This is a genomic window from Streptomyces sp. NPDC096324, assembly GCF_044763015.1.
In the GTDB taxonomy this organism is placed as follows: Bacteria; Actinomycetota; Actinomycetes; order Streptomycetales; family Streptomycetaceae; genus Streptomyces.
Map to the genome: position 1 here is coordinate 56,567 of NZ_JBIWFK010000018.1, position 57,671 is coordinate 114,237.

Genomic DNA, 57,671 nt, shown 5'->3' on the forward strand with positions numbered 1-57,671 from the left:
AGTCCGCCCACGAGGTCGGCGAGGCGCCGGTCCGGCCGCTGCTGCACGTCCCGCCCGCCGTCCTCGCCGCCTCGTTGCTGCTCACCGGCGCCACCTGGGCGTCCCTGGTCGCCGCGCTCGCCGTGCCGACGCTGCTGTGGTTCGCCACGCACAGCGCCTGGACGGTCCTCGCGACCGGACTGCCCCTGCTCGGCGCGGCGGGCGCGAGAAGCGTCGGACGGTTCGTCGGCGAGTACGACTGGACGGTGGGCGAATCGCCCGACGGCCTGCGCATCGACCACGGGCTCCTGGACCGTACGCACGAGACGGTGCCGCCCGGACGCGTGCAGACCGTGCGGATCGTCGAACCCCTGCTGTGGCGCGGCCGGTGGGTGCGTGTCGAGCTGGACGTGGCCGGGTCGTCGAACTCGGTCCTCGTGCCCGTCGCTCCGCGCGAGGTCGCCGAGGCCGTGATCGCCGCCGTGCTGCCCGGGGTGACCGTTCCCGCGTCCCTGGACCGGGCGCCGCGGCGGGCCGGCTGGTGCGTGCCGTTCTGGTGGCGCGGGTACGGACTCGCCGTCACCGGCACCGTGTTCGCCGCGCGCCGCGGGCTGTTGCGGCGCAGCCTCCACCTCGTCCCGCACGCCAAGGTGCAGAGCGTCCGGCTGACGCAGGGGCCCTGGGAGCGCTTCAAGGGGCTCGCCGACGTCCACATCGACGCCGGCGCCGGCAGGACGGTGACGGCGCGGCTGCGGGACGCCGAGGAGGCTGCGGCCCTCCTCCAGGCGCAGGCGGACCGGTCCCGCACGGGGCGCCGGGAGGCCCGGCCGGACCGCTGGATGGCCTGAGGCCCCGAGCCGAGGGGTGGAGACGGGTGAGGGCAGTGGCACGAAGCCACTGCCCTCACCCGGTTGCGCCTGCTCGGCCTCGGTCACTCACGCCTGTCCGGCGGCCCCGCGGCCCCACGGATCAGGAGGCCGCGCTCCGCAGCCCCGTTATGTCGATGTGCTCGGTCTCGTCGTGCTCGGTCAGGTCGATGACCTGGCGGTCGGCACCCTCCGAAGCCTCGCCCTCGGGTCCGGCCCCGGACTCGCCGGCCTCGGCCTCGTGCGCGGCGAGCGCCTCCTGACCGACCACGTCGGCGAGGTCCTCGTTCTGCACGGCCTCCACGGCGGCGGCGTCGGACTCCTCCTTCTGCGTACCGAAGAAGTCGAACCCGCCCTCGACGGAGGGGCGGCGCACCGGCGCGGACTGCGGGACGACGGCCACCGCGGTCGGCACGGTGAAGTGCCCCGAGCGCTGGGCGGACTTGGCGGGCGGCAGGGCCGCGCGCGCCGGAGGCGCCGCCACGGCCCGGCGGGCCCGCTCGGGCGCGGTGGGCGACGGTTCGGCGTCGGCGGCCGCGCGCTGGTGCTCGCGGGCCGCCTCGGGCTTCCCCTGCGCCCCACCCGCCTCCGCGACGGAGTCCGCGGACGGACCCGTCCCGGTGGCCGGAGCGCTCTTGGGGGCGGCCTCGCCGTTCGCCGCCGTGTCCCGCTCGGCCACCCGGTCCCTGGTGGCGACCAGGTCCTTCGTGGCGGCCGCGCCCTTCTGCAGCGCCGCGCGCTGCCTCGCCGCCGCGTCCCGCTTGACGGCCGCGTCCAGCGCGGACCCGCCCGGAGCGGGCACGTCGTTCAGGGACCTGGCGGTCGCGGAGCGGGTCTCGGGGGCCTCGGCCGAGGCGGTGCCGGGGGCGGCGGTTCCACGGTCCGCGTCCGGCAGCGCGAGCGCCACGGACGTCGATGCCGTCCCGGCCCCGGCGCGCTCCGCGTCCGGGGCGTCGCCCGCTATCCGGTTCGACACCGCTCCGGCCCGCAGGAAGAGCGACGACCCGGCCGGGGAGAAGGCCTCGGGGGACTCGTCGGTCCCGGCACCGGCCTCCGCCTTCGCGTCCTCGTCCTCGTCGTCCTCCGCCTCGAAGACCGAGTCGTCGTCGGGCGCCATGAAGGCCTCGATGGCGTCCGACCCGCTCACGGACGCGGACACCCCGCCCCCGGAACCCTCGGACGGTGCCGTCTCCTCGGACGCCTCGGACGGCGCCGGGCCCTCGGACGCGTCCGGCTCCCCGGACGTCTCGACCGCCTCGGCCGTCCCCGTCGTGTCCTGCTCGTCCACCGTTCCGGAGGAGTCCTGGGAGTCCGGCGTGCCGGAGGAGTCCTGGGTCTCGGTCCCGTCCGGGGCCGTCCGCGCGGCCGGCAGGGCGCGGGCCGGCACCGAAGCCTCTATGGCGAGCTGCCGGCGCCCCTCCAGGGCGGTGGCCCGCTCCGTCTCGGCCGTGGCGTACCGCCGCAGCAGCGCCGCGTGCTCGTTGCGCAGGCCGGCCAGCTCGGTGCGCTTGGCGCGCAGCTTCTGCTCCAGCTTGGCGCGCAGTTCGCGCGACTCGTCGAGGTCCGTCTCCAGTTCGGCGACGCGTTCCTCGTGACGCCACTCGTCGCTCGCCCGCGCGCGCGTGAGGTCGGCGACACGTTTGCCCGCCGCGCTGTCCCAGCGGCGCAGGACGACCGCGCTGACGACCGCCGTCGCCGCGGCACCCGCGGCCAGGACACGGAGCGCGAACGCGTCCGTGAACAGCCAGGGTCCTATGGCGCAGACGAGCGACACACCGGCGATCGCCGAAGAAGGCAGCACCCTGTGCAAGGGCGGGGAATGGCGGTGGCGTCCACGTGGCATGGCCAGAAACTTACCGCGCGTAGGCGAATCTTGGTGCCCCGCCCGGTAAAAACCCAGTGTCCCCGGAAGCTTTGTCCTGTACCAGGCACCTACAGGGCACACCGCTTGTCCCGCAAAGCCCGTCCCGCCCCCCGATCGCACCGGCTCCACGATCAATTCCGCGGGCTCCGAACAGTTCCCGCGTCGTCATCGCCGAGGTGCGGCATTCCTCCGGGGAACGGCATTTCCCGGTGCCGGACAAACCCCATTCGTCCGCGGCGCACGAGGACGTGTCCCGGCCCGGCCCCGCAGGGCTCAGCGGTCGCTCAGGCGTCCGCTGAGCCACTGGAGGGCAGCCGGAATCTCCCGCCGCCAGGTGTTGAAGTTGTGGCCGCCGCTGTCGAGGATGATCGACGAGATCCGGGTGGACTTCCTGGATTTCACGAGGTCTATGAAGTCGAGCGTGGCCTTGTAGTTGGATTCGCCCGCCTTGCTGCTCGTGACGAGGAGCGAGGTGTCAGGTGCGGGCCTGTTCTTCAGGTACCAGCGCAGATCGGCGCTGTCGCGCAGGGTCTTGTCGCCCTGGAAGAGGTCGCCCGTCGTCCGGTCGATCGGCGCCTTGTAGTACGGCGACAGGCCGACGCCCGCCGCGTACACCCCGGGGTGGTGGACGGCGAGTTTCAGCGCGCAGTACCCGCCCGTCGAGTCGCCGATGATGCCCCAGCTCCGGGGATTTCCGCCCACGCGGTAATGCGCCGACACCGCCTCGGGCAGGTCCTCGGCGAAGAAGGACTCGGTCTGCGGACCGCCGGGGATGTCCACGCACTCGGTGTCCCGCGGCGGAGCGACGGTCGGCCGCAGCATCACCAGGATCATCGGCTGGCTCCTGCCCTCCTTGACCAAACGATTCGCCGTCTGCGGGAAGTGCAGCGCCCTGATGAGCGCCTTGGCCGTGCCGGGATAGCCCGTCAGCACGGTGACCGCCGGGAACGTACGGGTGCGGTACCTCGGCTGGAAGTACTCGGGCGGCAGATAGACGTAGGCCGGTGTGGCGATCCGGGTCGTACGGCCGACGATGTCGATCTTCTGGATCTGACCGCCGGTCTGCGGCCGCCCGCCGCCCGAGACGGAGACCTGCTCGGTGTCCACGACCTGGAGGGGGCCGCCGCCCGGCCCGTTCGCGCCGTCGTGGTCGACGACCACACCCTCGCCCCTCTCCCGGCCGAGGAGATCCGCCCAGCTCGCGTAGAACCCGAACGCCTGGTTGGCGCACAGCCCGATGGAGGCGAACAGCATCACCTGGGTGGCCAGCAACAGCCCGACACGCCCGCTGACGGACCGCCAGGTACGCCTGGAGAAGCGGGGCCACCACCACACCGTGCCGACGAAAAGCAGTACGGCGAGCAGAACCGCCAATGCCAGCATCTTGTTGCTCGTGAGACCCATGGGGTGCACCGCCTGCGCTTTCCGTCCGGGTCCGTCCCACCCATTGGCGAGGCCTTGCCCTGGACTTTCCTTGCCTTTTGAACCGGCTTTCCGGAAGGGAGTGAACCTGTCTCCCCAAGACACCGTCCTAGAGGGCGCAATGTCGCCGGATGCCGGAATGGCACCGGATTCAAGGTCTCTCGCGGAACCACGGGATGCGATGTCTGTCAGGGTAGATGGGGAATTGTCGGGTGGGGTTCCGGGCCGGACAGGCCGGACTCGGCGCGTACTGCGCGGTCCGAGCCCGGAGGTGGTCCCCGCCCTGATCGCCAGGGCCTGCACACTCGTAGGACTCCTGGACGTCGCCGCGGGCGTCTTCCCGCGCTTCCGTCACAGCCGTATGCACGCCCTGGCCGAGGTGCTGCCCGGCGCGTTCGGGCCCTTCGCCGCGGCGCTGTCGCTCAGCGCCGGCGTGCTCCTGCTGCTGCTCGCCCACGGGCTGCGGCGCCGCAAGCGCCGGGCATGGCGCGCCGCGGTGCTGCTGCTGCCCGCGGGCGCCGCCGCCCAGTTCGCGTACCGCCACTCGGTGATCGGCGTCGTCATCTCGGCCGCGCTGCTCCTGCCGCTGCTGCGCCACCGCGACGAGTTCGCCGCGCTGCCCGATCCACGCAGCCGCTGGCGCGCGCTCGCCAACTTCGTTCTCATGGGCGCCGGTTCCCTCGTCCTCGGACTCGTCATCGTCAGCGTCCACGAGGACCGCATGATCGGCGACCCGAGCCTGGCCGACCGCATCAGTCACGTCCTGTACGGCCTGGTCGGCTTCGAGGGCCCCGTCGACTACGCGGGACCCACCTCCTGGACCGTCGCGTTCTCCCTCGGCGCGCTCGGCTGGCTCACCGCCGTCACCACCGTCTACCTCGCCTTCCGCCCCGAACACCCCGCCGCCCGCCTCACGGAGGACGACGAGGCCCGGCTGCGCGTCCTCCTGGACAAGCACGGCGGCCGCGACTCCCTCGGCCACTTCGCGCTCCGCCGCGACAAGGCGGTCGTCTTCTCGCCCAGCGGCAAGGCGGCGGTCACCTACCGGGTCGTCTCCGGGGTGATGCTCGCCAGCGGAGACCCCATCGGCGACGTGGAGGCCTGGCCCGGCGCGATCGAGCGCTTCATGGACGAGGCCAGGGCGCACTCCTGGACGCCCGCCGTCATGGGCTGCTCCGAGACGGGCGGCGAGGTGTGGACGCGTGAGACCGGCCTCGACGCCCTCGAACTCGGGGACGAGGCGGTGGTGGACGTCGCGGATTTCTCCCTGTCCGGGCGCGCGATGCGAAACGTGCGCCAGATGGTCAAGCGCATCGAACGCGCCGGCTACGAGACCCGGGTACGGCGCATCCGTGACCTCGGCGAAGGCGAGCTGGAGCGGATACGGCGCGCGGCGGAGGACTGGCGCGGCACCGACACCGAACGCGGCTTCTCCATGGCGCTCGGCCGTATCGGTGACCCGTCCGACGGCGACTGTCTGATCGCCACGGCGCACAAGGCCGACGATCCGCCCGGCCCGTACGGCGACCTGAAGGCGGTCCTGCACTTCGTGCCGTGGGGCGCGGACGGCGTATCGCTCGACCTCATGCGCCGCGACCGCGCCGCCGACCCCGGCATGAACGAACTCCTCATCGTGGCGGCGCTCCAGGCCGCGCCCCGGCTCGGCATCGACCGGATCTCGCTCAACTTCGCGATGTTCCGCTCGGCGCTCGCGCGCGGTGAGAAGATCGGCGCGGGACCGGTGCTGCGCGCCTGGCGCGGACTGCTCGTGTTCCTGTCGCGCTGGTTCCAGATCGAGTCGCTGTACAAGTTCAACGCCAAGTTCCGCCCGCGCTGGGAGCCGCGCTTCGTGGTCTACGCCGCCTCCCGCGACCTCCCCCGCATCGGCTTCGCCGCCATGCAGGCCGAGGGCTTCGTGAACCTCGCCCTGCCCCGGATCCTGCGCCGCCGCGCACCGGCCCCGCGGCCCTGCGCCCACGCGGTACCGGAACGGGGTGTCAGGGCGGTGTAGCCGGCGGCGGGGGGACAGAGCACGTGCGGGGCGATGACGCCTCCGCCGGGAGGCCTAGGCTGGACGTATGAGTATTGAGCGCGGGCGCGGCCGAGTCGCGGGACTGCCGACGTGGGACCGCTGCGCGGTCATGGGGGTCGTGAACGTCACCCCCGATTCCTTCTCCGACGGCGGCCGCTGGTTCGACACGACGGCCGCGGTCAAACACGGTCTCGGCCTGGTCGCCGAGGGCGCCGACCTCGTGGACGTGGGCGGCGAGTCCACCCGCCCCGGCGCCACACGCGTGGACGAGGCCGAGGAGCTCAAGCGGGTCATCCCCGTCGTCCGCGGCCTCGCCTCCGAGGGCGTCACCGTCTCCGTGGACACGATGCGCGCCTCCGTCGCCGAGCAGTCGCTCGCCGCGGGCGCCGCCCTCGTCAACGACGTCAGCGGCGGCCTCGCCGACCCCGCGATGATCCCGGCGGTGGCGGCTGCGGGCGCCCCCTTCGTGGTCATGCACTGGCGCGGCTTCCTGGCCGGCGGGAACGTCCAGGGGGCGTACGAGAACGTCGTCACCGAAGTCCTCGACGAGCTCCACGCGCGCGTGGAGGCCGTCCTGGCGGGCGGCATCGCCCCCGACCGTGTCGTCGTCGACCCCGGGCTCGGCTTCTCGAAGGACCCCGAGCACGACCTGGCCCTCCTGGCCCACCTCGACCGCCTCCGCGCGCTCGGCCACCCCCTGCTGGTCGCCGCCTCCCGCAAGCGTTTCCTCGGCCGGGTCCTGGCCGGCCCCGAGGGCGCCCCGCCGCCCGCGCGCGAGCGCGACGCCGCCACCGCCGCCGTCTCGGCGATAGCCGCCCAGCAGGGCGCGTGGGCGGTCCGTGTGCACGAGGTACGGGCCACGGCCGACGCCGTACGGGTCGCCCGCGCCGTCGAGGGCGCGCGGACCGGCGGGGTCACGGACACCGCGGGCGGTCCGGCCGCAGAGGGAGCCCGGTGAGCACACCGCGTACCGACGTCGAGCAGGTCGAACTCGCCAACACGGCGTACTACGAGGCGATGGAACGGGGTGACTTCGAGGAACTGACCTCGCTGTGGCTGGCCCCGCTGGACACGTCCGACGACGACTTCGAGGGCGAGGGCGCCGTCGTGTCCTGCGTCCACCCCGGCTGGCCCGTCCTGAACGGCCGCGGCGAGGTGCTCCGCTCGTACGCGCTGATCATGGCGAACACGGAGTACATCCAGTTCTTCCTCACCGATGTCCGCGTGTCCGTGTCCGGCGACACGGCCCTGGTGACCTGTACCGAGAACATCCTGAGCGGCGGTCCCGCACCCGACGACGGCGAGGAGCTCGGCCCGCTCGTGGGCCAGCTCGTCGTCGCCACGAACGTGTTCCGCCGTACGGCCGACGGCTGGAAGCTCTGGTCCCACCACGCCTCCCCCGTGCTGGCCGAGTCCGGTGAGGAAGAGGACGAGGACACCGCCGGTTGAGTGGGACAAGGCCCTCGGGGGCGGGAAGGTGATTGGAATCCCCGGTCCGGGGTAGGGGCGGCTACCAACCCGTGAGCCGCCGCGTTCCCCAGGGGAAACACCCGGTGAAGCCTCGTGGCCTTCACCGGGACGCCCGTCCCCGTGGGCGGGCGTTGTCAGTGCCCGCAGGTAGATTCGTTCGAGGCCGGTGTGCCGACCGCGTTCGGCGTACGACGGCCCTCACCGACAATTGCAGGAGTGATTCGCGTGGATCGTGTCGCGCTGCGCGGCCTCAAGGCCCGCGGGCACCACGGCGTCTTCGAGAAGGAACGCGAGGAGGGCCAGACCTTCATCGTGGACCTGACGCTCGGCCTGGACACCCGCCCGGCCGCGGCCGACGACGACCTGGCGAAGACCGTGCACTACGGCATCGTGGCGGAGGAGGTCGTCGCCGTCGTCGAGGGCGATCCGGTCGACCTCATCGAGACACTCGCCGCGCGCATCGCCCAGACCTGTCTCAAGCACGAAGGCGTCCAGGAGGTCGAGGTCTGCGTCCACAAACCGGACGCGCCCATCACGGTGCCCTTCGACGACGTGACCGTCACGATCATCCGGAGCCGAGTATGACCGCGTCCTTCACCGAGGGTCAGAGCGACCCGACCGTCCAGCCGGTGCCCGCCTCCGTGGTCGAACGGGTCGACGCCGCAGACACGACACTGAGCAACCCCAAACGCGCGGTGATCTCCCTCGGCTCGAACCTGGGCAACCGCCTGGAGAACCTCCAGGGCGCCGTCGACGCCCTGGAGGACACCCCGGGCGTCCGCGTCAAAGCGGTCTCCCCCGTCTACGAGACGGAGCCGTGGGGCGTCGAACCGGGCAGCCAGCCCTCGTACTACAACGCGGTCGTGGTGCTCAGGACCACCCTCCCGCCGTCCTCGCTCCTGGAGCGGGCGCACGCCGTCGAGGAGGCCTTCCACCGCGTACGGGACGAGCGCTGGGGCCCGCGCACCATCGACGTGGACATCGTGGCGTACGCCGATGTCGTCTCCGACGACCCGGTCCTGACCCTCCCTCACCCGCGCGCGCACGAGCGGGCCTTCGTCCTCGCCCCCTGGCACGACGTGGATCCCGAGGCGCAGCTCCCCGGCCACGGCGCCGTCGCCGGGCTCCTCGACGCCCTCACCCGGGACGGTGTCGCGGCCCGCGCCGACCTGGAACTCCGGCTGCCCGAGTAGTCGTTAAGGTCAAGACGACCACTGGCCGGCCCGACACGGGCCCCGGCCGCAGGCGGCTATCGAAGGGGCAACGTGAAAGAGCTGCGGATCAGGACACTGGCTGCCGTGTTCGTGGTCGCCGGAGTGCTGTCCTGGGCGGGCGCCCGCCTGTGGAACGCGGTGGGCACACTGCCCCGGGTCCCGCTGGCCGCCCCCATCGTCCTCGCCCTGATCGCGATCGTCCTCCTCGCGACGGCCCTGTCGCTGCGCTCCCGCCTCAAGGCCCAGCGCGAGCGCCGCCCCGGCGCCAAGGGCGTCGATCCGCTGATGGCCGCCCGCGCGGTCGTCTTCGGCCAGGCGAGCGCCCTGGTGGCCGCCCTGGTGGCGGGCATGTACGGCGGCACCGGCGTGTTCCTCCTGGAATCCCTGGAGGTCCCCGCCCGCCGCGACCAGGCCATCTACGCCGGCTTCTCCGTCCTCGCCGGAATCGGCGTGATAGCGGCCGCCTTCTTCCTGGAGCGCGTCTGCAAGCTCCCGGAGGACGACGACGAACACCACGGCGGCGCGGCCCCGGTGGCATAGGAGCTCATCACCACGGCTGCCGTGCAAGATGCCCGTTGACCAGGAAGCCGTCGTAGGGCTCGAGCCGGAACGCGTAGAGGGTGTAGGGCTTGCTGCCCGCCTCCCGCTGTCTCACCTCATGAATCTGGACCCATGAGGTCTCCTTGAGCTGCACCGGGTGTTGCTCGGCCGTGAATGTGCCTCGCTTCTCCCAGCTGTCGACCACAACCAAGTGGGACGCCAGGCCATCGAGGCGCGGAGTGAATCTCGCGCCGATGATCTCGGACAGTTCCCTGAGGAACGAGGCGTTCGAACTGACAAGCAGGCGTCCGGACCACGTCTTGCTGCGATATCCGTCGCCGTCCGTGTAGCCGTCCAGAAAACCGTCGAAGGTCGCTCGGTCCCGCAACACCACGCGGGGGAAGCGTTGGCGCATGTGGTGGGCGTCTCCGCCCACGTACTGGCGCATCAGGTCAGCCAGATAGGACGAGACGACCCGGACACGGAAGCCCGGCACATCGCGACGCAGGTATCCGGACGGACGGGTGACAGGTTCGAGCCGTGCTCCGAGACCGGTGGCACCGGTCAGGCAGTGTGCATAGCGCCCGGCGAAGGCCTTGTCGTTGACCACGAGCGAGACATAGTTGGCGCCGACCGTTCCGTCCGAACACGTCGCACCCATCAGATAGCCGAACTCGTAGCCCGGCTTGATGGTCAGCCGTTCCCGGCACAGCTTCCTGGCATGTGTCCAGGCGACGACCGTGCCTTCGGCGTCCCTTGCGTGAACCCAGCCGTCCGGTGTACCGAGCAACTGATCTGGCGCGACCGTGAAGATCGAGTGATCAGTGACCACATCGACGACCTTGCGAACCTGGACGGTCGCCACTTCCGTGACGGTCGTCCGAACCGTGCGCTCCGCGTCCAGCGACCACAAGCGGGCTCCGGCTCGGACGTCACGCACGCGTACGCGACCGTCCAAGCCGTTCACCGTCTGCCTGCTGGGTAACCCGTATCCCATCCCGATCCCCCTTGATCAGCGAACGTCTTACTGATCAAGGGACGGTACAGGGCAGCACTGACAATAGGGTCAGCGCGCCAATATCAGGCTCATCGCCTCATGACGGGTCGTAGCGTCCCGAAGCTGGCCGCGCACCGCCGACGTCGTGGTCTTGGCCCCGGGCTTGCGAATGCCCCGGACGGACATGCACATGTGCTCGGCCTCGATGACCACGATCGCGCCGCGCGCCTCGAGGATCCGCATCAGCGAGTCGGCGATCTGAGTGGTGAGGCGCTCCTGCACCTGCGGCCGACGAGCGAACACGTCGACCAGGCGGGCAAGCTTCGACAGCCCGGTGATCTTGCCGCTTTCCGCCGGAATGTAGCCGACGTGGGCGACGCCGTGGAACGGCAGCAGGTGATGCTCGCACAGGCTGACGATTTCGATGTCCTTCACCAGGACCATCTCGTCGTGGCCCAGGTCGAACGTGGTGGTCAAGACATCCTCAGGAGCCTGCCTGAGCCCAGCGAGAAGCTCCTTGTACGCCCTCGCGACCCGCGCCGGGGTCTCCCGCAGGCCCTCTCGGTCCGGGTCCTCGCCGACCGCGATCAGGAGCTCTCGTACGGCGTTCTCGGCGCGCTTCTCGTCGAACTCGCCGATCTCGCCCTCGCTGTCCAGCGTCACGGGGTCGGTCATCTGGTCCTCGTTCCTGTGGGGCCTGCGCGTGCCTCGACGCGTCCAAAAGGTGCGGGCACACGAAAATGCCGCGTCCCCCAGGCTAGAACCTGGGGGACGCGGCATCCATTCCGGGCCTGGTGAGGCCGCCCGGAGCCGAGCGGGTCAGCTTTCGGTGCGGTCCTCCGGGGCCGTCTCCGTGGCCGGGACGGACTCCGTCGCGGTGGCGATGGCCGCCGTCGAGCCGTTCGCCCCGTTCGTCAGTGACAGCTCCTTGGGGGAGAGCACCGGCGGGCGGGTGGACGGCGTACGACGGGAGGAGCCGGTCCACGCGGGGCGGGCCGGGCGCTTGACGATGGGAGCGAAGACCTCGGCGATCTGCTCCTTGCTCAGCGTCTCCTTCTCCAGCAGCTGGAGGACGAGCTGATCGAGCACGTCGCGGTTCTCGACCAGGATCTCCCAGGCCTCGTTGTGCGCGTTCTCGATGAGCTTCTTGACCTCTTCGTCGACGAGCGCGGCAACCTCTTCCGAGTAGTCGCGCGGGTGCGACATCTCCCGGCCCAGGAAGGGCTCGGTGTTGTCGCCGCCGAACTTGATCGCGCCGAGACGCTCGGTCATGCCGTACTGCGTGACCATCGCGCGAGCGGTGGCCGTGGCCTTCTCGATGTCGTTCGCGGCACCGGTGGTCGGGTCGTGGAAGACGAGCTCCTCCGCGGCGCGGCCGCCCAGCATGTACGCGAGCTGGTCCAGCATCTCGTTGCGGGTGGTGGAGTACTTGTCCTCGTCCGGCAGGACCATCGTGTAGCCGAGGGCACGGCCGCGCGACAGGATCGTGATCTTGTGGACCGGGTCGGAGTTCGGGGAAGCCGCCGCGACCAGGGCGTGTCCGCCCTCGTGGTACGCGGTGATCTTCTTCTCCTTGTCCGACATGATCCGGGTCCGCTTCTGCGGGCCCGCGACCACGCGGTCGATCGCCTCGTCCAGCATGCTGTTGTCGATCAGCTTCTGGTTGCTGCGCGCGGTGAGCAGCGCGGCTTCGTTCAGCACGTTCGCCAGGTCGGCACCGGTGAAGCCGGGGGTCCGGCGGGCCACGGCCGACAGGTCGACGTCCGGAGCGACCGGCTTGCCCTTCTGGTGAACCTTGAGGATCTCCAGACGGCCCTGCATGTCCGGGCGGTCGACCGCGATCTGGCGGTCGAAGCGGCCGGGGCGCAGGAGGGCCGGGTCGAGGATGTCGGGCCGGTTCGTGGCGGCGATCAGGATGACGCCGCCCTTCACGTCGAAGCCGTCCATCTCGACGAGGAGCTGGTTCAGCGTCTGCTCGCGCTCGTCGTGACCGCCACCGAGGCCGGCGCCGCGATGGCGGCCGACCGCGTCGATCTCGTCGACGAAGACGATCGCCGGAGCGTTCGCCTTGGCCTGCTCGAACAGGTCACGGACTCGGGAGGCACCGACACCGACGAACATCTCGACGAAGTCGGAACCCGAGATCGAGTAGAAGGGAACGCCCGCTTCGCCCGCGACGGCGCGTGCGAGGAGCGTCTTGCCCGTACCGGGAGGCCCGTAGAGCAGGACGCCCTTGGGGATCTTCGCGCCGACGGCCTGGAACTTCGCCGGCTCCTGGAGGAACTCCTTGATCTCCTGGAGCTCCTCGACGGCCTCGTCCGAACCCGCGACGTCCGAGAACGTCGTCTTCGGGGTGTCCTTGGTGATGAGCTTCGCCTTGGACTTCCCGAAGTTCATGACCCGGGAGCCGCCGCCCTGCATCTGGTTCATCAAGAACAGGAAGACGACGACGATGAGGACGAAGGGGAGCAGGGAGAGCAGGATCCCGACGAAGGCGTTCTGCTTGGTCGGCGAGACCGTGTAGCCGTCGGGGATCTGCTTGTTCTGGTACTTGTCCTGCAGGGTGTTGGCCAGGGCCACGCCCTGGTCGCCGATGTAGCTCGCCTGGATCTTCGAGCTGCCGTCAACCTTCTCGCCGTCCTTCAGCGAGACCTTGATGACCTGCTCGTCGCCAGTGGTGATCTTGGCTGACTCGACCTTGTTGTCATTGATCGCCTGGACGACCTGGCCAGTGTCCACCGTCTTGTAGCCGCCGGACGAACCGACGACCTGCATCAACACGACCACGGCAAGGACGGCCAGCACGATCCACATGACCGGCCCACGGAAGTATCGCTTCACGTCCATCCATACGGAGCGAAGTCGCCCCGTCCCTCCTGCCATAGTGAGTTTGATAAAGACTGTTCTTCGGACGGTACCCCAGCATTGTCACCCGAAGCCGCAGGGGACTGCTGGCAATCCCGCCCACGCATGCTCCAACGGCGGGAAACCCGCTGGGGTTCCCGATCGTCCTACAAGGACTGAGCCGCCCTCAGGAAGAGGACGCTCAGCCGCCGTAGACGTGAGGCGCGAGCGTACCGACGAACGGGAGGTTGCGGTACTTCTCGGCATAGTCCAGGCCGTAGCCGATGACGAACTCGTTCGGGATGTCGAAGCCGACCCACTCGACGTCGATCGCGACCTTGGCCGCGTCCGGCTTGCGCAGCAGCGTGCACACCTTGAGCGAGGCGGGCTCGCGCGAGCCGAGGTTGGAGATCAGCCAGGACAGGGTCAGCCCGGAGTCGATGATGTCCTCGACGATCAGGACGTGCTTGCCCTTGATGTCGGTGTCCAGGTCCTTGAGGATCCGCACCACGCCGGAGGACTGGGTGCCGGCGCCGTACGACGACACGGCCATCCAGTCCATGGTGACGGGGGTGGACAGCGCACGCGCGAGGTCCGCCATGACCATCACGGCACCCTTGAGCACTCCGACGATCAGCAGGTCCTTGCCCGCGTACTCCGCGTCGATCTTCGCGGCCAGCTCAGCCAGCTTCGCGTCGATCTCTTCCTTGGTGATGAGCACCGACTTGAGGTCGGTGCCCATGTCTTTCGCGTCCACCCGCATCACTTTCGGTCGTCCGTCCCACTTTTTTGGGCTCGTCACCTACAGGGCGCCATGTAACCGGCGACGGTCCCCTTCGGCACGCCCGCGCGGCCGTTCGGACCGCCCGCGCCCCGAGTCGAGGGGTCCCGGGGAGCCGCGTGAGCGGCCCCGGTGCGGGGTCCGGTTTCAGCCTTGCCGAATCACCAGTCTGCCACCCTGGCGCTGGGCGACGACTTTGCCCGGGAGATTGATGGCCCCCTGGCCGCGCCATCCGGTGATCAGCCGGTCGATCTCCTCGATGTGCCGGGCGAACAGCGAACCGGCCGGAGCGCCCGCCTCGATGGCCGCGCGGCGCAGGATCCGGCGGCGTACGGCGGGCGGCAGGGCGTAGAGCTTGGCGCACTCCAGGAGGCCGGCCGCGTCCCGTACGGACGCCTCCGCCTGACTGGCCCACGCGTCGAGCGCGTCGGCGTCGTCCCGGGAGAGCTGGGCCGTACGGGCGAGAGCCTCGACGACTCCTTTGCCGAGGGCCTTCTCGAGGGCGGGCAGACCCTCGTGGCGGAGCCGGGAGCGGGTGTAGGCCGGATCGGCGTTGTGCGGGTCGTCCCAGACGGGCAGCGACTGGACCATGCACGCCTTGCGGGCGGTCTGCCGGTCCAGGTGCAGGAAGGGACGGCGGTAGCGGCCGTCGGCCCCCGAGACCGCGGCCATTCCGGAGAGCGAGCGGATGCCGGAGCCGCGGGCGAGGCCGAGCAGGACCGTCTCGGCCTGGTCGTCACGGGTGTGGCCGAGGAGGATCGCGCTGGCGCCGTGGCGCTCGGCGGCGGAGTCCAGGGCGGCGTACCGGGCGTCACGGGCGGCGGCCTCGGGGCCTCCGTCGCGGCCGACGGTGACGGCGATCGACTCGGCCGGGGAGAGCCCGAGCTCGGTGAGGCGCACCACGACTTCGTCGGCGCGCAGCTCGGAGCCGGGCTGCAGACCGTGGTCGACGGTGATGCCACCGGCGCGGATGCCGAGTTTGGGGGCTTCGAAGGCGAGGGCGGAGGCGAGCGCCATGGAGTCGGCGCCGCCGGAGCAGGCGACGAGCACGAGCGGCGCCGGGGGGCGGCCCTCGCCCGGCCGGGGCCGGGAGCTCGCGTGGGCCTGGTCGTGCGCGGCGCGCGCGGGCGCGGCGACGCTGCGCCGCGTCCCGGGGGCGGGGACGCGTTCCGCGTCGGGCGCGCAGGGGCGCGCGGCACCGCGTGCGGGCGTGCGCCGGGTGTCGTGGGCGGGCGGTTGCTCGGTCAGGATGTCGTGGAGTACGCGGCGGACCGCCAGGCGTATCGCCGCGACCGCAGGATGGGGACCCATGTCCGGTTCCCTTCATGAAGTTTTCGGGGGGTTGGCCCCGGGGATCTGTCACTCAGAGTGTGTAGATGGTGACAGAACCGGGGCGTTCCCCGAGCATTGCACGCCTACCCATGCTCCACGGTCCCTCGGACGGGTGATAGCAGGAGCGTTTGCCTGCCATCGGCCGGATTCGTTTCACGACCGTCCCGTAGGGTTCACGACTCCGCCTTGCGGTGCACCCGCGCGACCCAGTCCGCCGGTTTGGCGATCTCCGCCTTGGTCGGGAGCGTGTTCGGAGAGGTCCACACACGGTTGAAGCCGTCCATGCCGACCTCCTCGACGACGGCCCGTACGAACCGCTCGCCGTCCCTGTACTGCCTGAGCTTGGCGTCCAGGCCCAGCAGTTTGCGCAGGGCCATGTCGAGACGGGAGGCGCCCTTGGCGCGGCGCTGCTGGAACTTCTCGCGGATCTCGGCGACGGAGGGGACCACGGCGGGTCCGACTCCGTCCATCACGAAGTCGGCGTGTCCCTCCAGGAGGGACATCACGGCGGTGAGCCGGCCGAGGATCTCGCGCTGGGCGGGTGTCTGCACGATTTCCACGAGGGAACGTCCGCCGTCGTCCTCCTCGGTGTCGGGGCGGGATCCGGAGAGCGACTGGGCGGCTTCCCTGATGCGCTCCAGGACGGTCATGGGGTCGACCTCGGTCTCCGCCAAGAACGACTGGATTTCGCCCTCCAGGTGGTCGCGCAGCCAGGGCACGGCCGAGAACTGGGTGCGGTGCGTCTCCTCGTGGAGGCACACCCACAGGCGGAAGTCGTGGGGCTGGACGTCGAGTTCGCGCTCCACGTGCACGATGTTCGGGGCGACCAGCAGAAGCCTGCCGCCGCCCTTGCCGGAGGCGGAGGGCGCCCCCGCGGGCAGGTCCCGGGTCGCGGGCGCGAACGTCTCGTACTGCCCGAGGACCCTCGACGACAGGAAGGACAGCAGCATGCCCAGTTCGACGCCGGTGACCTTGCCGCCGACGGCGCCGAGGACGGCTCCGCCCGGACTGCTCCCGCGCCGCTCCTGCATCTTGTCCAGCAGGGGCTTGAGGATCTCCCGGAACCCGGCGACGTTCGCCCGGACCCAGCCGGGGCGGTCGACGACGAGGACGGGGGTGTCGTGAAGGACGTCGTCACCCATCCGGGTGAAGCCCCTGACGTGTTCCTCCGAGGCCTTCGCGTGTCGGCGCAGCTCGGCGACGATGGCCCTGGCCTCGTCGCGGCTCACCTCCGGGCCCGGCCGCACGAGCCGTGTCGCGGTCGCCACCGCGAGATTCCAGTCGACCATCCCAGTAGATGCAGCACCACCGATGCTCGTCATGCGTCAACCGTACGTGAGCGGGTCCGGCTGCGGTGAGGGTCCGACACCGTCCGTGTCCCGGCCGAGGGGCCGATGGTGCCTCTGGTTCACACGGGCAGGGAGGGGCCGGGTCCCGGCCTCCGGGGACCGGAGAGGGACCGGGTCCCGGTCCGGTCGGCCCGGCCCCGGTCCTGTCGGCCGGCGGTCCTGTCGGCCCCCGTCCGGTCGGTGCTACCGGCAGCCGCACGCCACCAGTGCCGCCGCCGCGTGGTCCAACGCGGCCCGGGCTTCCAGGGGGTTCGGGGGATTGGCGGCGTCGGAGGTCAGGAAGGCGAAGGCCAGCAGGCGGCCGTCCTTGTCGACGACGGTGCCGGCGAGGGTGTTGACCCCGGTCAGTGTGCCCGTCTTCGCGCGGACGACCCCGGTGGCGGTGGGGGCGTCGGTGTACCGGGTACTGAGGGTGCCGGTGAAGCCGGCGACGGGCAGGCCGGTGAGGACCGGACGGAGCTCGGGGTGGGCCGGGTCGCCGGCCTTGGCCAGCAGGGCGGCGAGCAGGTCGGCGGAGAGCCGGTCGGCGCGGTTCAGGCCACTGCCGTCCGCGAACTGCGCCCCGGTCAGCGGCAGTCCGAGTTTCGCGAGCTGGGCACGGATCGCCTTCGCGTCGCCGCCGAAGCTCGCCTCCTCGCCGGACGCGAGGGCGACCTGGCGCGCCAGGGCCTCGGCGATGTCGTTGTCACTGTTGGTCAGCATCCGCTCGACCAGGGCGGACAGCGGCGGCGAGGAGACGGAGGCGAGGGCCAGGGAGCGGCTCGTCGCCTTCGAAGGGCCGGGCGCTGTCGCGGTGACGCCGTGGTCGTGCAGCAGGTCGGCGAACTTCCGCGCGGCGTCCGCGGCCGGGTCCGGGGCGCGCCCGACAGGCCCGCTGGTCGAGCGGTCCAGGCGGCCCTCGTCGGCCATGAGCGGGGTGACCGTCGCGATGTTGTCGTTGACTCCGATGGGGTGAAGGGCGGGGCCGGAGTACAACGAGGTGTCGTAGGAGAGCGTCACGTGGTCCATGTGACGGGCCTTCAGGGCGGTGGCCGTCTTCTCGGCGAGGGTGCCCAGGTCGGCCCAGCCGTCCGCGGGCTTGCGGGCGGTCAGCGTGGGGTCGCCGCCGCCGACGAGCACGACCTCCTTGGTGTCGGGCTCCAGGACCGTGCGCGTGTCGATGCGGTGGTCGGGCCCCAGCGCCGTGAGGGCGGCGACGGCGGTCGCGATCTTCGTGGTGGAGGCCGGCGTCTGGACCTGCTCGGCGCCCTTCCCGTAGAGCCGCTTGCCGGCCGCCACGTCGATCACGACGGCGGTACGCGACGAGCCGAGGACGGGGTTGGCCAGCAGCGGGTCGAGGACGTCCGCGAGTGCCTTCCCGGCGGGCGCGGGCCCGGCGCCCGCCTGGCCGCCGAGCCCGGTGAGGACGGAGGCGGCGCTGGGAGCGGGCCGGGGGGACGTTCGGTGAGTACCGGACGTACGTGCGTGATGTGTGCCACCCTCGGGCGTCCGCGATGCGGCCCAGTCCCGCTCGGCCGTACGCTGACCGGTGGAGTCCCAGGGACCGGCCACGGTCACCGCCCCGGCCGCGAGTGCCAGGCCGGCGGTCGCGGCAACGGCTGTGAGCTGCGGTGTCGTCAATCGCCCGGCACGCGGCCGCACGGCTCGGGTGAGCCGCGCCACACGCGGTCTCACCATCCGCGCGACCCGCACCACATGCGGTCTCGCGGCCCGCCAAGCCCTCAGCTCTGGCACGACCACCAGCCCCTTTCGCGATCACCCACCTGCGTGAGGGACACTTAATCACCAGAACTATGTGTTGATCATGGAGGAGCCACCGGTGGAGTTCGACGTCACGATCGAGATTCCGAAGGGTTCACGGAACAAGTACGAGGTGGACCACGAGACCGGTCGGATCCGTCTGGACCGTCGACTCTTCACCTCGACCAGCTACCCGGCCGACTACGGCTTCGTCGAGAACACCCTCGGCGAGGACGGCGACCCGCTGGACGCCCTGGTCATCCTGGACGAGCCGACCTTCCCGGGCTGCCTCATCCAGTGCCGCGCGATCGGCATGTTCCGTATGACGGACGAGGCCGGCGGCGACGACAAGCTGCTGTGCGTCCCGGCGCACGACCCGCGCGTGGAGCACCTGCGTGACATCCACCACGTGTCGGAGTTCGACCGCCTGGAGATCCAGCACTTCTTCGAGGTCTACAAGGACCTGGAGCCGGGCAAGTCCGTCGAGGGCGCCGACTGGGTCGGCCGTGCGGACGCCGAGGCCGAGATCGAGCGGTCCTACAAGCGCTTCAAGGACCAGGGCGGTCACTGACCCCCCTGCGGGCGGTCGCCGACCTCCCACTCTTCCGAACGGGCCGCGTCACCCCCAGGGGGTCACGCGGCCCGTTCGTGTGTCCGTACGCATACTGAGGCGTACGGAAGGCAAGAAGGACAACCACACAGACGGGAAAGGCGAGGCTGGAGTTGGTGGCGGACCCGGAAGCGGAAGACCGCAAGCCGCACTCGGACGAGGCGAGGAGTGCTTTCAGCCCGCCCACGGGTGTGGCGCCGCCGGGACCGGCGGCGGCCGACGACGAATCCTCGACGACATCGGAGTTCGCGCTCCCCCAGGGCCTCGACGCACCGCAGGCCGCCGGACCCGAGAACGAGGGCTCGGCGTTCAGCACGCCGCGCACGTACAGCGCCCGGCACGCGCCTCCCGCCTTCACGCCCGCGACCGGTGTCCCCGTGGTCAGCCTGACCAAGGACGCGCCGTGGCAGGACCGCATGCGCACGATGCTGCGCATGCCGGTGACCGAGCGGCCCGCGCCCGAGCCCGTGCACAAGGGGGACGAGTCGGGGCCCGCCGTCCCGCGTGTCCTCGACCTGACCCTGCGCATCGGCGAACTGCTCCTCGCGGGCGGCGAGGGCGCCGAGGACGTGGAGACGGCGATGTTCGCCGTGTGCCGCTCCTACGGCCTCGACCGCTGCGAGCCGACCGTCACCTTCACCCTGCTGTCGATCTCGCACCAGCCGTCGCTGGTCGACGACCCGGTGACGGCGTCCCGGACCGTGCGCCGCCGGGGCACCGACTACACGCGCCTGGCGGCCGTCTACCACCTCGTGGACGATCTGAGCGACCCGGAGACCGCGATCCCGCTGGAGGAGGCCTACCGGCGGCTCGCGGAGATGCGGCGCAACCGGCACCCGTACCCCGGCTGGGTACTGACGGCCTCCGGAGGGCTGCTGGCCGGCGCGGCCTCGGTGCTCGTCGGCGGTGACGCGATCGTGTTCGTCGCCGCCGCGCTCGGCGCGATGCTCGGCGACCGGCTGGCCTGGCTGTGCGCGGGACGCGGACTGCCGGAGTTCTACCAGTTCACGGCTGCCGCGATGCCGCCCGCCGCGATAGGGGTGGCGCTGACCGTGGCGCACGTCGACGTGAAGGCGTCCGCCGTGATCACCGGTGGGCTCTTCGCCCTGCTGCCGGGGCGGGCGCTCGTCGCCGGGGTGCAGGACGGACTGACCGGCTTCTACATCACCGCGTCCGCGCGGCTGCTCGAAGTCATGTACTTCTTCGTCGGCATCGTCGTCGGCGTCCTGGTGGTGCTCTACTTCGGCGTGAAACTGGGCGCGCAGCTCAACCCGGACGCGGCGCTGAACATCTCGGAGCGGCCGCTGCTCCAGATCGCCGCGTCGATGCTGCTGTCGCTCACCTTCGCGATCCTGCTCCAGCAGGAACGATCCACCGTCCTGGCGGTGACCCTCAACGGGGGTGTGGCCTGGTCGGTGTACGGGGCGATGCACTACGCGGGCGGGATATCGCCGGTGGCCTCCACGGCTGTCGCCGCGGGCCTGGTGGGCCTCTTCGGGCAGTTGCTCTCGCGCTACCGGTTCGCTTCCGCGCTGCCCTACACGACGGCCGCGATCGGGCCCCTGCTGCCCGGTTCGGCGACCTACTTCGGACTGCTGTCGATCGCGCAGAACAACGTCGACAAGGGACTGGTGTCGCTCACCAAGGCCGCGGCCCTCGCCATGGCCATCGCGATCGGCGTGAACCTGGGTTCGGAGATCTCGCGGCTGTTCCTGCGGCTGCCGGGCGGCTCCGCCGGCGGGCGGCGGGCCGCCAAGCGGACACGCGGGTTCTGAGGGCAGGTCCCGGCACCCCCCGGTCCAGGGAGCGCGGGGGTGCCTCAGTTCTGCGCGGGGCCCTGGCCGTACGGGTACTGGTCGGCGTCGTACTGAGGGCGGGGGTGGCCCTGGGGATGCTGCTGGGGGTGGGCCTGGCCCTGGTCGTAGCCCTGCTGGTAGCCCTGGTCGTACTGCTGCTGGTCGTAGCCGTAGCCCGCGTCCGAGCCGTACGGCTGCTGGGGCTGGGGCTGCTGGTACGGCTGCTGGGGCTGTCGGGGCTGGTGCTGGGACGGCTGCGGGTGCTGGGGCTGCTGGTACTGCTGCTGAGCCGGGTACGGGTCACCCTGGCGGCCGTAGCCCTGCCCCGGGTTCCCGTAGGGCGTGCCCTGACCCTGGTTTCCGTACGACTGGTCCTGGCCCTGGTGGCCGTACGACTGGTCCTGGCCCTGATGGCCGTACGACTGGTCCTGGCCCTGATGGCCGTACGACTGACCGTGGCCCTGGTCGCCGTACGGACGGGCCTGGTTCCGGCCGCCGTACGGGGAGTCCTGGCCCTCGTGGACCGGCGGCACGCGCAGCGGCCTGGTCGCGTCGTCCATGGCGGGCGCGGCGGGGCGGGTGCGGGCGGCCTCGGACGGGGCCGGGAAGGGCTCCTGGAAGTCCTGGAACTCCTGCTGTTCCTCGGGCCGCTGCGGCGGGTTCTTCTTGGCCTGGGAACGGGCGCGCAGGAACTCGACGATGATCGGGACGACCGAGACGAGCACGATCAGGATCAGGATCAGTTCGATGTGCTTGTTGACGAACTCGATCTTGCCGAGCCAGGAGCCGAGCAGCGTGACGCCCGCGCCCCATAGGACGCCGCCGATCACGTTGAAGGTGAAGAACGGGCGGTACCGCATGCCGCTGACGCCCGCGATGATCGGCGTGAACGTGCGCACGACGGGCACGAAGCGGGCCAGCACCAGGGACTTGGGGCCGTATTTCTCGAAGAACTCGTTGGCCTTCACCACGTTCTCCTGCTTGAACAGGCGGGAGTTCGGGCGGGTGAACAGCGAGGGACCGACCTTCTTGCCGAAGAGGTAGCCCGCCTGGTCGCCGAGGATCGCCGCGAGACAGATCAGCGGGACCGCCGCCCACAGCGGGAAGTCCATGGCGCCCGTGGCGATCAGCAGACCGCAGGTGAACAGCAGCGAGTCACCCGGCAGGAAGAAGCCGATGAGCAGGCCGGACTCGGCGAAGACCACCAGCAGCAGGCCCCAGATGCCGAAATTGTCCAGGAGCGTGTTCGGATCCAGCCAGCTGGGACCGAGGGCAAGCGTCATCACGGGTCCGGGCTCCTGAGGGGTGAAGGGAGGTACGGCGGTCCTGTACGGCCGGCCAAAGCTATCAACGCAATGTGTCGACGCCAGGTTCCACCCGTGACTCCAGGATGCACTGTGCGACGACCGGGACAAAGCTGTGGACCATGGGCATCGATGAATACGGCGGCGGCCAGAGTCCCCACGCGGACGTCCTGGTCGTGACGACGAACGACGTTCCCGGCCATCGCGTCGAGCAGGTCATCGGCGAGGTATTCGGCCTCACGGTCCGCTCACGCCATCTGGGCAGCCAGATCGGCGCGGGCCTGAAGTCCATGATCGGCGGTGAGCTCAAGGGACTCACCAAAACACTGGTGGAGACCCGGAACCAGGCCATGGAGCGGCTCGTCGAGCAGGCACGCTCGCGTGGTGCCAACGGCGTGCTCATGTTCCGCTTCGACGTCTCCGAGGCGGCGGACGTGGGCACGGAGGTCTGCGCCTACGGCACGGCCGTGGTCCTGGTGAAGGAGTAGGCACGGCCCGCGACGCCCGGCAGCGGTCGGGGGCACGCGTCGGCAATGGGTCCATCGGTAACGGCGTGCATCGGTAAGGACGTGCACCGGTAAGGACGTGCACCGGTAAGGGGCGCCCGCAGGGGCGGGCGCCCCTTACCGATCAGGCTTCCCCGGGGTGCCGGGCGGCGTTCGCCGTGATCGCGTCCCTCAGGTGTTCGGCCAGTCCCGGCCGCATGGAGTCGTAGAACGCCTTGAACCGTTCGTCCGCGACGTACATCTCACCGAGTCCCCGGTGGATCTCGTACGTGCAGGTGTAGAACCACCGGGTGATGTGCTGCCGGTGTTCCTCGGCCATGTCCATGGCCCGCGCGCCGTCCGGCCGCTCCCCGTCCGCCATCAGGGCGTCGTACCCCTCGCCCCAGGAGGCCACCTCGGCCTGCATGCGCTTCCAGTCGTCCTTGGTGTAGCCGGCGGTGCGGCGCTGCGACTCGGCGTACGTCTCCGTGCCGCCCCAGCGGCGTTCGGCCTCCTCCGCGTGCTCCTCGGGGTCCTTGTCGCCGAAGACCTCGAACTTCTCCTCGGGCGTGAGGTTGATGCCCATCGTGCGTGCCTCCATGGCGTGCTCCACGGCCGCGGCCATCTTCTGCAGCTTCTCGATCCGGGCGGTCAGCAACTCGTGCTGGCGGCGCAGATGCGCGCGCGGGTCCGCTTCCGGGTCGTCGAGCAGGGCGGCGACCTCGTCGAGCGGGAAGCCGAGCTCCCGGTAGAACAGGATCTGCTGCAGTCGGTCGAGATCGGCGTCGCCATAGCGCCGGTGGCCCGCGTGACTGCGTTCGCCCGGCGCGAGCAGACCGATCTCGTCGTAGTGGTGCAGCGTGCGCACCGTGACTCCGGCGAATCCGGCGACCTGGCCCACTGAGTAGCCCACTTTCCGCTCCTTCCTCGGTACGCCCTTCACGATGGGGCCTGACGTGACGTGAGGTGCAAGCCCGAAGTGCCGGGTCCGGCCGGGCCGGTGGCGACGCTCGGGATGTTATGTCCGATTCGCACGCTTAGGGTGAGCCCGTGACCCACGAAGCGGCTCCCCCGGGACCGGCCCCCACCCGGGTGACGCCCGCACGGACGCTGCTGCCGCTGTTCCTTCCCGCCGTGGTCGTCGGCGCGGTCTCGAGCCTGCTGATCGTGGGCGTGAGCAAGCTCGCCGACCAGCTCAAGGACGTGCTGTGGACGGATCTGCCGGACGCGCTCGGCATCGGCGGATACTCCTCGCTCTGGATGATCGTCATGCTGACCACCACCGGCGTCCTGGTCGGTCTGGTGGTGTGGAAGGCGCCGGGGCACGCGGGACCCGATCCGGCCACGGTGGGGCTCCAGGCGGAGCCGATGGCCCCCTACATCCTTCCCGGGCTGCTGGTGGCGGCCGCGCTGATGCTGGCGGGCGGTCCGAGCCTCGGCCCCGAGAACCCGATCATCGCCACCAATGTCGCGCTGGCGTTCTGGGCGGGCCGCCGGTTCGCGCCCGCGGCACCCGGCGAGCTGTGGGTGATGCTGGCGGAGGCGGGCACCATCGGCGCCCTGTTCGGTACGCCCGTCGCGGCGGCGCTGGTCATCTCCGAGGCGCTCGCCGGCAGGCAGGTGCGGGGCATGCTGTGGGACAACCTCTTCGCGCCGCTGACGGCCGCCTCGGTGGGCTCGATCACGACGTCGCTGCTGGGGCACGCGAGTTTCGACCTGGGTCTGCCCCCGCTCGGGAGCCCGGGCTGGACCGATGTGCTGTCCGCGCTGATGGTCGCGTCCGCCGCGGCGGTGCTCGGCATGGCCGGGGTCTACGCCTTCCCTTACGTCCACAAGGCCTTCGGCCTTTTGCGCCATCCCATGGCGGCCCTCCCCGTCGGCGGGCTCGTCCTCGGCCTGCTGGGCTGTCTGGGCGGACCGCTGACACTGTTCAAGGGCCTGGACCAGGTCGCCGAGATCGCCCATGACCCGGCCGGCTGGTCGGCGGGCCGGTTCGCCCCTGATGGCCGTGGTGAAGCTGGCCGCGCTCGTCGTCGCGGCGTCCTGCGGCTTCCGCGGCGGCCGGATCTTCCCCGCCGTCTTCGTCGGCGCCTCGTTGGGTCTGTGCGCCCACGCTCTGGTGCCGGCGGTCGAGCCGTCGCTGGGACTGGCCGCGGGGGTTCTGGGCACGCTTCTCGCGACCACCCGGCAGGGCTGGGTGAGCCTGTTCACGGCCGCCGCCCTGGTGACCTCGCCGTCGATCATCGCCCTGCTCTGCATCGCCTCCCTGCCCGCCTGGCTGCTGGTGACCGGCCGCCCGCAGATGCAACTGCGCAAGGACGGAAGCGCGGTCCGGTGAACCGCCGGGGCGCCCTCATCCGATGAAGAAATGGGACGCCCGTCCCGCAGACCGTTGGGAGAAGCCCGTGCCGCTCCACCAGGGCCAGCAGAAGCCCGATGCCCATCCCCACTCCGTCAACCCCTTCTACGGCGAGGCCAACCCGGTCAGCGGCATGGTCGAGGCACCGCCCAAGCATCGGCTCCCGGACGGCCCGCTGCCGCCGACGACCGCGCTCCAGCTCGTCCACGACGAGCTCATGCTGGACGGGAACTCCCGGCTCAACCTCGCCACCTTCGTCACCACCTGGATGGAACCCCAGGCGGGCATGCTGATGGCGGAGTGCCGGGACAAGAACATGATCGACAAGGACGAGTACCCCCGGACGGCCGAACTGGAGCGGCGCTGTGTGTCGATGCTCGCCGCCCTGTGGAACGCGCCGGACCCGTCGGTCGCGGTGGGCTGTTCCACGACCGGGTCGAGCGAGGCGTGCATGCTCGCCGGCATGGCCCTGAAGCGGCGCTGGACCCTGCGCAACGCGGACCGCTACCCGGGCGTCCGGCCCAACCTCGTCATGGGCGTGAACGTCCAGGTGTGCTGGGAGAAGTTCTGCAACTTCTGGGAGGTCGAGGCCCGCCAGATCCCCATGGAGGGCGACCGGTTCCACCTCGACCCCGAGGCGGCGGCCGCGCTGTGCGACGAGAACACGATCGGGGTCGTCGGCATCCTGGGCTCCACCTTCGACGGGTCCTACGAACCGATCGAGGAGCTGTGCGCGGCGCTGGACCGGCTCCAGGAGCGCACCGGACTCGACATCCCGGTCCATGTCGACGGCGCGTCCGGCGCGATGATCGCGCCGTTCCTGGACGAGGACCTGGTCTGGGACTTCCGGCTGCCGAGGGTGTCGTCGATCAACACGTCGGGCCACAAGTACGGCCTGGTCTACCCCGGCGTCGGCTGGGCGCTGTGGCGGAGTGCGGCCGAGCTGCCGGAGGAACTGGTCTTCCGGGTGAACTATCTGGGCGGCGACATGCCGACCTTCGCGCTCAACTTCTCCCGCCCCGGCGCGCAGGTCGTCGCGCAGTACTACACCTTCCTGCGGCTGGGCCGGGAGGGCTACCGGGCCGTGCAGCAGACGACCCGGGACGTGGCGCGCTCCCTCGCCGAACGGGTGGACTGCCTGGGCGACTTCCGGCTCCTCACCCGAGGGGACGAACTGCCGGTGTTCGCCTTCACGACGGCGCCCGAGGTGAAGGCGTTCGACGTGTTCGACGTGTCCCGGAGAATGCGCGAGAAGGGCTGGCTGCTGCCCGCGTACACCTTCCCCGAGAACCGCGAGGACCTGTCCGTGCTGCGCGTGGTGTGCCGCAACGGCTTCTCGTCCGACCTCGCCGACCTCTTCATCGAGGACCTGACCCGGCTGCTGCCCGAACTGCGCCGCCAGACCCACCCGCTGACCCACGACAAGGAGGCGGAGACGAGTTTCCACCACTGAGGCCCGGCCCGGATCGCCCTCCGGGGCAGCCGGCTCCGGGCCGGGCCACCCGGGGCCGGAGTGCCCCGGGCAGCCCGATGGTCCAGTAGCCCGGCGGCCCAGCGGGCCGGCCTCGTGGCCTTTGCGTCAGCGGCTCAGGCGGGCGAAGCGCCGTACCGCCAGGGGGAAGAAGACCGCGAGCAGGGCCAGGGGCCACAGGATCGCGGGGCCGATGTGGCCCGGCTCACCGCCCGGTCCGCCGAGCAGTTCACGGACGGCCGTCGCCGTCTGGGACATGGGGTTCCAGCCGACCACCGTGCCCAGCCAGCCGGGCATGGAGTCGGGGGAGGCGAAGACGTTGGACAGGAAGCCGACGGGCCAGACCAGGATCTGCACAGCCTGCACCAGCTCCGGCTTCCCGGCCACCATCGCCAGATGGATGCCGATCCACAGCATGGCGAAGCGGAGGAGCAGGAGCAGTCCCATCGCTCCGAGGAACGTGCCGGGGGTGGTGTCGGGGCGCCAGCCGAGCGCGTACCCGACCCCGGTCAGCACGGCCAGGCTCACCGCCGACTGGACCATGTCGGCGGCCGAACGGCCCACGAGGACGGCCCCGTTGGCCATCGGAAGGGAGCGGAAGCGGTCGATGACGCCCTTGCCGAGGTCCTGGGTGACGGCCAGCATCGTGCCCTCCAGGCCGAAGGCCATGGTCAGGGCGAGCATGCCCGGCACTAGGTAGTCGACGTAGTCGCCCTCGACGTCCCGGCCGCCACCGACCAGATAGGCGAACATCAGGAGCAGCATCACGGGGAAGACCAGACCGACCGCCGCCTGGACGGGCTGCCGTGCCCAGCGGGCGAATTCACGGCGGGTCATCGTCCAGCAGTCGGAGAACAGCCGGGCTCCCGCGCCGGGTTCGCGCGGCCCACCGGGCCCTCCCGGCTGCCCGGATGCCCGGTCGTTCCCGTCGCGGACGGTGTCGTACGTCGTGCTCACACGGCCCCCTTGGTTCGCGATGTCTCCCCGGTGAGGTGCAAGAACACCTCGTCCAGCGTCGGGCGCCGCAGCGCGATGTCCTCCGCCTCGATCCCGGCCTCCTCCAGTGCGCGTACGGCCGCGGCGAGGGCCGCCATGCGGTCGGTGACGGGAGCGCTGAGCAGTCGGCGGTCCGCGTCGACCGAGACCCCCTCCCCCGCGAACGGCAACAGGGCCACGGCGGCGCCCAGCAGGCCCGCGTCGCGCAGCACCACGTCGATGCGGTCGCCGCCCGTCCGGGACTTCAGCTGGTCGGCCGTGCCGTCCGCGACGAGCCGTCCGCGGTCGACGACCGAGATGCGGTCGGCGAGCTGGTCCGCCTCCTCCAGGTACTGGGTGGTGAGCAGCACCGTCGTGCCGTCGCCCGCCAGGGAGCGCACCGCCGCCCACACCTCCGCCCGGCCGCGCGGGTCGAGCCCGGTCGTCGGCTCGTCCAGGAACAGGACCTCGGGGTCGGTGATGAGCGACGCGGCCAGGTCCAGGCGACGGCGCATGCCGCCGCTGTACGCGCGGACCGCCTTGCGGCCGGTGTCCGCGAGGCCGAAGCGCTCCAGGAGTTCGTCGGCCCGTGCCCGCGCGGCGCGGGAGCCCAGGTGGTGAAGGCGTCCGAACATCTCCAGGTTCTGCCGGCCGCCGAGCTCCTCGTCGAGCGCGGCGTGCTGGCCGAGCAGCCCGATGCGCGACCGCACCCGTCGGGCCTCGCGCACCACGTCGTGCCCGGCGACCTCCACCCGGCCGCCGTCCGGGCGCAGCAGCGTCGACAGGACCCTGACCAGGGTCGTCTTGCCCGCGCCGTTGGGGCCGAGCACCCCGTGCACCGTTCCGCGCCCGACCAGCAGGTCGAGTCCGTCCAGTGCGTGATGGTCCCCGTACCGCTTGCGTACGCCTTCGACGACGATCGCCCCGGTCATCCCGCTCCCTTCGCCCCGGCCCGCTTCCGAGCCGGTCTCCAGTCGGTCCTCCATGCCAGTAATCAAACTTGACTACCGACTCACGCCAACGGAGGGTAAGCCCGGCCGGGGCATTAGTCAAACTTGATGAGTGGAGATGCCGGCGCGGGTCAGCGCGCGTCCTCCGGGTGCCGCTCCCCCGTCGCGTACGGGTTCTCCTGGTCGTCGCGGAGGACCCCGACGAAGGGTTTGCCCTCTCCGGCGAAGGTGTAGGCGCCCCCCTCGACACGGGCGATCAGGCCCCGTGTCCACGCCGCGTCGGCGTCGGCAGAGTGGACCCAGAGGTCCATGATCTCGCCGATGTGCCCGAGCTGGGCGGGGCCGTCCTCGGGCACGTAGTGCTCGGTGACGGCCGTACGCCACTGCTCGATCCCGCGGATCCGCTCCTTCAGCAGGGCCACCGCCTCGTCCCTCGGCAGGTCGACGATGAAGCCGATGCCCGCCGAGCGGACGTCCATCTTCTGGTCGTACGACGTCAGGGACTCCCGCAGCAGCGCCAGGTACTCCTCGGTCCCCGCCTCCGTGATCTCGTACTCGGTGCGCGGCGGCCCCCCGGCGGTGGACGGCGCGATCTCGTGGGCGCGCAGCAGTCCCTGCTTGGCCATCTGCTTGAGCGCGTGGTAGATCGAGCCGGGCTTGGCGTTGGACCACTCGTGGGCGCCCCAGTACTCCAGGTCGTTGCGCACCTGATAGCCGTGGGCCCGCCCGTGCTGACGGACCGCGCCGAGCACGAGGAGACGGATCGCTGACATGCCGTCCAGCCTAGGGGTGCCGCGGTCAGCCCCAGGTGGAGCCCTGCTCCAGTGCCACGAGTTCGAAGGCCGTCTTGCCGTCCAGGGACTCGCGGATGATGTCCGCGTGTCCGGCGTGCCGGGCCGTCTCGCGGATCAGGTGGAGGGCCACCCAGCGCATCGAGACCCGGCCCTCGGGCGGGAACCAGGGGTCCGGCGGAAGCGCGAAGGTGTCGTCGAGGCTCGGCACCGAGCGCAGGAAGGCCTCCGTCTCGGCGGCGACCTTCTCCCAGTGGGCGAGCTGCGAGGCGACCGTCTCGCCGTCGGTGAGGACGAAGCACTCGTGCCAGTTCGACTCGTCCCGCTGCACGGCCGGCGGCTCACCCTTGGCCCGCGCGATCCAGCCCTGCTCGACCTCGGCGACATGCTTGAGCAGTCCGCCCAGGGACAGTTCACTGGCGCTCGGCCGGCTCGTGGCCTGCTCCTCCGTCAGCCCGAGGAGCGACCGGCGGATGCCGCCGCGCTGCTCCTCGATGAACGCGAGCAGCGCCCCGCACTCGTCGCCCCGCTCTTCCGCTCGCACATGCGTGACCATGACCGGCCGCCTTTCATCGGGTCCTTCCGACTGACACCGACGACGCTACGGACCCTTGCGGTCAGTTCCTGTCCGCAAGGGTCCGGGCGCGCTGAACGATCACGCGAAGGCGGCTCAGAAGGGGAAGCGGCTCCGCCCGTGCTGCACCGAGATCCACTTCGTCGTGGTGAAGGAGTCGACCGTCGTCTCGCCGTTCAGGCGGCCGATGCCGGAGTGCTTCTCGCCGCCGAAGGGGACGAGGGGCTCGTCGTGGACGGTGCCGTCGTTGACGTGGAACATGCCGGTGTCGATCTGCTTGGCGAAGTTCACGCCGCGCTCGATGTCAGCCGTGTGGACGGCGCCCGAGAGGCCGTACGGGGTGTCGTTGACGATCCGGACCGCCTCCTCCTCGCCGTCGAACGGGACGAGGAAGACGACCGGGCCGAAGACCTCCTGGCGCAGCAGGTCCGAGCCGGCGGGGACACCGGTCAGGACGGAGGGCTCGACCAGGTTGTCCGTGGTGGTGCCGTGGACCAGGGCGCTGGCGCCCTCGGTGATCGCCTGCTCGACGACGCCCGCCAGCGCGTCCGCCTGGGAGGAGTTGATGACCGGGCCGATGACCGTCTGCGGGTCCCTCGGGTCGCCGGTCTTCAGGGTCCTGACCTTGGCGACGAACTTCTCGGTGAACTCGGCCTCGATCGAGCGGTCCACGAGGACGCGGTTGGCTGCCATGCAGACCTGGCCCTGGTGGACGAAACGGCTGAAGACCGCCGCGTCGACCGCGTAGTCGATGTCCGCGTCCTCCAGGACCACCAGGGCGCTGTTGCCGCCCAGTTCGAGCACCGAGCGCTTGAAGTTCGCGGCGCAGACCGTGGCGACGTGCCGGCCGACCTTGTCGGAGCCGGTGAAGGAGATGACCTTCGGGACCGGGTGCTCGATGAAGGCGTCGCCGATCTCGGCGATGTCGGTGATGACGACGTTGAGGAGACCGCCGGGCAGGCCCGCCTCCTCGAAGATCTTCGCGACCAGCGAGCCGCCGGCGATCGGGGTGTTCTGGTGCGGCTTCAGGACCACGCCGTTGCCGAGCGCGAGCGCGGGGGCGACGGACTTGACCGACAGCAGGAAGGGGAAGTTGAAGGGGCTGATGACGCCGACGACACCGACCGGGACGCGGTAGAGGCGGTTCTCCTTGCCGTCGACCGGCGAGGGGATGATCTTCCCCTCGGGGCGCAGCGCGAGCTGGACCGACTCGCGCAGGAACTCCCGGACGAGGTGCAGCTCGAAGGCCGCCTTGAGACGGGTGCCGCCGAGCTCGGCGATGATCACATCGGTGATCTCCGCCTCGCGCTCGTCGATGACGGCGAGCGCCTTCTCGAAGACCGCGCGGCGCGCGTACGCGTTCGTCGCGCCCCACTTCTTCTGGGCGCGCTCGGCGGCACGGTAGGCGTCATCGACCTCTTCGACCGTGGCTATCGTGATCGACGCCAGCTTCTCGCCGTCGTACGGGTTGAAATCGATGATGTCCCAGGAGCCCGTTCCCGGGCGCCACTCGCCGTCGATGTACTGCTGGGCCAGGTCGGTGAAGTAGGACGACATGTGCTCCCTCAATCCCTGTGCTGCCGAGGCAGTCCTTGGCCCGGGTCAGCAGACATCCGATCACGGTCTGATCACATGTCATCGTACTTGTGTTTCAAGGGAGTTGAGGGAGACCGGAGAAGTCCGTGGCCACTCCCGGGTCTCGGGGAGTCAGGAGAGCTGGAGCAGCCCGCGCAGCAGATCACGGCTCTCGTCCGGCCCGGGGCTGTCCTGCTGGAGCTGCTTGAGCGCGCCCTCGTACTGGTTGACGTCCTCGCGCTTGTCCAGATAGAGCGCGCTGGTGAGCTGCTCCAGATAGACGACGTCCGACAGATCGGACTCGGGGAAGCTCAGGATGGTGAACGCGCCGCTCTCGCCCGAGTGTCCGCCGAAGCTGAACGGCATGACCTGGAGCCGCACGTTGGGCCGCTCGGAGACGTCGATCAGGTGCTGGAGCTGTCCGCGCATCACCTCGCGGTCGCCGTACGGGCGGCGCAGCGCGGCCTCGTCGAGGACGATGTGGAACTCGGGGGCGTTCTCGGAGACGAGGTACTTCTGGCGCTCCAGCCGCAGGGCCACGCGCCGGTCCACGTCGGCGGCGGAGGCGCCCTTCATCCCGCGCCGGACGACGGCGTGCGCGTACGCCTCGGTCTGGAGCAGGCCGTGCACGAACTGCACCTCGTACACCCGGATCAGGTGGGCCGCGCCCTCCAGACCGACATAGGTGGGGAACCAGCTCGGCAGGACGTCGGAGTAACTGTGCCACCAGCCCGCGACGTTGGCCTCCTTGGCGAGCGAGACCAGGGAGGTGCGCTCGGCCTCGTCCGTGATGCCGTAGAGCGTCAGCAGGTCCTCGACGTCCCGGGTCTTGAAGCTCACCCTTCCCAACTCCATACGGCTGATCTTCGATTCGGAGGCGCGGATCGAGTAGCCGGCCGCTTCACGGGTGATGCCACGCGCCTCACGCAGGCGCCGCAGATGTGACCCCAGCAGCATGCGCCGCACCACCGAGCCGCTCGACTCACCAGCGCTCACGTTCGTCAGCCTCCCCAACCGTCTTCCAGACGCCGCAGTCTGCCACTAAAACACTTCAAGCAGTACTCGTTCAGTTACGGAAACGGAAAGCGGCCAAAGCAGAGGCACAGGAAAGGATCAGTGAAGCGACGAGAACTGAGAATAAGGTGAAGGAAGAAATGAGCAAGAAGTAGGAGAGGAAGGTCCAATTCGGGCGCGTGCACGTGCATCTGCCCTTGCATCTGCTGTACGCATTCGGAACCATGGTCCCCGCGCCACCGCTGCATCGCAACGACCGCGAACACCCGGGAGTGCCTCGCATGGGGACGAATGGATCGACCATGCTCGAACCCTTACGGCAGGGACTTCCGCCTCTCGATCCCGCGGCCGTGTCCAGCGCCGCCTCGTGCGCCTTGCCCGCCCGCTACGAAGCGGTGCGCGAGGCCCGGCAGTTCACCCGCGGAACGTTGGACCAGTGGGAGATCGGCGACCGTTTCGACGATGTCTGTCTGGTCGTCTCCGAGCTCGTCACCAACGCCCTGCGGCACGCGCTGCCCGCGGACACGCCTCGCAAGGACGACCAAGGGCCGCCCGTACGGCTGCACTTGATGAGGTGGACCTCACGACTGGTGTGCGCGGTGCGCGACCCCAGCCACGAGAGTCCGGTCGCCGGCGACTCGGACGACTTCGCGGCGGAGTCGGGGCGCGGCCTCTTCCTGGTCGACTCGTTCTCGGACAGCTGGGGCTGGCACCCGCTCGCCGGAACGCTCAGCGGCAAGGTCGTATGGGCGCTGTTCCGGCTGGGAGCGCAGCCGGACACGACCGGGCTCTCCCCCGAATAGCAACCGCGGCGCCTTTTGGCGCCGCGGTTCTACGCGCGTTACGGAACGCAGAGTGAGGTTCACCCTCGGTTTACGCCGCCCGTACCCTCGCTCGTCGGCCTCCCGTGACCCATCCGTTCGGGACGGCTCATCTCGGGACAGCTCGGTTCGGGACAGCTCGGGATCACGGCCGTCAGCCCGCGATCAGGTGGTCGAACTCGCCGTCCTTGATGCCCAGGAGCATGGCTTCGATCTCGGCGCGCGTGTAGACGAGCGCGGGCCCCTCGGGGAACCGCGAGTTCCGCACGGCCACGTCACCGCCGGGCAGCCGCGCGAACTCCACGCAGGAACCCTGTGAGTTGCTGTGCCGGCTCTTCTGCCAGGCGACGCCGTCGAGCTCGGTGGCGGCCATGCCGTTGTACACGAATTCAGCCATACCGTCGTACACGTCATCCACGTCGAACACGTCGTGGTCCACAGGTCGCTCCCCGGTCGTGCAGTGGCTGAGGTGGCCATAGATGCAGTAGTCAACTGACTCGGATCATAGCTCTGTTCATGTGCAGATGCATGGGCAGATGCACGTGCACGCGGGGTGGTCCTGCGGTTACAGCTTTTACCGGCCCTTGACTACCGGTTGTCGTACGCCTGACTACGGTCCGCACCTCACCGGAGTGCGGTGCGGGCCCACATCCGGTCCAGCGCATTCCCCGGAGATCGCGTCACATGCGACCACCGGCCCCCCGTCCATGATCTACCGCGCCATCATCTGTGCGGGATCGTCCGGATCGGATCCCACGTGTATTAGGAAGAGACGCGTACCGCGCCCTTCCTGTTCCAATGTTCAGGTAATGGTCCAGTCCGCGAGCCGCCGCGCGTTCCCGTCGGCCCGGCGGACGGCCGGCATCCGCGCGGGCTCGACGGCGAGAACGCGCACGTCGACGGTGCCGGAGAGGTTCGCGTCGGGGCGCGGGACGGCGTCGGCGTGTATCGGTGCCCGACCTCGGCGGAAACTCCCGGACCCCGGCATCCGCCACCGCGCGAGCGGTACGGGCCCGGCGAGCGGGCACCGCGCGAGCGGTCGGGGCCTGGAGCGCGCACCGCGCGAGCCGTCCCGGCCCGGCGAGCGCCCGCCGGACCAGGGCGGGCGGATGCGGCGGGAACCGGGCGGCGCGCATGGTGGCCGGGTTCCCGGAGGGGGTCCCGGGTCCTCCTGATAGCTTGCTGCGATCGTCCGGGCGACCCGCATCCATCCCACCCTTGGGGGCTTCAGTGACTACGGCGACCTTCCCGTCCCGCCACGCGCGTATCGCGGCCGCGGCCGCGGGACTGGCGGCGGCGGCCGTGCTGACCGGCTGCAGCAGCGGAAGCGACGACTCCGGGGAGCCGTCGGCGACCCCGAGCGCCTCCGCGACGGACGGCGCCGGTACGGGCGGCGGTTCCGGGAGCACGTCCGCGGCGAGCGGCAAGCTCCAGGGGAGCTGGCTCACGACCGCGGACGGCAAGGCCGTGGTGCTCATGATCAACGGCAAGCAGGCCGGCCTCTTCGCGACGGGCGGCACGGTGTGCAGCGGCACCTCGTCCGACGAGGCGAGCATGCAGATGATCCGCCTGGCCTGCACGGACGGCAGCAAGAAGCGCGCCGTCGGCATGGTCGACTCCGTCAGCGGTACGACGCTGACGGTCACCTGGCAGGGCGGCGTCGGCAAGGAGACGTACACCAAGAGCCAGGGCGGAAAGCTGCCCACGGGTCTGCCGACGGCGAGCCTCGGTTCCTGACCGCCGGGTCAGCCGCGATCACTCGGCCGCCGACCCCCGGGATAGCGTCGGCCATCCCGACAAGGTGGGAACGTCCGCGGACAATATCGGGCGATACCGGTCCCGTGCGGGTGAACGACGAGGGGTGCGCAACCTCGGTGGACCCGGGTGGGTGATGATCCATGCACATCGTCACGACTCCCAGGGGAACCCATGCGCGCTCTGCCCATCGCCGTCACCGTCCTCGCGGCGGCCCTCGCCCTGACCTCATGCGACGGCGGCTCCGGCAGTACCGGCAGTTCCGAGAAGTCCGGTGCCACGGCCGGCTCGGCGAAGAAGGCGACCGTCGCGGCCTGCGCGATCGGTGACACCGCGATCCAGGTCGGCCCCGCGAACGCCGCCACGGCCGCCGGGGACACGGGCAACATCCCCGTCACCCTCACGAACAAGGGCGCCGGGTGCGCCCTCAAGGGCTTCCCCGGACTCACCGTGGAAGCGGGCGGCACCTCCGCGGACATCGAAGGGGACGAGTCCGCGGCGCCGGAGCCGCTGACCCTCGCCAAGGGCGACACCGCGACCTTCACCATCACGTACGTACGAGGCGCGGAGGGCGACGCCAAGACCCTCGCCGCGAAGACGCTGAAGATCGCCCTGCCCGGCGCCGACACCACGCAGAGCTTCCCGTGGTCGTACGGCCCGGTCGCCGGGAAGGGTTCGGCGAGCGAGCCGAACGCCTCCGTGACGCCGTTCCAGCACGCGGGCGACTGACGTACGCACGCCTTGGCAGGCACCTGCCGACGACCGTCTCCCCCGCGCGGGAGGACGCGCCCCGCGGACGACCTCGGCCGTACGCGGGAGCGCGCGGCCCCGCCGACCACCTGCCGTACGCGGGAGCGCGCGGCCTCGTCGGCGGCCATGACTGGGCCCTAAGGGAGCGGGCGTCTGCCCTGGACCTGGGCACGGTCAGCTGCCGCGTAGCCCTCGTGCCATCCGGCCTCGTCGGTGATCCCGCGCATCCGGGTCGTCCGTGTCTCCGGGAACATCTGGTCCAGGTGTTCCGTGACGGCCACGTCACGGGCCGCCAGGACCGGCAGCAGCGCCCCCTCCGCCTCCGCGGCAGTCACCTGCTCCTCGGCGACCGCCGCGAGCCGGTCGCCGATCCGGTGCGCGTACGCGGCCAGGAACGACTGCCGGAAGGTCTTCGTACGCTTGCGGCCGCCCGCCCGCTGCGCCGCCTCCGCCTTCGTCATCGCCGCCGTGGCCTGCACGAGGAGCGAGGTGTAGAGGAGCTCGACCGCCTCCAGGTCGGGTTCGAAGCCGACGACGGTCGAGAAGCAGAGGTCGTCGTTCCACACGGCCCGGCACCGGTTCGCCCCCGCGACGGCGTCAAGGAGCACCGCCTTGGCCGTCTCGTACGGCGACTCGACGCCGATACGGCAGGCGCCCGGCGCGTCCTTCGTGTGGGTCCGGGCCGCGAGCAGCGCCTCGTCGATGGTGTGCCGCGCCATCAGCTCCTGCGCCTTGGCGCTCAGTGCCTCCGCCTCCTCCGGGAACCCGGTCGCCTCCGCCTTCGCGAGGAGGGCGCGGATGCGGGTGAGCATGCGGGTCTCCTGCGGGGCACCGGCCGTCACCGGCGCCCGGGGCGGGTCCAGCGGCTCGATGGAGGGCAGGCGCAGCAGCAGACGGTAGAGCTCCAGGGTCGCGGTGGCGCGCGAGAAGCGGTCGGTCCGGACCTCGTGGGGTTCGGCCCCCAGCTCGTCGAGCTGGGCCGCCCAACGTGCGCCCCGGGGCTCGCGATCGCCCTCCCGCTCCTTGAGGATCGAGATGATCACCAGGTGTACGTGTACGTCGTCCAGGTCGCGTCGCACGATCCGTACGACATCGGCGGGCTGCCAACCACGCCGCCAGGCCGCCGCGACGAACTCCTCACCGCGCCGGGCGAGTTCGGCGTCGGAGGCCGGATCGGCGGCGAGCGTGGAGGCTCCGGTGTCGAGTGCCGTGTCGGTGTCGGCGTAGAGGGCTGCCGCGAAGGCGCGCTCCACGGTGCTGGACGTACTCATCCCACGATCGTGTCACGGGCGGACCGGGGGCCGGTGTCCGCCTCGGCGTCGCGGCCGCCGACTCGTCCACACCCTGTGGACAGTGAGTCGGCCGTCGGCATCGAGGCCGCCGGAAACAGCGCGGGAGCCGGACCCGTCAACTGTCAACTTCGGGTTGACAGTCCTGGACTGTCAACCTACCGTTGACACATGACGACGAACTCTCCCGGCAAGGCATCCGTGCGTCTCGACGACCTCATCGAGGCCATCAAGAAGGTGCACAGCGACGCGCTCGACCAGCTCCAGGACGCTGTGATCGCGGCGGACCACCTGGGCGAGGTGGCCGACCATCTGATCGGGCACTTCGTGGACCAGGCACGGCGTTCCGGGGCGTCCTGGACGGACATCGGCAGGAGCATGGGCGTCACCCGGCAGGCCGCGCAGAAGCGGTTCGTGCCCAAGGCGGAGGCCGACCTCGACCCCAGTCAGGGCTTCGGGCGCTACACCGAGCGGGCCCGGAAGGTCGTCATGGTCGCGCACGAGGAGTGCAAGGCCCTGGGCGGGACCGAGGGACTGCCCGAGCACCTCGTCCTCGGCCTGCTCAGCGAGCCCGACGCGCTCGGCGCCCGGGCCGTCACCGCGCAGGGAGTCTCCTTGGACGCCGTCCGCGAGGCGGCCGTCGCCGCACTCCCGCCGGCCGCCGACGAGGTCCCCGAACTGGTCCCGTACGGACCGGCCGCCAAGAAGGTCCTGGAGCTCACGTTCCGCGAGGCCCTCCGCCTCGGCCACAACTACGTCGGCACCGAGCACATCCTGCTCGCGCTGCTGGAGTTCGAGAACGGCGAGGGCGTGCTCAACCGGGCGGGCGTCGACAAGACGGCGGCCGAAGCGCACATCGGACGCCTGATCACGGAGCTGGTGAAGGAGAAGACGGAGACGGAGGCGGAGGCGGCGGCCGAGGCGGCGGCGAAGGCGGAGGGCGCGTCCTAGGGCGGACACGGCGTTGCGGACACGGCCTGGGGGCAGCCGTCGGAGCGCCGCCCGGAGGGGATGCCCGACCAGCAGCCACGGCAACGCCGGCCGAAAGGCACGACGCGGTCCCGGGGCTGACCGGAGGGGGCGCCCGCGTCGTCGGCGGCGGTGCCGGAACGGCCTGGTCGAGACGGCCCGGTCGAAGGGCCTGGTCGAGATGGCCTGGTCGAAGTGCCCGGTCGAAGCGGCTGGGGGAGACGGCTGGTCGGAACGGCGTTGTCAGACCCTCCTGCGAGACTCGGAGGCATGACCGAGCGCTGGGCTCTCGCGCCGGCCGAGGACGGTGGCGTGGAGCTCGCCGCCCTCGGCCCGGACGGGCTGCCCACGGGAGGGGTGCGCCGGGAGGCGGACCTCGCGGAGGCCGTACGGGCCCGGCCGGACGTGAGCCGGTGGGTCTGGCGGTCGACGGCCGATGTCTATCCGATACTGCTCGCCACGGGGGTGCGAGTGGAGCGGTGTTACGACATGGAGGCCGCCGAGACCCTGCTGCTCGGACACGAGGGGCGGCTCGGCGAGCCCCGGTCGGCGGCCGCCGCGCTGGCGAGACTGCGCGGCGGCCCCGTGCCGCCGGACCCGCCGCAGCGTTCCGCCGAGCCCGGTTCGCAGTCCTCCCTCTTCGAACCCCGCCCGGTGCACGTGCCGCTGGCGGACCTCCTCGCGGTCTACGCCGACCAGCAGCGTCGGCACGACGCGGCAGCGCACCCGGACCGGATGCGGCTGCTGACGGCCGCCGAGTCCGCGGGGATGCTGGTCGCCGCCGAGATGAACCTGGCCGGGCTGCCGTGGAGCGCGGACGTCCACCGGGACGTGCTGCACGAACTGCTCGGCGAGCGGTACACCGGCGGCGGTGAGCCCCGGCGCCTCGCCGAGCTCACCGACGAGGTGTCCGCCGCCTTCGGACGACGGGTCAGACCCGACCTGCCGGCCGATGTCGTCAAGGCGTTCGCGCAGGCCGGGATCAAGGTCAAGTCCACCCGGCGGTGGGAGATCGAGACGATCGACCATCCGGCCGTGAAACCGCTCATCGAGTACAAGAAGCTGTATCGGATCTGGGTCGCCCACGGCTGGTCCTGGCTCCAGGACTGGGTGCGAGACGGGCGGTTCCGGCCCGAGTACCTGCCGGGCGGGACCGTCACCGGACGCTGGGTGACCAACGGCGGCGGCGCGCTCCAGATCCCCAAGGTGATCCGGCGTGCCGTCGTCGCCGACCCCGGCTGGCGGCTGGTCGTCGCCGACGCCGACCAGATGGAGCCGCGCGTCCTCGCGGCCATCTCCCGCGATCCCGGCCTGATGGAGGTCGCGGGCCGGGAGAGCGACCTCTATCAGTCGGTGTCGGACCGGGCGTTCTCCGGCGACCGGGCACAGGCCAAACTCGCCGTGCTCGGCGCCGTCTACGGCCAGACCTCCGGCGACGGCCTGAAGAACCTCGCCCTGCTCCGCCGCCGTTTCCCCAAGGCGGTCGCGTACGTGGACGCCGCGGCCCGCGCGGGCGAGGAGGGGCGGCTGGTGCGGACCTGGCTGGGGCGGACCTGCCCTCCGGCCGCCGGGTCGGGCGACGGCGACGGGGAGGAGGCGGGCATCCCGCAGGACGATCCCGCGGACACCCCCGCCGACCAGGGCTGGGTGCCGGGGTACGCGTCCTCCGACTCCCGCGCCCGCGGACGGTTCGCGCGCAACTTCGTCGTGCAGGGCAGCGCCGCCGACTGGGCCCTGCTGATGCTGGCGGCACTGCGCCGCACCTGCGCCGGGCTCGCCGCCGAGCTGGTCTTCTTCCAGCACGACGAGGTGATGGTGCACTGCCCGGCCGAGGAGGCCGACACCGTGGTGGCCGCCATCCGTGAGGCGGCCGAACTCGCGGGCCGCCTCACGTTCGGACAGACACCGGTGCGTTTCCCGTTCACGACGGCGGTCGTACGGTGCTACGCGGACGCGAAGTGACGCGGTCCGCCTGTCGCCGGACGGTCCGGGGTGCCGGTGCCGGTGCTGGTGCCTGGTCCTGGGCCTGGGCCAGTGCCTGGGCCTACCGGGACGCCGGCGGACCTCCCGGTCCGCCCGCCCCCACCGCACTGTCAGCTCTGCCTTCTCCGTCTGCTCCGTCTGCTCCGTCTGCCAGCAGATTCCGCAGTTCGGCCGTCACCGGGCTGTCCGTTCCCGCCAGGGCCTCCAGAGCGGACGTCCACTCCGCGTAGGCCGCCTCGGCGTCACCGCGTTCCCGCAGCAGCAGGCCCGCCTGGTGACGGGCCAGGCCTCCGGTGTACCGGTCGGCTCGGCGGTCGGCACGGCACCGCAGCAGATCGCACTCGCGCGCGGCGCGCTCCAAGTGACCGACACCGCGCAGCGCCCGTACCAGGCCGAGCCTGGTCTGTGACTCGCCGTGCCAGTCGCCGTGGCCGCCGAGGATGCGCAGGCTCTCCTCGAAGTGCGGTACGGCGGCGGCCGGTTCGCCGAGCGTGAGGTGGGCGTAGCCGATGTTGCAGTGCGCGGAGTGCCGGATGATCACATCCTGCACAGCGTCGCCGATCGCGAGGCTGCGCTTGTGGTGATCGATGGCGGCCCGCGGGTCGGTGTGCTCGTACAGGTTGCCGAGGTGGCTGTAGGTGATGGCCTCCACGTGCGGGTCGCCCAGTTCCCGCGAGAACTCAAGACTTTGGAGCAGGGCCTCACTGGACTCGGCGTGACGGCCGAGGGATTCGAGGAGCATGCCCCGGTTGTTCAGGGCCCGCCGCTGGCAGGAGCGCACCCCGAGGCGGCTCCAGATCGCGAGCGCCTCGTCGTTCAGGGTGAGGGCTTCGCCCACGCGGCCCGTCACGAAGTGCAGTCCTCCGAGGTCGCCGAGCGCGTACGCCTCGGCGGCCTCGTCGCCGAGCAGGCGCGCCGCGTCGAGTGCGGCCCGCTGAAGAACCTCCAACTCGGCTACCCGACCGCTGCGTTGGACGTACGGGTTGAGCAGCCGGGCCAGCAGGGGGAAGTACGGCGAGGCATGCGTGTGCCGCTGCGCGAGCGCGACCACGTTCGCCAGTTCCGTGTCGCCCCAGGCGAAGGCCTCCCGCCCGGAACAGAACGGGGGTGTGGCCGCCACGTCCGCCGCGTGCCCGGCCGGCTGCGAGGCGGTCGGCCTGCTCCGGTCCTCCCTGTCGAGACCGGGTTCGAGAATCGCCTCCAGGGAGCGGGCGGCGACACCGGCGTACCAGCGCAGGGCGCGCTCGGCGACGGCGGCGTCATGACCGAGGGGTACGGGTCCGGTCGCCGCGAGGCCCCCGCCGGTGACGGCGTCGGCATCGGCATCGGCGGCCATGGGGGTTGTCGCGAGGCCGCACTCCGCCTCGCCCGCGATCTCCCGGGCGAAGTCCCGTACGAGGTCGTGCGGCGCGTACCGCCCGTACGCGGTCTCCTCCAGGAGGGCGACGTCGACGAGGCGGTCGAGCGCGGCCTCGGCACGGCGTTCGTCGGTGCCCGTGAGGCGGGCGACGAGGGCGGCTCCGTACGCGGGCAGGTCGAGCGCGCCGATACGGCACAGGGCGAGCGCCGCGTCCCGGTCGGCCTCGCGCTCGGAGGCGCGCAGCGCGTCGTGCGCGACGGCGAGTGAACGGCGCACGCTCAGGTCGTCGTACTCCAGATGATGCAACCGGCCTTCCGTGGCGGCCAGTTGACCGGCGAGAACATCGGGGGTCAACGCGCGGCGGGCGGCGAGCCGGGCCGCGACGACCCGGAGGGCCAGCGGCAGCCGGCCGGTGAGTTCGACGAGAGGGTGGTCCCCGTCGAGTCCGTCCTGCCGGCCGGAGACCGCGCGGAGCAGGACCGCGCTGTCCTCGTGCGTCAGCGGCGCGAGAGGGAATCGGTCGGCTCCGTCCAGGGCGGTGAGCGGCGAGCGGCTCGTCACGATCACCGCGCATCCGGCACCGGCCGGCAGCAGCGGGCGCACCTGGGCGGCGTGCGCCGCGTCGTCCAGCACCATGAGGGTGCGGGTGGGCGCGAGCATCGACCGGAGCAACGCCGCCGCGGCGTCGGGGTGTTCGGGTATGCGGCGGGGTTCCGTCCCCAGGTCGCGCAGGAGCGCGGCGAGCGCCTGACCGGCGGTGAGGGGGGTCATGCCGGGGGTGGCGCCGTGCAGGTTGACGTACAACTGGCCGTCGGTGAATCGTTCCCGCAGTCCGTGGGCGACGTGCAGCGCGAGAGCGCTCTTGCCGACGCCCGCCATCCCGCTGATCACCGCGACGCGCGGCAGCACGGTGGTGGGGTCGCCGCCGAAGGGCCGACCGTGCGCGTCGCCCCGGGCGCCGTCGCCGGACCCACCGGCGGACGCCTCACCGTCAGTTGCCCGGCCGACGGTTGCCCGGCCTTCAGTTGCCCGGCCGTCGGCCGTCCGGCCGGACGACCCGGCGATCGTCGTGGCAGCGGGTTTCCCACCGCTCGCACGGGCGGATGCATCGGCGAACGCGGGTGCGGATGCTCCGTCGTCGGGGCCGCCGGTCGCGTGTGCCGGTCCCTCCGGGTGCGTGCGCCACGGGACGGTCTCCGGGGCCAGGACCTGGAACAGGCCGTCGCGGACGTCCTCGCGTCCGATGAAGTGCGCCGGAGGCGGAGGGAGTTGAGCGGGCCGGGGCGGCGAGGCGACACCCCGCCCACCCCGAGCGGAACCGCCCTCGGGCTCCACCTCGCCACCGTCTCCATCCCGGCCGAAGTTCCCGTCCGGGCCTACGTTCCCGTCCCGACCCCGACCGCCATCACGGCCAGCATCGCCGCCCCGGCCACCACCGCCATCACGGCCAGCGCCCCCGGCACCGCCAACATCGCCATCACGGCCGGCACCCCCGTACCGGCCACCACCGCCATCACCGCCAATGCCCCCGGCACCGCCCTCCCGGCCGGCAGCCCGGTCGCGGCCCGCGTTCGCAGCGCGGCCGACAGTGCCGTCCCGGCCGTCATCGCCATCGCGACCGACGCCCCGGTACCGGCCGCCGACGCCACCCTCACGGCCAACGCCCCCGGCACCGCCGGCACCGTCGCCCCGGCCGACGCTCCCGTCCCGCCAGGCGCTCCCGATCCGGTCGACGTCCCCGTCCCGGCCGCGCTCGCCGTCACCGCCGACGCTCCCGGTCCCGTCGTCAGCCCCGGCCCTGTCGTCGTCGCCGCTCCAGGCGCCGCCTCCGCCGCCGTTGCCCTCGCCGCTCCGAGCCCGGTCCCCGTCGGTGTCGCCGCTCACCGCGCGGTCGCTGTCGTCCTGCGCCCGCCGGTCCTGGCGTCTGTCGCCGCCCCTTCTCCGGTCCGTTCCCACGCCCGGAATCCAGGCGCTGCCCTCTTCGCCGCTCCCGGTCCCGTCCGGACGGGATCCGTTCCCCCTCATGGCCCGGTCCCCGGCGTGGCCCCCGCCCGGGTGCACGTCGATGGCACGGGCCTCGCCCGGAACCCGGTCGTTGTCCCGAAGGATCTCCAGGTGCGCCCTGCGCACGGCCGGCCCGGGCTCGATGCCGAGGTCGTCGAGCAGGCGTGCCCGCAGATCGCGGTGGACGGCGAGGGCCTCGGCCTGGCGTCCGGTGCGGTGCAGCACCAGCATCAGCAGCCGGTGGAACGACTCGCGGAGCGGATGCTCGACCGTGCGGGCGGCCAGCTCCGGTGCCAGCCGATCGAGCCGGGACGCCGTCGGATCGAGGCGCAGCTCCGCCTCGTACCCCCACTCCAGGACGAGCAGTCGGCCCTCCTCCAGACGCTGGACGAAGGCGTGTCCGCCGGTCTCGGGCGGCAGGCCGCTCAAGGGGATGCCACGCCACAGCGCGAGCGCGGCGGTGGACTCGCGCAGCGCCCGCTCCCAGTCACGTTCGGCGTGCGCGTCCCGCGCGGCGGTGGCGTGCCGCTCGAAGACGCGGACGTCCAACTCGCCCTCGCCGACCCGCAGGACGTACCCGGGCGGTACCGCGCGCAGCCGTTCCGGATCGTCGAGAAGGCGGCGCAGCCGGGTCGCGTGGTTCTGCAGGGACGCCTGGGCGGAGGCGGGCGGCGCCCCGCCCCACAGCGCGTCCTTGAGCGCGGCCACGGAGACGACCCGGCCCGGTTCGAGGAGCAGCGCGGCCAGCAGGGCACGCATCTTCCGGCCACCGATCGGGACGACCTCGCCATCGGTGTCGTACAGGACCGGCGGCCCCAGCAGCCCGAACCGCAGCCCGTTCCGCATACGCCGCCCCACTGCCTTTCCGCCCGGCCGCGCAGGCCGCGCACCACGGCGGTTTCGCGCCCTTCCAGGACGGGTTCGCGCCGGTCAAGTGATCGTTCCCGAGGGAACCGTTGGCCATATGTTAGCGATCCGTTGGCGCGGGCTGATGTGATCAAGCCATCGGATCTGGCCCGACGGTGCGCGCGTACTACGCGTAACTCGGGGGAGTGTCGCCGCCGCGGCCGGATCCGGGGACGTCAGAGGCCCCGGTCGTCGAGGTGATCGGCCCGGGGCCTCCGTCCGCACCCGGCCCGGTGAACCGCCCCGGATGACGAGCCGTGCCGTTCCGGCCGACAAGCCCCCGTCACTCCGAACAGCCGGCCGTGCCACTCCGGCTTGCAAGCCCCGTCACTCCGGCCGTGCCGCGCTCCGGCCGGCTAGCCCGTCACTCCGGATGGCCGGCCGTGCCGCTCCGACTGACGAGCCCGTCACTTCACATGACCAGCCGTGCCGCTCCGGCTTGCAAGCCCCGCCACCCATCCCGGATGGACCGGCCGTGGCGCTCCGGCCGGCGAGCGGCTCGGAGCTGCGAGCCGGCTCGCAGGACGAGCCGGCTGTCGACGTGCGGGGTCAGATGACCGGCGGGCGGCCGAGGCGGGTGAGTCGCCAGACCGTCCGCCACCGCATCGGGCGCCGCTCTCCGCCGGACCGCCGCAGCCCCTCCGCGAATCCGCCGAACCAGGCCCTCAGCCCGCCGACCGACCGGGTCCGCAGCAGCGTGAGCACGATCCAGATCCCCAGGTGCACGGGGATCAGCGCCAGGGGCAGTCGGCGGCGGGTGAGCCAGACCCGGTTGCGGGCGGTCACGCGGTAGTAGATGGCGTGCCGGGCGGGAGAGGTCTTGGGGTGCTGGAGCAGCAGCTCGGGCTCGTAGAGCACGGTCCAGCCGGCGTCGATGGCACGCCAGGCGAGGTCGGTCTCCTCGTGCGCGAAGAAGAACTCGGCGGGCCAGTCCCCGGTCTCGGCGAGCATCGGCATGGACAGCGCGTGGCCGCCCCCGAGGAAGCCGGTGACCGGTCCGCCGCGCATCGGGTCCTTGGCGCCGACCCTCGGCACATGGCGGCGCTGTGTCTCCCCGTGTTCGTCGGCGATGCGGAAGCCGACGATGCCGAGCCGCGGCCGGGCGGCGTACAGGTCGCGCACCTTGCGCAGCACGTCGCCGTCGACGAGGAGCCCGTCGTCGTCGAGTTCGACGACCACGTCCACGTCCCCGAACTCACGCAGTCGGCTGAGCCCCACATTCCGGCCACCGGGGCAGCCGAGGTTGTCGTCCAGCTCGATGGCCGTCACCTCGCCCGGCAGGCCGAGGCGTTCGGCGAACTCGGGCAGCGGGCAGCCGTTACCGACGATCACGATCCGGGCGGGGGCCACATCCTGCTTGGCCACGGAGGTGAGCAGCGCGTCGACCTCGACGGGCCGGTTGCCCATGGTCACCACGGCAACGGCGATCCGTGGCCCCTCCTCCGCCTGCGACACGACACCCACCCCATCCCGGCCGACAACTGTGCCGCGATGCTAGTCGTTCACCGGGACGACCCCTCAAGTACGCCGTCAGGTACGCCGTGCGTACGTCCTGATCTACGCCTATACGTACAAGATCAGGAGTGCCGGTTCTCCTTGCGTCGGACGAATTTCAGACCCGACCAGTCCTCGCCCAGGGCCGCCACCTTCACGTCGACGAGTCCGAGTGGCAGGAGGAGGTCCCGCAGATCGTTCTCGGCGATGTCGCTGCGGTGCCCGGCCGCACGGCGGGGCCAGGCGATCCACAGCATGGCCTCGTCCATGAGGTCGCCGGCCAGTCCGGCCGCCCGTGCCGCCAGTCCGGCGTGATCCCGGAAGAAGGCGAGGGTGACGTCCGCCCCTTCCGGACCGCTCTCCGCGACCTCGCAGTCCTCGGGCAGCCCGGGAATCTCCCAGCCGGGCGGAGCCTGGACCAGCCGCACCCGATGCCCCGCCTTGATGCCGATCTTCCGTGCGAGCGGTGTACCGGAGTACCCGCCGCCCACCGCGCTGGATCCCGTCATCCCCGCAGGATGACACCGCCCGGCCCGGCCGGCCCGCGTGCGCGGCGCCGGAGGCTCCCCGGCGCACGGGAGCGCGAAGGTGTCCGCGCAGGAGCGCGACGGTGTCCGCGCAGGTGTGGCGGCCGCCCGGGACACGCTCGACTACCGGTTGTCGGCGAGCGGGTTCATGCTGGTGAGAGCGGCCCGGTCCCCCGGACGTCCCCGGTGATTCCCGGGATGTCCGAGGCTCGCGGGCCGGGGACAGCGTGCGCCCGGTCCACCCCCGGCGGGCGCCACCAGGTTCCGGAGGGCGTCATGAGCTCACCATCCGTCCCGCCGCCGCCCGCGCCCCTGCCACCGCTGGGCCCGGGATCCACGGACAAGGGCCTCAAGGGCGGCGCCCTGGGCCTGTTCTCCAGCACGGTGATCGGGCTGGCCTCCACGGCCCCCGCCTACAGCCTCGCGGCGACCCTCGGTGTGATCGTCGGGATCGTGGGCTTCCAGTCGCCGATCGTGGTCATCCTCGCGTTCGTCCCGATGTTCCTGATCGCCTACGGCTACAAGGAGCTGAACCGGGCCGACCCCGACTGCGGCACCACCTTCACCTGGGCGGCCCGGGCCTTCGGCCCCCGTACCGGCTGGCTGGGCGGCTGGGGCATCGTCGCGGCCGACATCATCGTGATGGCCAACCTGGCGCAGATCGCCGGCGCGTACGGCTTCCAGCTCATCGGCGCGGACGGGCTGGCGCAGAACACCTTCTGGGTCACCTTCGTCGGCGTCCTGTGGATCGCCCTGATGACCCTGATCTGCTACATCGGCATCGAGCTCTCGGCCAACCTGCAGAAGGCGCTGCTCACGATCGAGATCGTCGTGCTGTTCCTGCTGTCGATCACCGCGCTGGTCAAGGTGTACGGCGGGTCGGCGCCGAACGTCTCCTCGGAGATCTCGTGGTCGTGGTTCAACCCCTTCGAGATCAACTCGTTCGACGACCTGACCAAGAGCATCCTCGCCGGAGTGTTCATCTACTGGGGCTGGGACACCGCGGTGTCCGTGAACGAGGAGACCGTCGACCGCGACCGCACACCCGGCCGCGCGGCCGTCATCTCGACCGTCATCCTGCTGCTCGTCTACGTCCTGGTCACCACGTCCGCGCAGGCCTTCGCCGGGGTCGGCGACAAGGGCATCGGGCTGGGCAACCCGGACAACTCCGGAGACGTCCTCTCCAGTCTCGGCGCCGAGGTCTTCGGCACCGGGGGCTGGGGCACGGTCGCCACCAAACTCCTGATCGTCATGGTCCTCACCTCGGCGGCGGCCTCCACGCAGACGACCATCCTGCCGACCGCCCGCACCACGTTGTCCATGTCCGCGTTCAAGGCCATCCCGCAGCGCTTCTCCCGCATCCACCCCCGGTTCCTCACCCCGACCTGGTCCACGGTGGGCATGGGCATCGCCTCGATCGTCTTCTACGTCATCCTGACCAGGGTGAGCGAGAACGTCCTGGCCGACTCCATCGGCTCGGTCGGCCTGATGATCGCCTTCTACTACGGGCTCACGGGGTTCGCCTGCGTCTGGTACTACCGCAAGGTCCTCACGCGCAGCGCGCACGACCTGTGGACACGCGGGATCATGCCGGGCCTGGGCGGCCTGCTGCTCCTCTACTTCTTCATCAACGCCTGCTTCGTGTACGCCGCCGCCGACTACGGCAGCACCTCGTGGACCCTGCCGTTCCCGCCGCACTGGCAATTCGGCGGAGTCTTCGTCACCGGCATCGGCGCGCTTCTCCTGGGAGCGATCCTGATGTTCGTTTACAGCGCGCTGCGCCCGGCCTACTTCCGCAAGGAGACGATCCCGGTGTCGTCCCACGACCGGGACGGCCACTGACCCGCCTACGACCGGAACGGCCGCCGACCCGCGCGGCAGGGGCGCGGGCCGGGACGGCGGTGAGCCGCCCCGGTGGCGCGGGGGAAGTGACCACCGGGGCGGTGCTGAGGGGCGTTGACGTCAGGCGGACGCGCCCACCGCGACGTCCGTCGAACCGTCGGGGCGCACTTCGCCGTCCTCGTCGACGTCCGGCGGAATGGTCGACAGCGCGCTGGCGTGGAGATCCTTCGTACGCAGCATCGTGAAGCCGATGACCGCGGCGACGAACCCGAGGATCGCGCTCAGGGTCATGGCGCCGTGGAAGGCGCTCATGAACGCGTCCTGCCCGGTGGCCAGCACCTTGTCGCGCAGCGGTCCGGCGGCCTGGGCGACGGCGTCGAGAGAGCCGGCGCTGATGCCGTGCGCGGCCTCCTCCGCGGCGCCGCTCCCCATCTGCCTTCCGACCGCCGAGGACGTGAAGTCGTCGGCCACGCTGTGCTGGAAGTACGCGCCGACGCCGGCGATGCCGACCGCGATACCGACCTGCTGGAACGTCTCGTTGATGCCGGAGGCGACACCGGCCTTGGCCGGTTCGGTGACGCCGATGGCCAGCGCCGCCCGGGCCGGGTTGAAGGCGCCCATGCCGAAGCCGGAGATGACCAGCGCCGGGACGAGCACGGTCCACGACGAGTCGGCCTCGGTGAGGTTCAGGAACAGGATGCCGACGGCCATGACCAGCGTCGAGCCGCCCAGGAGCACCCGGAAGGGGACCTTGCCGATGAGCCCGCCGCCGAGCGCCCCGGCGACGAACATGGCGCCCGTCAGGGGCAGGAACCTGAGGCCCGTGCCCCAGGCGTCCACGTGCAGCATGTTCTCCAGGTAGCTCGTCTCGAAGAACACGGACGGCAGGGCCCCGGCGTTGCCGATCATGGCGACGAGGGAGATGCCCACGAAGGTGGGGCTGCGGAAGAACGCCGGGTCGATCAGGGCGCGCTCGCCCAGTCGGCGCTCGATGGCCACGAACAGGATCAGGAACAGCGCGCTGGCCGCGTACAGACCGAGCGTGGTGCCGCTGGTCCAGCCCTCCACCGGCCCGCGGATGGTGGCGAAGACCAGTGCTCCGAGCGCGACGCTGAAGGTGGCCAGACCGGTCCAGTCGGTGGGATGGGCCCGCTTGTTGAGCGACTCACGGACGCGCAGCGCGCCGACGAGGAGGGCGAGCGCACCGACCGGCACGTTGATGTAGAAGATCCAGCGCCAGGACAGCGCGTTGATCAGCGAGCCGCCGATGAGCGGGCCGGTGGCGACGGCGAGACCGACGGCGGCACCGAACGCGGTGAAGGCGGTCGCCCGCTCCTTGCCGTGGAACTCGTGGCTGAGCATGGCCGGACCGACCGCGAACATGATGGCGGCGCCGACACCCTGGATGGCGCGGAACCAGCTCAACTGGCCGGATCCGTCGGCCAGTCCGCAGGCGAGGGAGGCGACGGTGAAGATGGCGAAGCCGACCTGGAAGACCTTCTTGCGGCCGATCCGGTCGGCGAGCGATCCCGCCGCCACGAGGAAGATCGCCAGCGTGAGGGCGTAGGCGTCGAACACCCACTGGAGGTCGGCGAAGCTGCCGCCCAGCGAGCGATGGATCTGCGGCAGCGCGATGGAGACCACGCTCAGATCGAGCATCAGCATGAACGAGCCCAACGCGACGATCCCGAGTGTCCACCACCTAGTGGGCGACGGAGCGCGTTCTGCGGACATGCGAGAACCTTCCAATCGACAGGATCTTTAGATGATGGAAATCTAGATGATTGGAAAGCCATGCGTCAACGTTCGTGACGGACGGTAGTGAACGGCGCGTCGGCCGACGACCGACCTGCCCTTCACCGGAGTGCCGTCACCCACAGTGATGACCCCGGGCACAACAGAAGCCCGCGGCGCCGTCGAACGGCATCGCGGGCTTCGCGGGCTTCCGGGAGAGAGGGACGTGTGGGGCGGAAGGCGGGTGTCAGTCGGAGCAGACCGAGGCGGGCCAGCGACCCGCCATGAGGATGCCCAGCATCTTGCGCAGCGCCTCGCGCTCGTCCTCCGCGAGTGCGCCGAAGAAGGCCGACTCGACCTCCGTGGCCACCCGGTCCGCCGTCGCGAGCGCCGCACGGCCGGACTCCGTGAGGATCAGGTTGTAGCGCCGCCGGTCGGCCGGATTGCGCCGGCGCTCGACATGCCCGTTGCGCTCCATCTCGTCGATCACCGTCACGACGGTCGTCGGATCGAGATTGAGCAGCCGGCTGAGGTCCTGCTGCGAGAGCTCGGGCCCGCCGGCCAGCGCGGCCAGCACGAAGAAGTCGCGGATGCGCATACCGACCCCGGCCAGCGCCTTCTCGACATCCTCCACCAGCACCAGCCCGGCCTTGTGGAGCAGATAGCCGGGCCGCTCGGCGATGAGGAAGTCCTTCCGGGGGGACGCCCCGTGCTGCTCGGCGTGACCGCTGCGCACCATGAGCCGACTCCTTCGATCGTGGCAGTCTCCACCATCGAAGATACAACGATTCCTCGGCGGACAACCCCTCCCCCTGGCGGGATCCCGGCGACCGGAGGCCGGCACCCCCGGCGACGGCCACCCGAGCGGCAGATTCCGGACCGGGGGGAATTCACCCCTCCGCAATCGGCACCGCGACGCCGCACGTTACATCGACGCAAAATCGAACGGACTGTCACGGTCCGCGTTCCGGAAATGGAGCAGATCATTCTCCAGGAATGGGCGAGGTCAGACAATTGATAATCATGAGCAGAGTCGGGCATTCGGCCGAGACGGCGGGATGCCGCTTGTGTCTCGCATCACATAGGGCGATGTGGCGCGCCTGCTAGGCTCCTGAATTGCCTGGCCAGAACATCGCTCTCAGCGACTCGAGCCACGCACGGGGAAACCAAGAGCGCTTAGCGCGACGGGGGAAAACAGAAATGGTTAATTTTTCGATCAGATGCTGTAGCGGACAACGCTGACGCCAGGGAAAGCGCGCCTCTCCGCGCCGATCCCACACCACTGGTACCACCGGGCCGGTCTGCCACGACCGGCCCGAGATCACTGGTCCAGCGTCCCGAACCGGCCTTTTCGGCCGGTTCGGTGTCCATGACCCGCCTGTCGGCACCGGCACGGCATCCATCACTGATCCGACCTCATCCGACGTCAAAGGTCTGACACCGCGCACTGCGCCGCGCTACGCGCGTCGCGCCCTGTGCTCTTTTGTCACGCACCTTTCCATCACGACGGCCGTTTTTCGGACAGGGCTGCCTTTCGACGCCACTGTCCTCTCCAGCATGGAATGGAAAAGCTCGATGAAACAATCAAGCACTGCCCTCGCCGAAGCCCTGGAGGACTGGCTCGGCGACCCGGCGGTGGAGCGGAACTCCTTATCGTTCGCCGGGGCACTGGAGCTCGACGAACGCGACGAACTCCCGTCCGCGGGAATCGAACGGGTCCGTGCTTTCGGATTCAACCGTTATTTCGTTCCGGAACGACTGGGCGGCGATCTCCGGGCCGCCGAGGACATCCTCATGCTGACCAGGGTCATCGCCCGCCGGGACATGAACGTCGCGGTGAGCGAGAGCACCCAGGTCTGGATGATGCTCGCCTGGGTCGGCGGGAACGCCGAGCAGCAGGAGAAGCACGCGGCCACGGTCCTCGCCGGCGGGGTCGTGCCCTGTCTGGCCTACTCCGAGCCGGAACACGGCGCCGACCTGGCCGCCAACCGGTTCACGGCCACCCCGGACGGCGGACAGTACGTCCTGACCGGCGAGAAGTGGCCGATCAACCGGGGGCGGACCTCCACCCATGTGGTGCTGCTCGGCATCACCGGCGACGAGACCACGCCGGCCAAGCGGCAGCAGTCCCTGTTCCTCGTGGACCGGTCGCGGATCATCTCCGGCGAGGTGTCCGGGGTCCCCCGCGTCCCGACCTACGGCCTGCGCGGCTGCGACATCAGCGGAATCGCCTTCGACGGCGCCCGGGTGGACGCCTCGGCCCGGCTGGGCGCCGAGGGCGAAGGACTCGAACTGGCCCTGCGCGGCCTCCTGATCACCCGGACCTTCTGCACCGGCCTGTCGCTCGGCACGGGCGACACCATGCTGCGGACCGTGACCGGCTTCCTGACGGAGCGGATCCTCTACGAAGGACCCGCCACCGAGATCCCGTACGTCACCGAATCCCTCGCCAACGCCTACCTGAACCTGCTCGTCGCGGAGTGCGAGAGCCTCGTCGCGATGCGCGGACTGCACCTGTACACCGAGCAGTTCAGCATCTGGGCGAACCTGGCCAAGGTGCAGGTGACCCGCCTGGTCGACTTCACCAGCAAGGCGCTGGCCCGCACCCTGGGCGCCCGGTACTTCATGCGTGCCGCCGAACACGTGGGCACCTTCCAGAAGATGCTCCGCGACGGCGCCGTCGTATCGGTGTTCGACGGCAGCGAGCCCGTCTGCCTGGACAGCCTCGCGCTCCAACTGCCCGCCCTGGCCAAGGCGCAGGGCCACACGCCGGACGAGGACTGGCGGGCGCTGTACGACCTGCGGGCCGAACTGCCCGACTTCGAGCCGCACCGGGTGAGCGTGTTCGGGCGCGGCAGGGACGCCGTGTTCGCGAGCCTGCCCGCGCTGATCACCCGTCTCGCGGAGCTGCCGCCGTCCGCCGGCTGCGACGCGGACCGGCTCGCAGTCCTGCGCGGGCGGGCCGAGGAACTGCGGCGGGAACTCGACACGCTGCTCGCGCGGGTCCACGAGATACGGAAGTCGAGCGCCGGTCCCGCCGCGCAGCCGACGGCCTCCGCCAAGGCCACCCCGCCCCGGCTGATCCGGGTGGCGGAGGAACTGAGCGCCCTGCACGCCAAGGTCGCCGCTCTCGGCGTGTGGCTGTTCAACCGGGACCACCTCGACGAGTTCTTCGCCGACGGCGCATGGCTCCAGGCCGCGCTGGCCCGCCGCCACGTCCACCGGTACGAGACCGGCGACCTCGACCCGGAGACCGCCCACCGGCTCTTCGCCCAGCTCAACTCCCAGTACGCCACCGACGAGTTCTTCTCGATCCGCCGGATGCGCATGGCCGCGCCCGGCGCGCGCGAGACCGGCCGGGGCCATGAGCCGAACGCCGCCTGACAACCCCTCACCGCCGAACACCGGAAGGTACCGACCTGCTATGAGCACGACCGACATGACGATCGACGAAGTGAAGAGGGTCCTCCTCGAGGCCGTGGCCACCGAGGCGGGCGTCCCGGCCGCAGAGCTGGAGACCGACCGGCCCTTCACCGACTACGGCCTGGACTCCATGGCGGCGCTGACCGTCGGCATGGAGATCGAGGACGTCTGCGGCCTCTCCGACCTGCCCGTGGACCTCCTCTGGGACCACCCGACGGTGGACACCCTGTCCGAGGCGCTGTGGAAGCTGATGAGCGCCGAGCCCGTCTCCGCGGCCATGGACGGCACGCGATGACGACAGCGCGTCCGACGAAGACGGCCGACACGACGGCCGACACGACGGCTCCGGAGGGCTCGACGGGCCTCGCGGTCCGGACGGGTGCGCGGGGCTCCGCGGCTCCGGCGGATCCGGTCGACTCCGTGCGTCCCGTCAACGCCCAGCAGGCCGGCCTGTGGTTCATCCACGAGACCGACCCGGGATGCTCCGCGTACCACATCGTGTTCGGCGCCGAGGTCACCGCCGACGCGGAACTCGGCGTCCAGGCCCGGGACATCCTCGACGGCCTGACCCGTGAACACGACGCCCTCCGGACCGGCTTCCGGGCAGGCCCGGAGGGACCCGAGCAGTTCGTGCGCGACGCCGTGCCGCTCGACATCCGCCTCACCGACGTACGGGGGACGGACCCGCGGGAGCTGCGGGACCTCGTCAGGACGGACAGCCGCACCCCGTTCGACCTGTCCCGGCCGCCGCTGTGGCGCGTGCGCCTCTACCGCACCGGCGAGCGCACCTGGGTGTTCACCCTCGTGATGCATCACATCGCGGCCGACTTCTGGTCCCTGGCCCTGCTCCTCTCCGAGGTCCGCGGCCGCCTGGAGGGAACGCCGGGCCGGTTCGCGCTCGACGGCGCCGCCTTCGCCGCGTACGCCGACCAGCAGCAGTCCTTCCTGGCCGGCGAGAAGGCCCGGACGCTGCGCGACGGCGAGGAGAAGCGGCTGGGCGACGCGGCGACCCATCTGGATCTCTACGGCGACCGGCCGCGCCCGGCCGCCCCGTCCTACGACGGCGGCTCGGCACCGTTCGCGCTGTCCGCCGCCACGACCGAGGCCGTACGCCGGCTGGCGCGGGAGACCTCGGCGACGCCGTACACGGTGCTGCTGTCGGCGTACTTCGTGCTGCTGAGCCGGCTGAGCGGCCAGTCGGACATCGTGGTCGGCACCCCGACCTCGGGCCGGCTGCACCGGCGGTTCCGCGACGCCCTCGGCAACTTCGTCAACACCGTCGTCGTCCGGGGCGAGATCGACGAGGAGTCGACGTACCGCAGGCTGCTCACGGCCTCCCGCGAGCGGGTGCTCGAAGCCATGCGGGCACAGGAACTGCCCTTCCCCTGGCTGGTACGGGAACTGGCCCCGCCGCGGGATCCGAGCCGGACGCCGCTGTACCAGGCGGGCTTCGCCTGGGACCGGCTGCCGTTCCTCTCCGACATGGACGCGTTCTTCCTGCTGGAGCCGGGCCCGGGCGGTGAGCTGGACATCGCCGGCGCCACCCTGCGGCCCTACCCGCTGCCGCAGCAGGAGGGCCAGACCGATCTGTGGATCGAGATGGGCGCGGAACGCGACGGGGCCTTCGCCGGCGTCCTGCGCCACAACACGGACATCTTCGGCACGGGCACGGCCCGGGAACTCGCCGCCACGTTCGTCACCACGGTGGAGACCCTGGTGACCCGCCCGGACGAGCCCCTGCGCGACCTTGTGCGCGGCAACGAGCGGCAGCGGGCCCGGCTCGCCGCCTGGGGAACCGGACCCGAGCGGGAGATCCCGGAGGCCCGGCTGCCGGAGCTCTTCCGGGACCAGGTCACCCGGACGCCCGGCGCGACCGCGCTGACCGCCGACGGCGAGGAGTGGAGCTACGCGCGGCTCCTCGACGCGGTCGAACGGACCGCGACCGCCCTGCGGACGGCCGGCATCGCGCCGGGCGACCGGATCGCGGTCATGGCCGAGCGTGGCGCACCGCTCGTGGCCTCGCTGCTGGCGGTACTGGATGTGGGCGCCGCGTACGTCCCGCTCGACCCGAAGCTCCCCGTCGAGCGGCTGACGTACATGGCCGAGGACTCCCGCGCGCGGCTCCTGATCAGCCAGAGCGACCTGCGCGAGAGCCGGCTGCCCGGCCTTCCGGTGCTGGAGCTGGACGACCTGACCGCCGGGGTGCACGGCACGGGCTCCTCCTCCGGCCCCGCCGCGACCGATCCCTCCGACCTGGCGTACATCCTCTACACCTCGGGCTCCACCGGGCGTCCCAAGGGTGTGGCGATCCCCCATAACGCGCTGACGAATCTGCTCCTCGCGATGCGGGACGACACCGGATTCACCGCGTCGGACAGCCTCCTCGCCGTCACCACGATCTCCTTCGACATCGCCGGCCTGGAGCTGTACATGCCCCTCGTGACCGGTGGCCGGGTCATCGTGTGCGACAGCACGACCGCCGCCGACGGCGCCGCCCTCGCGGCCCGCATCGACGACTCCGGCGCCACCTGGATGCAGGCCACCCCCACCTCCTGGCGCATGCTGCGCGACGCCGGCTGGAAGGGCGGAGCGCGCCTCAACGTCCTGTGCGGCGGGGAGGAACTCCCGCTGGATCTGGCCGAATTCCTGGCCGAACGGGTGGCGAGCCTGCGCAACGTGTACGGGCCGACCGAGACGACCGTATGGTCCACCTCAGGCCGGGTGGAGCCCTCGTCCGGCATCGACATCGGCGCGCCCCTCGCCAACACCCGGCTCCACGTCCTCGACCCGCAGGGCCGTGACGTCGAACCGGGGGTCCCCGGCGAACTGTGGATCGGCGGCGACGGCCTCGCCCTCGGCTACTGGGACCGGCCGGAGCTGACAGCGGAGCGGTTCGTCACCGGACTGCCCGCCGCCCCGGACCGGCGCCTCTACCGCACCGGTGACCGGGCCCGCTGGACGAGCGACGGCCGGCTGCTGCACCACGGCCGCCTGGACAACCAGGTCAAGCTGCGCGGCTACCGCATCGAGCTCTCCGAGGTCGAGGCCGTGCTCGGAGCGGTGGACGGCGTCTCCACGGCCGTCGTCGTGGTCCGCGACGACCGGCTCGTCGCCTATCTCGTCGCCGAACCCGGGACCGAGCTACGGACGGCGGACGTCAAGTCGGCGGCCGCGGTGTCGCTCCCGCCGTACATGGTGCCCGGCATCGTCATGGTCCTCGACGAACTGCCCCTGACCGCCAACAAGAAGATCGACCGGAACCGGCTGCCGGAGCCCGTCGCCGCCCCGGGCGCCGGATTCGAGCAGCCGCGCGACGCGACGGAGATCGTCCTGGCGCGGATGTGGACCGAGATCCTCGGCATCTCCCAGGTCGGCATCCACGACAACTTCTTCGACGTGGGCGGCCACTCGCTGCTCGCCGTCCGGCTCAGCACGGCCATCCGCACCGAGTGGGACGTGGATGTCCCGATCTCCGACATGCTGCGCCAGGGCACCATCGCCGAACTGGCCGCCATCGTGCGGTCCGGCGGCCAGGAGACCTCGCGCACCCCCGTCGTCACCCTGCGGGAAGGCACGGCGGACCAGCGGCCCGTCTTCCTGTTCCACCCCTTCGGCGGCACCGTGTTCTGCTACGTCGAGCTGACCCACCACCTCCCGCGGGGCAGGCCGGTCCTCGCCGTCGAGGCCCCCGGCATCCAGAACGAGGGCGAGGCGGAGATCAGCGTGGAGGCCATGGCCACCCGCTACATCGAGTACCTCAGGGTGATCCAGCCGACCGGCCCGTACGCCCTCGGCGGCTGGTGCTTCGGCGGTGTCATCGGCTACGAGGTGGCCTGCCAACTGCGCGCCGAGGGCGAGGAGATCGAGTTCCTGATCGGCATCGACAGCCGGGCACCCGTCGAGGAGAACATCCCGGAGTCCGCGGACGACTCGACGATCCTCTCCTGGTTCGCCCGGGACCTCGCCGTGCCCGCCGGGAAGACGCTCGACATCCCCGCGGACCATCTGCGGACCCTCGGCGGTGACGCCGCGTTCGACCACATCCTCGAACGGGCCGCCGCCATCGGCGTCCTCGCCGAGGACGCCGACCGCGCTCAGATCCTGCGCTACTTCGAGGCCTATCTCGCCAACGGCATCGCCCTGCAGACCTACCTGCCCGAGCCCGCCGAACTGGACCTGGTCCTGCTGCGCGCGGCCGACGAGCCCGCCGCGTACGGGCCGAAGCTCGGCTGGGAGGCCCTGATCAAGGGATCGCTGAACGTCATGGACGTCCCCGGGGACCACAACTCGGTGATGTACCCGCCGCACGCCGAGACCGCCGCACGGGCGATCGCACCCCACATGGAAGGAGCCACCGGCAATGGCGACCACTGAACCGGTCAAGGCCGAGTACGCGTTCCGTCTCCCGGTGACGCCCGAGGAGGCGTTCGCGCGGATCTCCGACCCCGCGCAGGACCCCGTATGGCAGGCGGCGTGCGTG

Annotated in this window: 45 protein-coding genes and 1 pseudogene (2 of these 46 running past the window's edge); 22 read left to right on the top strand and 24 right to left on the bottom strand. The window is 71.2% G+C overall.

The genetic code is table 11. From position 1 onward, the window contains the following. A protein-coding gene (locus ACIQ7M_RS35520) for a PH domain-containing protein (RefSeq protein WP_355770759.1) crosses the window boundary here: on the top strand, positions 1 to 827 show its 3' portion. It extends 493 nt beyond the left edge of the window; only the last 827 of its 1,320 coding nucleotides appear in the window; its start codon lies off the left edge, out of view; the stop codon is at positions 825 to 827. A gap of 121 nt (positions 828 to 948) precedes the next feature. On the opposite strand, the gene ACIQ7M_RS35525 is transcribed toward ACIQ7M_RS35520, so the two are convergent. Next, entirely contained in the window at positions 949 to 2,688 is a 1,740-nt protein-coding gene (locus tag ACIQ7M_RS35525; protein ID WP_403651913.1) for a hypothetical protein, read from the bottom strand. 294 nt (positions 2,689 to 2,982) lie between these two features. Then, positions 2,983 to 4,113: an alpha/beta hydrolase-fold protein gene (locus ACIQ7M_RS35530; RefSeq protein WP_355770736.1), complete on the bottom strand. Its 1,131-nt coding sequence runs from the start codon at positions 4,111 to 4,113 to the stop codon at positions 2,983 to 2,985. 199 nt (positions 4,114 to 4,312) lie between these two features. Between ACIQ7M_RS35530 and ACIQ7M_RS35535 the strand changes: the two genes are divergently transcribed. From ACIQ7M_RS35535 to ACIQ7M_RS35560, 6 genes are all read left to right on the top strand, one after another. Further along, positions 4,313 to 6,142 carry a phosphatidylglycerol lysyltransferase domain-containing protein gene (locus tag ACIQ7M_RS35535; protein ID WP_386989012.1) on the top strand — a complete coding sequence of 610 codons (1,830 nt, stop codon included), beginning with the start codon at positions 4,313 to 4,315 and terminating at the stop codon, positions 6,140 to 6,142. 67 nt (positions 6,143 to 6,209) lie between these two features. Then, on the top strand, positions 6,210 to 7,121 hold the full coding sequence (folP, locus tag ACIQ7M_RS35540; RefSeq protein WP_386989015.1) for a dihydropteroate synthase: 912 nt from the start codon (positions 6,210 to 6,212) through the stop codon (positions 7,119 to 7,121). Then, positions 7,118 to 7,612, top strand: coding sequence for a nuclear transport factor 2 family protein (locus ACIQ7M_RS35545; protein WP_384788964.1), 495 nt, complete (start codon positions 7,118 to 7,120; stop codon positions 7,610 to 7,612). Before folP ends, ACIQ7M_RS35545 begins: the two co-directional genes overlap by 4 nt. Positions 7,613 to 7,858: 246 nt before the next feature. Then, positions 7,859 to 8,218: a dihydroneopterin aldolase gene (gene folB / locus ACIQ7M_RS35550; RefSeq protein ID WP_355770724.1), complete on the top strand. Its 360-nt coding sequence runs from the start codon at positions 7,859 to 7,861 to the stop codon at positions 8,216 to 8,218. Next, positions 8,215 to 8,826: a 2-amino-4-hydroxy-6-hydroxymethyldihydropteridine diphosphokinase gene (gene folK / locus ACIQ7M_RS35555; RefSeq protein WP_355770721.1), complete on the top strand. Its 612-nt coding sequence runs from the start codon at positions 8,215 to 8,217 to the stop codon at positions 8,824 to 8,826. The genes folB and folK overlap by 4 nt, the downstream gene beginning before the upstream one ends. Positions 8,827 to 8,898: 72 nt before the next feature. Next, entirely contained in the window at positions 8,899 to 9,387 is a 489-nt protein-coding gene (locus tag ACIQ7M_RS35560; RefSeq protein WP_355770718.1) for a DUF3180 domain-containing protein, read from the top strand. A gap of 7 nt (positions 9,388 to 9,394) precedes the next feature. Here ACIQ7M_RS35560 and ACIQ7M_RS35565 read toward each other — a convergent pair whose 3' ends face one another. The 7 genes from ACIQ7M_RS35565 to dacB form a co-directional block, all read right to left on the bottom strand. Then, positions 9,395 to 10,252 (bottom strand): hypothetical protein, encoded by an 858-nt coding sequence (locus ACIQ7M_RS35565; RefSeq protein ID WP_403651920.1) that lies wholly within the window; start codon positions 10,250 to 10,252, stop codon positions 9,395 to 9,397. A 201-nt stretch (positions 10,253 to 10,453) separates the two neighbouring features. Further along, complete coding sequence (gene folE / locus ACIQ7M_RS35570) at positions 10,454 to 11,059, bottom strand: GTP cyclohydrolase I FolE (RefSeq protein WP_403651923.1); 606 nt, start codon at positions 11,057 to 11,059, stop codon at positions 10,454 to 10,456. Between the two features lie 144 nt (positions 11,060 to 11,203). Then, complete coding sequence (gene ftsH / locus ACIQ7M_RS35575; RefSeq protein WP_355766526.1) at positions 11,204 to 13,231, bottom strand: ATP-dependent zinc metalloprotease FtsH; 2,028 nt, start codon at positions 13,229 to 13,231, stop codon at positions 11,204 to 11,206. Positions 13,232 to 13,430: 199 nt separating this feature from the next. Beyond that, a complete protein-coding gene (gene hpt, locus ACIQ7M_RS35580; RefSeq protein ID WP_037625953.1) occupies positions 13,431 to 13,991 on the bottom strand; it encodes a hypoxanthine phosphoribosyltransferase in 561 nt (186 codons plus the stop codon). A 165-nt stretch (positions 13,992 to 14,156) separates the two neighbouring features. After that, positions 14,157 to 15,320 carry a tRNA lysidine(34) synthetase TilS gene (tilS, locus tag ACIQ7M_RS35585; RefSeq protein ID WP_355766532.1) on the bottom strand — a complete coding sequence of 388 codons (1,164 nt, stop codon included), beginning with the start codon at positions 15,318 to 15,320 and terminating at the stop codon, positions 14,157 to 14,159. 194 nt (positions 15,321 to 15,514) lie between these two features. Next, entirely contained in the window at positions 15,515 to 16,663 is a 1,149-nt protein-coding gene (locus tag ACIQ7M_RS35590) for a zinc-dependent metalloprotease (RefSeq protein WP_355766535.1), read from the bottom strand. 210 nt (positions 16,664 to 16,873) lie between these two features. Beyond that, entirely contained in the window at positions 16,874 to 18,430 is a 1,557-nt protein-coding gene (gene dacB / locus ACIQ7M_RS35595; RefSeq protein ID WP_403651928.1) for a D-alanyl-D-alanine carboxypeptidase/D-alanyl-D-alanine-endopeptidase, read from the bottom strand. Positions 18,431 to 18,509: 79 nt separating this feature from the next. Here dacB and ACIQ7M_RS35600 point away from each other — a divergent pair, with 79 nt between their 5' ends. Both ACIQ7M_RS35600 and ACIQ7M_RS35605 read left to right on the top strand, forming a co-directional pair. Further along, positions 18,510 to 19,001, top strand: coding sequence for an inorganic diphosphatase (locus ACIQ7M_RS35600; protein WP_037625961.1), 492 nt, complete (start codon positions 18,510 to 18,512; stop codon positions 18,999 to 19,001). A 155-nt stretch (positions 19,002 to 19,156) separates the two neighbouring features. After that, positions 19,157 to 20,815 (top strand): threonine/serine exporter family protein, encoded by a 1,659-nt coding sequence (locus tag ACIQ7M_RS35605; RefSeq protein WP_403651932.1) that lies wholly within the window; start codon positions 19,157 to 19,159, stop codon positions 20,813 to 20,815. Between the two features lie 44 nt (positions 20,816 to 20,859). Here the strand turns inward: ACIQ7M_RS35605 and ACIQ7M_RS35610 are convergent, their stop codons facing one another. Further along, entirely contained in the window at positions 20,860 to 22,122 is a 1,263-nt protein-coding gene (locus tag ACIQ7M_RS35610; protein WP_403651935.1) for a DedA family protein, read from the bottom strand. A 140-nt stretch (positions 22,123 to 22,262) separates the two neighbouring features. Here ACIQ7M_RS35610 and ACIQ7M_RS35615 point away from each other — a divergent pair, with 140 nt between their 5' ends. Next, on the top strand, positions 22,263 to 22,628 hold the full coding sequence (locus ACIQ7M_RS35615) for a YbjQ family protein (protein ID WP_355766546.1): 366 nt from the start codon (positions 22,263 to 22,265) through the stop codon (positions 22,626 to 22,628). 142 nt (positions 22,629 to 22,770) lie between these two features. On the opposite strand, the gene ACIQ7M_RS35620 is transcribed toward ACIQ7M_RS35615, so the two are convergent. Further along, complete coding sequence (locus ACIQ7M_RS35620) at positions 22,771 to 23,538, bottom strand: MerR family transcriptional regulator (protein WP_403651938.1); 768 nt, start codon at positions 23,536 to 23,538, stop codon at positions 22,771 to 22,773. A 137-nt stretch (positions 23,539 to 23,675) separates the two neighbouring features. Between ACIQ7M_RS35620 and ACIQ7M_RS35625 the strand changes: the two are divergent. Together ACIQ7M_RS35625 and ACIQ7M_RS35630 are read left to right on the top strand one after the other, a co-directional pair. Further along, positions 23,676 to 24,963, top strand: a pseudogene (locus ACIQ7M_RS35625) (ion channel protein). 67 nt (positions 24,964 to 25,030) lie between these two features. Then, the gene (locus tag ACIQ7M_RS35630) at positions 25,031 to 26,437 is read left to right on the top strand and encodes a glutamate decarboxylase (protein ID WP_355766554.1); all 1,407 of its coding nucleotides are present in this window, start codon (positions 25,031 to 25,033) and stop codon (positions 26,435 to 26,437) included. Positions 26,438 to 26,563: 126 nt separating this feature from the next. Here ACIQ7M_RS35630 and ACIQ7M_RS35635 read toward each other — a convergent pair whose 3' ends face one another. The 6 genes from ACIQ7M_RS35635 to ACIQ7M_RS35660 all read right to left on the bottom strand — a co-directional run bounded on the left by ACIQ7M_RS35635 (position 26,564) and on the right by ACIQ7M_RS35660 (position 32,277). Then, a complete protein-coding gene (locus ACIQ7M_RS35635) occupies positions 26,564 to 27,292 on the bottom strand; it encodes an ABC transporter permease (RefSeq protein ID WP_389838631.1) in 729 nt (242 codons plus the stop codon). Positions 27,293 to 27,408: 116 nt separating this feature from the next. Further along, on the bottom strand, positions 27,409 to 28,362 hold the full coding sequence (locus ACIQ7M_RS35640; RefSeq protein ID WP_403652056.1) for an ATP-binding cassette domain-containing protein: 954 nt from the start codon (positions 28,360 to 28,362) through the stop codon (positions 27,409 to 27,411). A gap of 149 nt (positions 28,363 to 28,511) precedes the next feature. After that, positions 28,512 to 29,153, bottom strand: coding sequence for a PadR family transcriptional regulator (locus ACIQ7M_RS35645; RefSeq protein WP_403651942.1), 642 nt, complete (start codon positions 29,151 to 29,153; stop codon positions 28,512 to 28,514). A gap of 25 nt (positions 29,154 to 29,178) precedes the next feature. After that, positions 29,179 to 29,727, bottom strand: a complete 549-nt coding sequence (locus ACIQ7M_RS35650) for a DinB family protein (RefSeq protein WP_403651945.1) — start codon at positions 29,725 to 29,727, stop codon at positions 29,179 to 29,181. 114 nt (positions 29,728 to 29,841) lie between these two features. Then, positions 29,842 to 31,302, bottom strand: a complete 1,461-nt coding sequence (locus ACIQ7M_RS35655; protein ID WP_403651948.1) for an aldehyde dehydrogenase family protein — start codon at positions 31,300 to 31,302, stop codon at positions 29,842 to 29,844. 150 nt (positions 31,303 to 31,452) lie between these two features. Further along, a complete protein-coding gene (locus ACIQ7M_RS35660; protein WP_355766589.1) occupies positions 31,453 to 32,277 on the bottom strand; it encodes a helix-turn-helix transcriptional regulator in 825 nt (274 codons plus the stop codon). Between the two features lie 338 nt (positions 32,278 to 32,615). On the opposite strand from ACIQ7M_RS35660, the gene ACIQ7M_RS35665 reads away from it, so the two are divergent. Beyond that, entirely contained in the window at positions 32,616 to 33,137 is a 522-nt protein-coding gene (locus ACIQ7M_RS35665) for an ATP-binding protein (protein WP_386980533.1), read from the top strand. Positions 33,138 to 33,309: 172 nt separating this feature from the next. Here ACIQ7M_RS35665 and ACIQ7M_RS35670 read toward each other — a convergent pair whose 3' ends face one another. Next, positions 33,310 to 33,594: a DUF397 domain-containing protein gene (locus tag ACIQ7M_RS35670; protein ID WP_037625978.1), complete on the bottom strand. Its 285-nt coding sequence runs from the start codon at positions 33,592 to 33,594 to the stop codon at positions 33,310 to 33,312. A gap of 791 nt (positions 33,595 to 34,385) precedes the next feature. Between ACIQ7M_RS35670 and ACIQ7M_RS35675 the strand changes: the two genes are divergently transcribed. Together ACIQ7M_RS35675 and ACIQ7M_RS35680 are read left to right on the top strand one after the other, a co-directional pair. Continuing rightward, on the top strand, positions 34,386 to 34,892 hold the full coding sequence (locus ACIQ7M_RS35675; protein WP_355766568.1) for a hypothetical protein: 507 nt from the start codon (positions 34,386 to 34,388) through the stop codon (positions 34,890 to 34,892). Positions 34,893 to 35,084: 192 nt separating this feature from the next. Beyond that, complete coding sequence (locus ACIQ7M_RS35680) at positions 35,085 to 35,639, top strand: DUF4232 domain-containing protein (protein ID WP_355766571.1); 555 nt, start codon at positions 35,085 to 35,087, stop codon at positions 35,637 to 35,639. Between the two features lie 158 nt (positions 35,640 to 35,797). Here ACIQ7M_RS35680 and ACIQ7M_RS35685 read toward each other — a convergent pair whose 3' ends face one another. Next, positions 35,798 to 36,931 (bottom strand): DUF2786 domain-containing protein, encoded by a 1,134-nt coding sequence (locus ACIQ7M_RS35685; RefSeq protein ID WP_403651953.1) that lies wholly within the window; start codon positions 36,929 to 36,931, stop codon positions 35,798 to 35,800. 189 nt (positions 36,932 to 37,120) lie between these two features. On the opposite strand from ACIQ7M_RS35685, the gene ACIQ7M_RS35690 reads away from it, so the two are divergent. After that, positions 37,121 to 37,900, top strand: a complete 780-nt coding sequence (locus tag ACIQ7M_RS35690) for a Clp protease N-terminal domain-containing protein (RefSeq protein WP_403651956.1) — start codon at positions 37,121 to 37,123, stop codon at positions 37,898 to 37,900. 288 nt (positions 37,901 to 38,188) lie between these two features. Then, a complete protein-coding gene (locus ACIQ7M_RS35695) occupies positions 38,189 to 39,880 on the top strand; it encodes a bifunctional 3'-5' exonuclease/DNA polymerase (RefSeq protein ID WP_403651959.1) in 1,692 nt (563 codons plus the stop codon). Positions 39,881 to 39,962: 82 nt separating this feature from the next. Here ACIQ7M_RS35695 and ACIQ7M_RS35700 read toward each other — a convergent pair whose 3' ends face one another. The 3 genes from ACIQ7M_RS35700 to ACIQ7M_RS35710 form a co-directional block, all read right to left on the bottom strand. Further along, on the bottom strand, positions 39,963 to 44,111 hold the full coding sequence (locus tag ACIQ7M_RS35700) for a BTAD domain-containing putative transcriptional regulator (protein ID WP_403651961.1): 4,149 nt from the start codon (positions 44,109 to 44,111) through the stop codon (positions 39,963 to 39,965). Positions 44,112 to 44,720: 609 nt separating this feature from the next. Further along, complete coding sequence (locus ACIQ7M_RS35705) at positions 44,721 to 45,635, bottom strand: glycosyltransferase family 2 protein (protein ID WP_403651964.1); 915 nt, start codon at positions 45,633 to 45,635, stop codon at positions 44,721 to 44,723. Positions 45,636 to 45,748: 113 nt separating this feature from the next. After that, a complete protein-coding gene (locus ACIQ7M_RS35710; RefSeq protein WP_403651967.1) occupies positions 45,749 to 46,174 on the bottom strand; it encodes a DUF3052 domain-containing protein in 426 nt (141 codons plus the stop codon). Positions 46,175 to 46,468: 294 nt separating this feature from the next. Here ACIQ7M_RS35710 and ACIQ7M_RS35715 point away from each other — a divergent pair, with 294 nt between their 5' ends. Then, a complete protein-coding gene (locus ACIQ7M_RS35715; RefSeq protein ID WP_403651969.1) occupies positions 46,469 to 48,034 on the top strand; it encodes an APC family permease in 1,566 nt (521 codons plus the stop codon). Positions 48,035 to 48,154: 120 nt separating this feature from the next. Here the strand turns inward: ACIQ7M_RS35715 and ACIQ7M_RS35720 are convergent, their stop codons facing one another. After that, complete coding sequence (locus ACIQ7M_RS35720; protein ID WP_355765921.1) at positions 48,155 to 49,768, bottom strand: MFS transporter; 1,614 nt, start codon at positions 49,766 to 49,768, stop codon at positions 48,155 to 48,157. A 247-nt stretch (positions 49,769 to 50,015) separates the two neighbouring features. Next, a complete protein-coding gene (locus ACIQ7M_RS35725; protein WP_403651972.1) occupies positions 50,016 to 50,507 on the bottom strand; it encodes a MarR family winged helix-turn-helix transcriptional regulator in 492 nt (163 codons plus the stop codon). Between the two features lie 836 nt (positions 50,508 to 51,343). Between ACIQ7M_RS35725 and ACIQ7M_RS35730 the strand changes: the two genes are divergently transcribed. The 4 genes in view from ACIQ7M_RS35730 to ACIQ7M_RS35745 are tightly spaced (at most 40 nt apart) and all read left to right on the top strand, a layout consistent with a single transcriptional unit that may run on beyond the window. Then, positions 51,344 to 53,152 carry an acyl-CoA dehydrogenase family protein gene (locus tag ACIQ7M_RS35730; protein ID WP_403651975.1) on the top strand — a complete coding sequence of 603 codons (1,809 nt, stop codon included), beginning with the start codon at positions 51,344 to 51,346 and terminating at the stop codon, positions 53,150 to 53,152. 40 nt (positions 53,153 to 53,192) lie between these two features. Next, on the top strand, positions 53,193 to 53,486 hold the full coding sequence (locus tag ACIQ7M_RS35735) for an acyl carrier protein (protein ID WP_355765929.1): 294 nt from the start codon (positions 53,193 to 53,195) through the stop codon (positions 53,484 to 53,486). After that, a complete protein-coding gene (locus ACIQ7M_RS35740) occupies positions 53,483 to 57,565 on the top strand; it encodes an amino acid adenylation domain-containing protein (RefSeq protein WP_403651979.1) in 4,083 nt (1,360 codons plus the stop codon). The genes ACIQ7M_RS35735 and ACIQ7M_RS35740 overlap by 4 nt, the downstream gene beginning before the upstream one ends. Continuing rightward, positions 57,552 to 57,671, top strand: the 5' portion of a protein-coding gene (locus ACIQ7M_RS35745) for an SRPBCC family protein (RefSeq protein ID WP_355765935.1). Its footprint extends 345 nt past the window's final position; the window shows 120 of its 465 coding nt (coding positions 1-120); the start codon lies at positions 57,552 to 57,554; its stop codon lies off the right edge, out of view. Before ACIQ7M_RS35740 ends, ACIQ7M_RS35745 begins: the two co-directional genes overlap by 14 nt.

What these genes read in the sequence shown, in the direction of transcription:
- ACIQ7M_RS35525 (WP_403651913.1), bottom strand. Translation starts at nt 2,688, where the DNA reads ATGCCACGTGGACGCCACCGCCATTCCCCGCCCTTGCACAGGGTGCTG.
- ACIQ7M_RS35530 (WP_355770736.1), bottom strand. Translation starts at nt 4,113, where the DNA reads ATGGGTCTCACGAGCAACAAGATGCTGGCATTGGCGGTTCTGCTCGCC.
- ACIQ7M_RS35535 (WP_386989012.1), top strand. Translation starts at nt 4,313, where the DNA reads ATGTCTGTCAGGGTAGATGGGGAATTGTCGGGTGGGGTTCCGGGCCGG.
- folP (WP_386989015.1), top strand. Translation starts at nt 6,210, where the DNA reads ATGAGTATTGAGCGCGGGCGCGGCCGAGTCGCGGGACTGCCGACGTGG.
- folK (WP_355770721.1), top strand. Translation starts at nt 8,215, where the DNA reads ATGACCGCGTCCTTCACCGAGGGTCAGAGCGACCCGACCGTCCAGCCG.
- folE (WP_403651923.1), bottom strand. Translation starts at nt 11,059, where the DNA reads ATGACCGACCCCGTGACGCTGGACAGCGAGGGCGAGATCGGCGAGTTC.
- ftsH (WP_355766526.1), bottom strand. Translation starts at nt 13,231, where the DNA reads ATGGACGTGAAGCGATACTTCCGTGGGCCGGTCATGTGGATCGTGCTG.
- hpt (WP_037625953.1), bottom strand. Translation starts at nt 13,991, where the DNA reads ATGCGGGTGGACGCGAAAGACATGGGCACCGACCTCAAGTCGGTGCTC.
- tilS (WP_355766532.1), bottom strand. Translation starts at nt 15,320, where the DNA reads ATGGGTCCCCATCCTGCGGTCGCGGCGATACGCCTGGCGGTCCGCCGC.
- ACIQ7M_RS35590 (WP_355766535.1), bottom strand. Translation starts at nt 16,663, where the DNA reads ATGACGAGCATCGGTGGTGCTGCATCTACTGGGATGGTCGACTGGAAT.
- ACIQ7M_RS35615 (WP_355766546.1), top strand. Translation starts at nt 22,263, where the DNA reads ATGGGCATCGATGAATACGGCGGCGGCCAGAGTCCCCACGCGGACGTC.
- ACIQ7M_RS35635 (WP_389838631.1), bottom strand. Translation starts at nt 27,292, where the DNA reads ATGACCCGCCGTGAATTCGCCCGCTGGGCACGGCAGCCCGTCCAGGCG.
- ACIQ7M_RS35640 (WP_403652056.1), bottom strand. Translation starts at nt 28,362, where the DNA reads ATGACCGGGGCGATCGTCGTCGAAGGCGTACGCAAGCGGTACGGGGAC.
- ACIQ7M_RS35645 (WP_403651942.1), bottom strand. Translation starts at nt 29,153, where the DNA reads ATGTCAGCGATCCGTCTCCTCGTGCTCGGCGCGGTCCGTCAGCACGGG.
- ACIQ7M_RS35650 (WP_403651945.1), bottom strand. Translation starts at nt 29,727, where the DNA reads ATGGTCACGCATGTGCGAGCGGAAGAGCGGGGCGACGAGTGCGGGGCG.
- ACIQ7M_RS35655 (WP_403651948.1), bottom strand. Translation starts at nt 31,302, where the DNA reads ATGTCGTCCTACTTCACCGACCTGGCCCAGCAGTACATCGACGGCGAG.
- ACIQ7M_RS35660 (WP_355766589.1), bottom strand. Translation starts at nt 32,277, where the DNA reads ATGCTGCTGGGGTCACATCTGCGGCGCCTGCGTGAGGCGCGTGGCATC.
- ACIQ7M_RS35665 (WP_386980533.1), top strand. Translation starts at nt 32,616, where the DNA reads ATGGGGACGAATGGATCGACCATGCTCGAACCCTTACGGCAGGGACTT.
- ACIQ7M_RS35680 (WP_355766571.1), top strand. Translation starts at nt 35,085, where the DNA reads ATGCGCGCTCTGCCCATCGCCGTCACCGTCCTCGCGGCGGCCCTCGCC.
- ACIQ7M_RS35685 (WP_403651953.1), bottom strand. Translation starts at nt 36,931, where the DNA reads ATGAGTACGTCCAGCACCGTGGAGCGCGCCTTCGCGGCAGCCCTCTAC.
- ACIQ7M_RS35690 (WP_403651956.1), top strand. Translation starts at nt 37,121, where the DNA reads ATGACGACGAACTCTCCCGGCAAGGCATCCGTGCGTCTCGACGACCTC.
- ACIQ7M_RS35695 (WP_403651959.1), top strand. Translation starts at nt 38,189, where the DNA reads ATGACCGAGCGCTGGGCTCTCGCGCCGGCCGAGGACGGTGGCGTGGAG.
- ACIQ7M_RS35700 (WP_403651961.1), bottom strand. Translation starts at nt 44,111, where the DNA reads ATGCGGAACGGGCTGCGGTTCGGGCTGCTGGGGCCGCCGGTCCTGTAC.
- ACIQ7M_RS35710 (WP_403651967.1), bottom strand. Translation starts at nt 46,174, where the DNA reads ATGACGGGATCCAGCGCGGTGGGCGGCGGGTACTCCGGTACACCGCTC.
- ACIQ7M_RS35715 (WP_403651969.1), top strand. Translation starts at nt 46,469, where the DNA reads ATGAGCTCACCATCCGTCCCGCCGCCGCCCGCGCCCCTGCCACCGCTG.
- ACIQ7M_RS35720 (WP_355765921.1), bottom strand. Translation starts at nt 49,768, where the DNA reads ATGTCCGCAGAACGCGCTCCGTCGCCCACTAGGTGGTGGACACTCGGG.
- ACIQ7M_RS35725 (WP_403651972.1), bottom strand. Translation starts at nt 50,507, where the DNA reads ATGGTGCGCAGCGGTCACGCCGAGCAGCACGGGGCGTCCCCCCGGAAG.
- ACIQ7M_RS35730 (WP_403651975.1), top strand. Translation starts at nt 51,344, where the DNA reads ATGAAACAATCAAGCACTGCCCTCGCCGAAGCCCTGGAGGACTGGCTC.
- ACIQ7M_RS35735 (WP_355765929.1), top strand. Translation starts at nt 53,193, where the DNA reads ATGAGCACGACCGACATGACGATCGACGAAGTGAAGAGGGTCCTCCTC.
- ACIQ7M_RS35740 (WP_403651979.1), top strand. Translation starts at nt 53,483, where the DNA reads ATGACGACAGCGCGTCCGACGAAGACGGCCGACACGACGGCCGACACG.